Genomic DNA, 57,671 nt, shown 5'->3' with positions numbered 1-57,671 from the left:
GATTTGGTTGCTAGTGATTATGGTGAGGTAAGCGTTACGCTACCCGCAGATAGCGTCTACGATGTGGCGGGTAATTACAATGCCGAGGTGCAGTTCAGCGTAACCTACCAACAGCAAAGCCAGTCTCAAGTTCCAGCGCAAAAAGATTCAGGCGGCTCAGGCGGTAGCGTGTTCTTTTTATTGTGGTTCGGTTTGTTGATGCATTTTATCAAGCGCCTTGGTATGTCATAAACAGCAAGTGTTTTTCTCTGAAAACGGGAAATAGTTGTTGAATAATCGTTAATAAAGTCGTTAAATAACCGCTCTAAAAATAATAAAGAAAAAGGATTTTGTATGATCGGCAAACCACAATTTACCTTAGGTAAAGTATTCAAATGGCTACCATTGGTTATTGCGGCAATCTTGGTATTTAGCTCGTACTTTATTGTCTTGGAAGGCCATGTCGGTGTTGTTAAACGTTTTGGTGAAGCCAAGCATCAAGAAAATCCTGGTTTGCACTTTAAAATTCCTTTCATTGAAACCGTAGAACACATTGAAGTTCGCACGCGCAAAAATGCCGAAAAAATGGCGTCGAGCACCAAAGAGCAAATGCCGGTCACCGTTGAAGTGTCGGTTAACTGGACGGTTAACAAAGAAGCCGCGCTAGATTTGTTCAAACGTTATGGCGGCTTAACCCAGTTTGAACAACGTATTCTAGACCCGCGTTTTCGTAGCGCCACCAAAGACACCATTCCACAGTTTGAAGCTGAGCAATTGATTCAAGACAGGGCATCAGCGATTCAAGGCATTGAACACCGCTTAGCGGCTGAAATGGAAGGCTTTCCAGTAGTTGTTGATAACATTCAAATCGAGAACATTGTATTGCCACAAAAATACATTAACTCGATTGAAGTAAAGCAAACTGAAAAGAACTTAGCTGCTGCCGAAGAGCACAAACTTGAGCGTCAACGTCTAGAAGCGCTGCGTGAAGTAAATACCGCCGACGCAAAAGCTCAAGGTATTATTAAAGTTGCCGAAGCCGAAGCCCAAGCCATTATCTTAAAAGGTGAAGCAGAAGCCCAAGCGATTGAAGCCAAATCTAAAGCACTTAAAGACAACCCATTGATCATCGAGTTAACCCAAGCACAACAGTGGGACGGCAAACTGCCAGTAACCATGATGAGCGACGGTACTGTACCTATTATGGATATGCGTGCTAAGCAATAACGCGCATATCAACCAATCAAGTTAATAACAAATGGGTAAGGAGACTGGCTATTTGTTAGCATACGCGCTCAAACTGTTTCATAGATTGGGACGAAATGGAAAAGTGGAATAATTCCGTATGTCGTGCATTTATCCACTTCATTACACAATTAAGTAACTATGGACAGTACGGCTCTAGAATTCAGAAATTCGTGTTTAGATATTTTGAGCTTTTTATCGTCTCCTGAAAGACAGAGAAAATTTGCATCGAAAGTTGAATACATCGATTATAAAAATGAGTTTATTTGTTGGTGGTTTGATGATTTAGTTATGGACTCTTTACCACAAGGAACAGGTTTAATTTCTGAAAGCTTTAATACCACTGAAAAGTGTTTCCTTTGCGAGTTTACTAAAGTTTTTGACGAGAATTTAGGCAGTGAAGAGCAGCCTATTGAAGAGCTATTAAATAATACTCAATGGAAGCAAGTAATAGCAGCTGCTCAAAAAACACTAGATAAAATTGCTAAAATCACCTAACCAGCGCATTAAGAAACGGGGCTGCTAAAGTTTGGCTCGGATTCGCGTCGCTACACATTTTAGCCACACATTATCAGCTCGTTAGCTTGGCGTTATGTTTTTAGAGTTGTACAGCCGAGTAACGGAGAAATAATCAATGTGGTCTATATACTGGCGGTCACTACTAGGGGTAGTCCTTGTAATAGGTTTGACTTCGTTTTTGTACCGACATCTGAGTGTTTTGGAGCTGATAGTTAACCCCAATTATCACCCTGCAATTTTCTGGTGTTTAACATCATTGATATTTTCAGTGGCTTCATTATTTGAGAGGAATGGCCTAGCTTATGTTTTTTGGGGTAAGAAATTGCAATACACTAAACATTATTGGCGTTCCCTTAACTTAATAACTATCGTTTTTTTCCTTGCTTTCGCGGTTTTGAGTATCGTAATCCATTACAGTTTTAATGAGGTTTTTTGGTCGTACTATAAGCTTTTTGCACAACCCGTACTCTTATTGCTTTGCCCGCTACTGTTTGGTAGTTTGTTGAAATATATATCAAAACACAACAAGGCGTGTAATTCGGATTCGTAATAGTTAACTCGTATCCACATTGCTCCATAATTTTTGCCAACCATTAACTTGCCGCTTATGGCGACGTTATAATGACTAAAATAGAACTTCAGTAAGCTAGAGTTTTATAATCCGGTGAACTTCTCATTATCCGCTTTTGAGTCTCCAGATGTTATGTAATTGGAGCTCATCAATAACTAACCTCTCTGTATATTCAGCCAAAAAAAACACTGCCATGACCTTTTGTTTAGAGTTATGGCAGTGTTTTGGTTTGCGACAAAAGACGTTGTCTTATCTTGTTACTTACCGATATAAGCCAGCATGTTTCTGACAATAATATCGGCCACCGGGTCTTTACCTAGGTTGGGTACGGTTTGCAGTGTTGACAAGATAATTTTTCCTTGGCCTAAGGTGATTTCAGATACATCTGAACCTAGCCAAACATCGCCTGTGCCTTTGTAATGGCGATTCATCAAGGTCATGTCGGGGAAGTTATCATTGGCGACAACCGTCACTAAGGCTTTTTGTTCTAAGTCGACCATAGACATCTTCGCTCGGACATGCTCGTAGACGCCATGCATGGCTTGTTTAACTGGCAGGCCTTCGAACATTGGGTGATCTTCAACAATGTGTGACATACCACCCCACAGGCCCGTTGAGGCTTTCATTGCAATCTCAACCGGTAAGTTCAAGCTTTTGCCTTTGCTTAACACACCAGCGTTCCATTTCGGTTTATTGTATGGAAACTGCAAATACAACACCGTGCCGCCTTGATTAGCAAACGCATTAAGTTGTGGATTAACCTTTATTTGGCTGTCTTTGCCAGTAATGTGCATTGCGACGACAACCGGTGTATCAATCGAAGTGTCGGCATTAAATGGCGTCGCATTAATGTTATTGTCATTAAAAAACGCTTTAAGGTTGCCGGTATGATCAATGAAGGCATAGTCGCCGCTTACCGGGTAGTTTTGCGGCGTAAACACATCAAAATCAAACTGATTTTCGGTGATAAGCTTGCCGTCTTTGGTCAGCATTTTGGCGACTATGGTGTAGCGCCCAGTTAATTCTTTGCTGTTTAGCTGGTACTCAAATAAGTCACTGACGTCTTTGCGGTAGGTGACGTTTTCGCTGTGTTGATAGACAACTTGATTTTGTTGATCGCGAATTTCCACTGCAAGTTTGGCTTGTTGAGTTGCCAATTCATTGACGCCCTTGATGGTAAAGCGCATGTCGTTGCCTTGGTAGACGTTTCTAGGAAAGGTACGTATCGAGACAATCTGCTTTTGATTCGCGGCTTGCGTTAACTTATACACTTGCGGCTTTGGATCGCGCCATAAATCGAGCAAGCCTGCGCCCATAATCCAATCACCACCGGTTAGCGCATGCACACAATAACCAGTGACACGTGGGTTAATACGAGTTGCTTCGATCATGCGGGCATTGGCTTTACCATGAATCAGCTGCTGCTCCATGTAAAAGTCTTGCGGGCTGCTGTAAATATGCGACAGCTTGTTTTGCAATACCTCTGTCAACTGGCTGCCCAGTTGTTGATGATAGCGTGTCGGTGGCACGATAGGGTTGCCCACGTCCTCAAAGCGTTGATTCACTTTATCAAAATCAACGTAGCTGCCATAACCTAGCTCAGAGACAAAAGTGGTTGCCCCCGGTTTAACGTGATCGCCAATCGGATTCACATTGATACCCATTTGCTTACGTTCTTTTTTGTTGTAACTTAAGCCCGCAAATTTGTCGTACCAAGTATTGGTCATATTAGGACCTGGGTAGGTATGTACATCGTTAAAGCTAATAAAATTGCGCTCGTTTGGTAAAAACACTTTGGCGCCAAATGCCCAACCGCCAGATTCATCAAGAATCAATCGACTTGGGTCAAGATCGCGTGCCATCATTGATGTTTCTTGCATCATTTGTTTTAACACTGGGCGACGGATCTCGTTAAACAATTCCCACATAACGATACTGGCTCGGTTGCGATCACGTTTTATGGTTTTTGCTATTTCATTAATGACTCGGTTTGGTAAATCCGGTGTATTAACCGGTAAATCCATACACTCAAGTACTGGCGAACCAATTACCATCACCCCCATCTCATCGGCTAAGTCGAGCCATTGCGGCGGTGGCGGCCGACGCCATGGGCGGATCATGTTAAAGCCGGCTTCTTTAGCTAAACGGATTTCTTTGCGTGCCATATCCATATCTACCGGAGTGGCGACACCAACTGGGTATACGCCTTCAAGAAATACCGCTTTGACATACACTTCTTCATCATTGAGATAAAAGCGTTTGTCCTTGACGGTAAATTGACGTAAACCAAAGTTTTCAGTAACGCTGTCACTGATCTTGTCGTCGCGGATAATCTGTGTCGTCAGCTGGTATAGATTTGGCGCATCAGGTGACCACGCTTTGGCATTAGCAATGTCGATATTGGTTTGCCATTCGCTCTTACCTGGTTGTAGTTTGGCGCTGATTTGCTTACTAGCAACTAGGCTGTCGGTTTGCTTATCGCGGATCTCAAATCGAATACTGTCGTCGCTATCATAAACATCAAAGTTGGTGGTGCTAACGGTAATGTTTGCCGATTCTTTACCAAGATCAGGTTGTACAAATACATCGCTAATATACGAACCATCACTGGCCACTAAACGCACTGACTGCCAAATACCGCCGGTAATACCACCGCGCCATTGTGGCGTTTCCATTGCGCCCATGCCATCAATCACTTTATCGGTATCGAGTAATATTGGCCCAAGTACACGCACGGTAATGACGTTTTCTTGGTCAAAATGCAACAGTGAATCAATGCGGAAACTAAATGGCGTGAAGCCACCTTCATGCACACCAACGACGTGGTCGTTTAGGTACACTTCGGCGCGATAATTAACGGCATCAAATGCCAAGTGAATGATTTGTTCTTGCCACGCTTTTGGTGCATCAAATCGTTTATGATAAATCGCCGCGCCTTCGTAGTCTTTTTCGATACGCTCCCAAACACTGGGGACGTTGATATCACGCACATCATCGAGTGCGAGAAAGTTGGCACTTTGATAAAGCTTTTTCGCTTTACCTTGATTGTCTTTATCAAAGTAAATTTGCCACACACCGTCTAATGACATGGTGTTTTGGTGTTGTACTTGTGCTGCGGCTTGGCCACATAGGCATAGCATGATGATGCTAATGAACACTTTGCCAAGGTGCTGAATATGTTGTTTGATTGTGGTCACGGAGTGAGCTCCCAAATTAGTGTTGGTTGTTAAGGGTTCACCAGAACCGAAACACGTTTTAAGGTTAGGTATTCTTGCAAGCTGTATTGCGAGCAGTCTTTGCCGACACCACTTTGCTTTAAGCCACCATGGGGCAGTGACACATCATAATGCACCTCATTAATACACACGCTACCGGCTTGTATTTGGCTGGCAGCCTGTAAACCTTTCTGAATGTCTTGGGTATAGACATAAGCCGCTAAGCCATAATCACTGTCGTTGGCCATGGCAATAATATCGTCGTCATCGCTGTATTTGATGATTGGCAACACCGGACCAAAAATTTCCTCACCGGCGAGCGGCATATTTGTGCTCACATTGGCCAATATAGTGGGTTGCAAGTAATAGCCTTTGTTCGGCTGTTGTGGGATCTGACCGCCACTCACTAATTCTGCGCCCATATCGACGGCAGCATTTATTGATGTTATCACTCGCTCTCTTGCTTCGGCGGTTAACAATGGCCCCATTAACCGACCTTCGGTGCGGCCACTGCCAAACTCAATACCTTGAACATGGGCTTTGGCTTTGGTAATAAACTGCGGATACACACTTTCATGCACAAAACAGCGATTTGGCGAGACGCAAACCTGGCCAGTATTGGCAAACTTGAGATTAACCACATCTTCTGCGGCTTTGTCTAAATCTGCATCAGGGTAAATCACAACAGGGGAGTTTCCGCCGAGCTCAACAGAAAAGTGTTTGATGTTGGTGCAGGAGGTTCGCATGGTATCAACCCCCGCTTTGGTTGAGCCAATCATGGTAAACAAGCTGACTTTATCCGATTCAAGTAAGGTGTCCGTTAATGCGTAATCATCGCCGGTTATGACATTGATCACCCCTTTTGGAATACCTGCTAGCATGGCAATTTCAGCACATTTTAATGTTGCTAGTGGTGTTAAATGCGCGGGTTTGATGATCGCCGTACAACCCGATGCCAATACAGGGCCAAGTTTGTAACCAAGGTTTAGCAAAGGGAAATTCCACGCCAAATAGCCGACAACCACACCAAGTGGTTGGCGCATTACGTAGTTAAGAAATCGACCATTACCGTCAACGATAACCGGTTGATCGATGCGCTTTGCTTCTTCAATAAAAAAGCGTAAACAAGTGATTAGCGTCTCAAAATCGTACTCGGCATTATCAGCAGGTTTGCCGGTTTCTGCGATCAACAAATCAATGATTTCACTACGTTGGTTTTCTAATAGCTCAGCGTAACGCAAAATCAATGCACTGCGTTGGTTTAAGGTCATTGCTGACCACAGGGTAAATGCTTGTTCGGCTCCATCTAACGCCTGTTCAATGTGCAATGCTTGTAATTGCGGTGCATGGCCAATGATGTCTTCTGTCGCTGGATTAATGACAGCAATACTGTCTTCAGTGTTGATCAACTCGCCGTTTATCAACATTGGAAATTGGTGTTTATTCATAATGTTTCAGACCGTTTGATAGTAAATTGTTCTAATGTGTGAGGATCAATTTGCACGCCAAGACCGGCAGCGTCAGGCACAGTCGCCACACCGTGTTTAATGTCGATGCTGGTGCTGTAAAGCTCGTCTCTTAATGGGTTTTCGGTACGATCGTACTCAAGCAGCAAAGATTGTGACTCGGCTCGGCCCGGTTCAACATAAGCGGTGGCAAGAAAATGCACCGCCGCGGCTAGATTCAACTGCGTGCCCCAGACATGAGGAATACAATTAACGCCGTTCGCCGACGCGATGGCGCGTATTTTTAACGCTTCACTTGGGCCACCACAGTAGGCCAGATCCGGTTGAATAATATTGACTCCGCCGCTGGTCAATAATTTGTCAAAGCCAAATCGGGTTTGTTCACATTCGCCAGTGGCAATGGCCAAATCCAATTTGTTGTGCAAGCTATGAAACTGGCGTAAGTGCTCAGGTGAAAGCGGTTCTTCAAACCAATGATACTGACACTCATCTAGCACGCGGCCAATACTGATCGCTTCTGGCAAGTCATAGGCGTGATTAGAGTCGGCCATCAGCGTGGTATTCGGCAGCGCTTCTCGCATCGCTTTTATGAGTTGCTTATCGAAGTTTAGGTTTTTGCCGATTTTAATCTTCATCGCTTTGAAACCTTCACAGGCATATGCTTGAGCTTCTGCAACCAATGTTGACAATAACTGCTGCTCGTTCATATCTTGAAAATACATACCGGTGGCATAGCAGTCAATTTGCTGTCGCTGGCGACCTCCCATAAGCTCACTTACACTTAAATTCAGTGCTTTGCCTTTGAGATCCCAAAGTGCCATATCAAGACCAGACATAGCGCCCATCATGATGCCGCCGCGAGCAAAATCTAAACTGCTGCGCCACATATGCTGCCAAATTACCTCGCTTGACAGTGCATGCATGCCGATGATTCTGGGCGCATAAAAGTGTTCCACCGCGGCTTGGGTGACATCGGCTGGACCATAACATTCGCCCCAACCGGACAAACCGGTGTCAGTGATCACTTCAATGACCAAAACATTGCGTTGATCATAGGTCCATTGCGAAAAGCCAAACGGCTTTTGCAATGAACAGCGCAGATGATAGCTGCGTATTGCGGCAATCTTCATAACGGCTTACTCGTTGTATAGATCAGCGTTGATTTCAGGTTGATATATATCGACCGTGTTCACAGGTTGCTGCTCGATTGAGTTAGAATAACCCAGCAAACAAATCGCGCTGATTAACACCACGATACCGGTGACCATGGTTTTAAATGGGCCAGGAGCACCTTGCCATTCACCGGTATAAATACCAATCACGGTTGAAATGATTAACGCTAAACCGAGCAGCATAGGCCAGCCAATGACTGGGCCAATATCACCCATTAAAGCAGCACCTTGACCATAAACACCTAAGGCAGCAAACCAAAGTAATCCGGCAATAATCGCCCATTTGTAGGCTTTAGCGGCATTTTGTGTTGAAAATGATGACCAAGAATTGTTTTTAAACAATAAGAATAACGCGTAACCGGCGTTCATCGCGTACGCACCGAGTAGCACAACAACCCAGCGCGCTAATGCAGTATTACGGGTTAAGGCACCTGCTTCTTCGGCGCTGCTACCTATGGCTTCGGTTGCTGAGAAGCCAACGTTTAGTAATGACGATAAAATACCGCAGGCGATGGCGATAGATAGGCCTTTTTTGAATGCAGAGCCCGTCGCAATACCGGCAATTTCTTGCCCTGATTCGGCTAATACTTTATCGCGATTAATGCCTGCTTTTGCAACAATGGCAACGGCAACAAGCATGATCACCATACCGGCGATAATGAATGGGATCGCAGGGTTGGCAGAAAAGTTATCGATTTGCACTAATGGAATTAACGAGCCCATCAATGCAGCCAATCCCATAACAATACCCATGGTTAGGGCAACACCAATGTAGGTCACACAGACACCAAACATGATGCCACCTATGCCCCATAAAAAGCCATAAAGCGCGCCTTCTTGAATTGCTTGGGCTGGTGAATTTGTAATAACCGTAACTAAGTCTGGGACCACCATAACAGCCCAAATACCTGGGAATACAATCATCGCGATGGTGACATGAATTAACCACCATGCTTCCCAAGCTAATGGCTTGGTGTACTTCATACCAAGGCCAAAAGTACCTTGAAAGACACTGGCCAATAAGACCAGTAGCAGTGGCAACATTATTTCAATCATAAGGTTTATCCTGTTGTTATTATTATATTTTTAGTTTTTATACTTGGTGTTTTAATAAGCGTTTTAAAAGTCGACGATTTGCTCGTCAACGGTGACCGATTGAATGTAGGCAACTACGTCATCATGCTTTGGATTGACGCAATAACGCTTAAAATCATCTTCGTTAGCAAAGGTAGAGATCAGGCCAAGATCAAAAAACTGCGTACCATAATTACCAATGTTGATACCTACATCGTATTGCACAATTTCACTGATCTGTGCCGGTAAGCTGTCCAGTTTTTGCTTTACCACGCTGGCTAGATCTTGCTTATTCATGCCATCTGCGGCGTCCTTTAATTTCCATAAAACCAGATGTGTATACATATTCACTCCAAATTCTCGTTATTACTATTTTGTTTGTCTGTTACTGATTTGTAGTGCATTGAATTTGGCAACGTTCATCGCTTCAATGGTGGCTTGTTTCGCGGCTTCGCCATCCTTCACACGTAATGCATCATACAAACGCCAGTGAAACGCATTGGCTTGTTCTAATCGTGGTAAATCGTATTGATAACAGGTGGCGGTAAAGACCTTGACCAAAATATGGGTGTCATCGAGAACTTTTTGCAAGTAACTATTGTTTGTCGCTTTAACAATCAATTGATGAAACTCATAATCGGCGGTTAAAAATGCGTCGAGCTCATCACCTTCTATAAACGCATCACTTTGCTTAGCAAATTCATCGGTGATGTCTTGCATAATCAGTAATAAGTGACGTAATTGCTGCAACGCTCGCGGCGTGATCGACTGCGCTGCACTTTCTGCGGCAAAGCTTTCCAGTGCACTACGAACACCATACATATTGGCCAATTCATCAGCCGACGGCTTTTTTAAGGTGGCGCCAAAACGCGGCGTAAATTCAATGATGCCATCTTGTTGCATTTGGCGAATGGCTTCCCTAACTGGGGTTCTGCTCATGCCCAAAAGCTTTGCTAAATTATTTTCAGATAAGGCGGTGCCACCAGGTAAATCACCGGAGGTAAACATCGATAACATACGGTTATAGGCTTGCTGGCTTAATGTGGCATGGGTATTAGTCATTGTAATTTGTGTCTTTTTATAGCTAATCGATTACTTGTATACAATGTATACAAGCGCATTTAGATATGCAAGAATAAATAAGATAAATACGATATATGTGTGTTGATAGGAGTGGTAAGTGAAGTTTGTGTACGTGAAAATGCTGATGTTTATTGGCTTGTGTGGTTTGTTGTCACCTGTTTCGGCACTGGAAAATCGATCACCATTAGCCAATGATGTCGTCGGTTTATGGACAATTGACAGTGATACCAAGCCATCATGGCAAGCAAAGTGGATTTGGCACAAAGACGTAGAGAGCACATCACTAGCGCTATTTCGTAAATCATTTACATTGAGCACTGTGCCGAGCCAAGCAAGGTTAATGATTACCGCCAGTAACCGTTACAAACTGTATATTAATGGCGTTTACGTCAATCGCGGTCCGGCACGCAGTGCGCCGCATCATCAATCTTATGACGTGCTTGATGTCGCCAGTTTATTGAACCATGGCGATAATGTGATTGCGGTGCAAGTCCATGCCGATAATTTGTTATCTAGCCATCAATTAAGCGCTCGTGCTGGTTTATTGCTGCAACTGGATATGGCCGAACAAGGCTACCTGCTCAGTGACCATAGTGTCAAAACCACCGCTGATCCTGCTTGGTTAACACCGAGTCCCAAAATGAGCCGTTTTCATCAGCAGGTTAATGATCGTGTCGATATGCGCTTGGCATTGGCAAATTGGCAGGCAATTGATTTTGATGACCGTAATTGGAGCAATGCGGTTGAGCTTAAACGCAATACCGGCTGGCCTGCAGTACAAGGCAATGAACAAGCGCATGCCAAAACCGCGCCATGGATTGAGCTCGTGCCGCGTGATATTGAATACTTACATGAACAAACACGACCGGTGACAAAGCTTGTTGCGGCGCAATATATTGATGATTATTTTGCCACAGACAATCACAGCCTAATAACTAACCCCAAAAAAGCGCCGAAAGTGCGTTTACAAGGCAAGCAACTAGATATTGATGAGCAGATGCCGGTGCTATTGTCATCAAGCGATAAGCCTGTTTTGCTAGTATATGATTTTGGCGAAGTCATCAATAGCTTACCAGAATTTACTATGCGTGGTAGTGCTGGTGACGTTGTTGAAATCATTGGCATACCGTTTATGATTGATGATCAATTTAGTTATCATATGGTGGATGCCAATTTAATCGACCGAGTGACCTTGTCTGGCAAAGTTGACCGCTGGCAGGCGCAATATTTTAAACCGACGCGTTATTTAGGGGTTATTGTAAAACCACAAAAAGATCTGGAAATACAGCATCTAGCATTGCATCAATTGGCATTCCCATTCACTGAACAAGGCGATATTCAATCAAACTCGGCGGCGTGGTTAAATCAATATGTGCAAGCCAGCAAACAAACCCTTAAAGTAGCGACAACTGACGCCTATACCGACAATTACCGTGAGCGCAGGCAATACGCGCAAACCGGGTTTTACGCCGCACTGGGTAATTATTACACTTTCGCCAATCAAAGCTTACAGCGCCGATATTTACTACAAACCGCACAAGAACAATGGGCGAATGGCTTAATGCCCGCCTATGGGCCGTTACAAAGCGAAGACGCCATGGTCATTCTCGACTCTAATTGTTTGTGGATTCGCAGCCTATATAACTATTACCTGTACTCTGGTGATAAGGTGACAACTCTATCATTGATGGCAAATGCTGAACGGTTAATGGTGTTGCTAGGCTCTTTTACCAATCAACATGGCTTGCTTGACAGCCCGCCGTTTTCCTACTGGCTCGATCATGCCAAAAATGATCGACGCGGTGCCAACTTAAACCTTAATGGTCATTACTTGGGAGCGGTAGAAGATTACAGCAGATTACGTGAATTATTGCAGCTGCCGAATGCTCAAAAATATCGGGATCAAGCGAAAAGCATGCGCAGCTATATTGCAAAGGCTTTTTGGCAGCAAGAACGGGGCGTATTTGTTGATGCGGTTATCGATGGCAAGCAATCGACGGCGATAAGCGAGCATGGTAATGCTATGGCCTTGGCTATGCGGATTGCCTCACCAGCTCAAGCACAACGTGTTATTGCACAGGTGTTAGATGGTAGCGATCATGACTACATGAGCCACGCTAACGGTATGGTGGTAGTGACACCGGCGATGAGTTATTTTTTACATAAAGGTCTTGCTAGTTATGGTGAAATAGACAGTTCATTGGCCTTATTTAAACAGCGCTTTGATAAGATGCTAAACGCTGAGCACAATGGCACACTTTGGGAGGAGTGGTGGTTAAATGGTACCGGTCGCAGTGGCAAATTTGTCGATAATGGCCGTAGTCGTTCTGACGCGCAAACCGAAAGCGCATTCGCCCCAGCGCTATTTGCCGAGTATGTATTGGGCTTTGAGGTTATCGAGCCGGGAATGAAGACCGTTCGTATCCGCAAGCAGTCGCATTCAATAGGCGATGCCAACGCCACAATCATGACCCCACAAGGACCGCTAATAATACAATGGCAATTTAATAATGTAGGGTTGTTATCGGTGGATATTCCTGACGGGGTTACTGTGCTTGTCGATAATCAAAGCCTAGGGCTTGCAGGAGCCGAACAGGTTCTTACTTCAGGTGTACACAGCATTCGATTTTAAATAGGCACTTTAAACCTTTGGCGTTTAAAGGCACAAAAAGCCGGTATTTACCCGGCTTTTTGACTATTGGATTGCTTACGACTGGTGTTTTTCGATAAGTGCAATCATTTGTTGCTGCAATTGTTGTTTTTGCTGCTGATGGTTTTTGTCAGCGGCTAAGTTATGCCATTCGAACGGGTCGCTTTCATGATCATACAGCTCTTCTTGCCCATCTTTATAACGAATGTAACGCCAACGTTCAGTGCGGTAGGAATAGGTGTTTTTCCATACATAATGTTGCGGCAAGTCTTTAATCACCGCCACATGCCAAAGGGCTTTTGGGTTAGTGCCAACCGCTAAGCCTTCAATCGGTTGATCAATACCAACGCCCATAATGGTTAACGCACCTTGCGGCCCCTGCCATTGATCGGTGCTGCTCGGCTGCATCAATGGTACCAATGAATGACCACCCATTGGTCCTGCGTTTTTATTTCGTGCGTTGCTTCCGGTTAAGGTGGCAAGCTCTATAAACGTTGGGTATATGTCTATCAGCGATACGGGCTGTTGCACTTTATGACCGGCTATAGTTTTACCAGGCACTCGCCATAACATTGGGATTTTGGTGCTTTCCTCCCACGGTGAGTTTTTGTATAGATAGTCTTTTTCGCCAAACTGCCAACCATGGTCACTGGTAAATACGACAATGGTATTGTCATTAAACTTGGAACTGTTAAGGGCATCCATCACTAGGCCAAACTGTTCATCCATAAAGGCGATGCAGGCTAGATAGGCTTGTATGACTTTCTTTAAGCCCAAATCATCGTCAGGATACGAATCTTGCAAGGCTTTAAAGTAGGCTAAGCCCATTTGCGTCATGGGGTAGTTATCTTTAAAGAAGGTATCGTCAATGTCACCAGTTTTAATGTTTGGCAGTTCAATCGACTCAAGCGGAAACATATCGAAGAAACGTTGTGGTGCGTATAGCGGGGTATGCGGTCGGACAAACCCTACGCCCATAAAAAAGGGGGAATTGCTATCTTGTTGCTCAAGTTGTTTAAGCTTATTGACGGCCCATAGCGCGTGTTGCTCATCTGGCAATAAATCGCGGTCGTCCTCACTGACATAACGAAAGCCTTTGAACGGGTAACCCCAGCCCGGTTGGCGTTTGATCTTGGTGTTATTGTCAAACGTCGGTACATCGGTTAATGGTGCAAACGAGCCGTCAACAATATTGATGCTGCGAAATGGCTCTGGTACCGACGGATGGCCGACGATCTTGTTGCCATCATAAGCATGAGGCCCATAGTTAATGCGTTCTTCAACGCCCCATTCATGCCAGTATTTCAGGTCATTGTGATGCAACAGTTTGCCGGTGCCGTACATCTGATAACCGTTCTCACGGAATTGTTGTAAAAAGGTTTTATTGTTTTTCAGTACATGTTGTTTTTTTAAGCGAGTCCAGCCAAAATCGCGCGAATCATGTGGATAGACACCGGTAAATAAGCTGCTTCTTGATGGTGAGCATACCGGCACATTGGTATGTGCGTTGCTAAATTGGGTTGCTTGCTCGGCGAACCTATCGATATTGGGGGTTTTACTTTGTGGATGACCACCAAAGGTGCCTAGGTAATCATTTAAATCATCAACGATGACAAATAATACATTCGGTCGCTGCTCATCTATAGGTGCATCGTTTGAAGCGTATGCAGGGAGTGCAACAACAGTGAATGCTGCGGCTGCAAACCATGTTAAACAGTTGATCAAAAGAGTCATTGAAAATCCTTACAGTGTGGTTTGCAGTAAATTATTAACTTGTTGTCTTAGGTCATTAATAACTTGCTGATATTGCTCGTTTTTCGCTTGGTTATGCCACTCGTAAGGATCTTGCTCGTGGTCATAAAGCTCCGCTTCGCCGTTACTATAACGAATATAACGAAAACGTTCGGTACGATAAGAGTAGTTTTGTTGCTCGACTTGCCATTTTTTACCGCTATTTCCGTAGTTACCGACCACGGATAATGCGCCTTTGGGTCCTTGCCATTGGCTCATTGTATCGGCATCAATAAGAGGTCTTAAACTGTGGCCACCCAAGTCACCTGCCTTGTCATTTTTCTTGTGATTACCGCTTAAATTGGCGTAATCGACTAAAGTTGGGAAAATATCAATAAGCGATACCGGTTGGCTAATCTTTTGCCCTTGCTTGGTATTGTCTGGGGTGCGCACGATCATTGGGATACGCGCACTTTCTTCCCAAGGTGAGTTTTTAAACAAATAACCTTTTTCACCCATTTGCCAGCCATGATCGCTGGTAAAGACAATAACGGTATTGTCATTTAGTTGCGGATGCCGCTCAAGGGCGGTTAGTACTTTGCCTAGCTGCGCGTCCATAAAGGTAATGCACGCTAAATAGGCTTGTAAAAAGTGCTTTAACGCCAGTTCTCGGTCACCGTCAAACGATTGCAGTAAGGTACGATAGTACCTAAGGCCTTTGCCATCTGTTGGAAAGTTGTTTTGAAAAAAGGTGTCATTCTGATCATCTGGCAACCAATGTGATAAGTCGATGTCTTCGAGCGGATACATATCAAAGTATTTGTCTGGTGCGTAAAGCGGGGTATGTGGACGAACAAAACCTATGCCCATAAAAAACGGCGCTTGGTTTTCGGCTTGCGCTAGTGTCTTGAGTTGTTCGCTAGCCCATTGCGCATGCTTTTCATCTTGCATCAAGTCGCGATCGTCGTCACTGATATACCGAAATGGTTTTTTATCCCAACCGTAAACCCAACCTGGTTGATTACGTTTGCCTGATGATTTAGCGACAGATAAACGACCAAAGGCGCCATCAATGGCACCAATATCGGCAAATGGTGAGGCTACGTTGGGTGAGGCGCCATTACTGTCACCATTAAAATATAACGGTCCATAGTCGTGCTTATGCGGCATGCCCCATTCCTGCCAAAGCTCTGTTTTACCACCATGCATAAGCTTGCCGGTGCCCATCGTTTGGTAGCCATTTTCAGCAAACAACTCTTGCAAGGTTTTGTTGTGTTTTAATACCGGTTGTTTGTGTTGTTTAGTCCAGCCGAAATCTTGAGAGACATGCGGATATACCCCAGTAAACAGACTATTGCGTGAAGGCTGACAAACGGGGATATTACTTTGCGCATTAATAAAGCTGCTACCGCTGGCGGCAAGCTTGTCGATATTTGGTGTTTGAACTTGTGAGTGGCCGGCAAAAATACCCTGATAATCGTTAAGATCATCAACAACAATCAAAATGACGTTAGGTCGTTTGTCTTTTTTATTCAGGTTAGTGGTTTTATCACTGGCGGCACTGGTGCTACTAATACCAAGCAAAAACAGGCAAAATAAAGTACATAAATAACGGAACATAGCTAAGCTTACTTTTATTATTAATATATATAATATAAATTAAAAGCAAAGAAATAAAAATAGTGCTGACAGATACTTATGAAAAAAATAACGCTTAGAAAAATCATTGCGCGGCAATGGATATTGCTGCTGTTCACTTTGTTTAGTGGCTCAACCAGCGCCGCGGTCACGCTCGATGCCTACTTTTCTGATGGTATGGTATTGCAACGAGATACCGCCTTGAACATTTATGGTGCGGCAGATGTTGGCGAAAAGGTCACGGTACGATTAAATAAGCAAGACTATCATGCCGTTGCCGATAGCGATGGCCAATGGACAGTTAATTTGCCGCCGCAAAGCGTAGCCCGCAATCAGCAAATTCGCATTAACGACATTATTATCAATAATGTCGCGTTTGGTGATGTCTGGTTAGTCTCTGGTCAATCGAACATGGCCTTTCCTGTGGCTAAAGTATTATCGACATTTCCAGAGCAAACTCAGCGTCAGCACTATCCTGATATTCGTCAATTTAAAGTGCCATTAAGCTATGATTTTTCTGGACCTAAGCAACAATTGCAAGCCGGTCAATGGCGGCTAGCAGACCAACAAACGGTTAAAGAGTTTTCGGCGGTCGCTTGGTTTTTTGCCGATGCACTGGCCAGAAACTACGATGTGCCTATAGCCATCGTCAATTCTTCGGTAGGTGGTACGCCTATCGAAGCGTGGATGAGCGAACAATCGTTGGCAGCGTACCCTGAACAATTGGCTCGTGCACACAAATATCAAGACAGTGCACAGCGTCAGGCATACGCAAGCAACACCAAGAATATGGTGAAGCAGTGGCAGTTGAGCGCTAAGCAAAACGACATGTTACTGCAAGCAGGCGCTGATTTACTTAACGATGCCAATACCTATGCCGATTGGCCTACATTAGCTTTGCCTGGTCAAATGAAGCTGGCCAGTAGCGACTTTAAACAGGGCAGCATTTGGTTACACAAACGTGTCACCTTAAGCGCACAGCAGGCTAATTCAATACAAGCCCGTTTGCTATTGGGCAATATCCGCGACAACGACATAACCTATGTCAATGGTGTAAAAGTTGGCCAGACAGCAAGCCAATATCAACCACGTCGATACGCACTTCCAAACAATCTTTTGCAAGCCGGAGATAATTTTATTACCACCCGAGTCGAAGTGATGCGAGGTCAAGGGGCGCTGATTCAAGGTAAAAAATACTGTTTGCAACTGCAAAATCAATGTTTGGATTTAAGCGGTGAGTGGCAATATCAGGTTGCTGCTAAGATGCCAGCGTTACCTCGCGTACGGCCGTTGCATTGGCATCCAACCGGCTTATACAATGCGATGATTGCGCCATTAGCAAAGCTGCGTTTTAAAGGCGTTATTTGGTATCAAGGCGAAGGTAATACCCCGAATGCCGATCAGTATCAAGACTTAATGAGCAGCATGATTGACGATTGGCGTAGCTTGTTTGCTAACAAAGAGCTGCCATTTCTTTATGTACAGTTAGCTAATTTTGGCAAAGTGGACCGCCAGCCAGCGGCAAACAGTAGTTGGGCCAATTTACGTCAGGCGCAAACTGACGTATTGCAATCTATGCCACACACGGCCATGGCGTTGGCGATTGATGTAGGGGAAAGTAACGACATTCATCCACAAGATAAAAAGACCGTTGGTGAGCGCTTAGCATTAGCGGCACGTTACCTGGCTTATCACGAGGATGTGCAATATCGTAACATGCAATTGTCGCAGGTCGATTGGCAACACAATAAAGCGTTATTGTCATTTGCGAATATGGTGTCAGGCATTGAAATCAAAGGTGAAGAAATTCGTGGTTTTGCTATTGCAGGTAGCGACGGCAAGTTTGTCTGGGCTAAAGCAAAAACCCATCAAGATAAAATCGTTGTCTGGCATCCGAACATTGCAGCGCCGGCGTTTATTCGCTATGGCTGGGGCAATAACCCTGTCAGGGTTAATGTCTACAACAGTGAACAGCTGCCGTTGATTCCATTTTCTGTTAGCAAAGACCGGAAATAAAGGTTTAACTTTTTGATGAAAAAATGCCCGATTAAAGGGCGTTTTTTGTCAGCGCTAATAACTTAACTTTTAATGATTCTTTAATGTTTTGATGCTTGGTTGAATCGGCAAGGTTATGGTGTTCATTTGGGTCATCGTTATGGTTATACAGCTCTTCTTTATTGTTGCCATACAAAATATAACGCCATTGCTCAGTGCGCAGAGCAAAGCTTTTTAAGCCGTGTTCACCCCACTGCTTGACCACGCTTAGCGCATGTCTGGCAGTATTATCGGTGCCATTAAGTAAAGGTAGAAGGCTTAAACCGTCGAGTTTACCGCCTTGTTTGTTTTTACGGTTATCGATGCGAGCATCAGCATAGTCCATAAAGGTTGGGTATAAGTCGATTAAACTAACCGGCTCAGCAATTTTCTGCGCCTTGGCTTGACGTGGATCGTAAATAATCAACGGCACCTTAGTTGAGCGTTCCCACAAGTTGTTTTTAAATAGGTTGTCTTTCTCACCTAAGTTATAACCATGGTCACTGGTTAAAACGATGATGGTATTTTCTTTAAATGAGCTGTTATTTAGGGCATCAAGTACTTTGCCTACTTGTGCATCCATAAAGCTAACACTGGCCATGTAGGCTTGATAATACTGACGCAGCGCTTGATCTTTTGAGTCAAAAGAAGCCAATAAGCTATGGTAATGTTTGCGACCACGAGATGGTTTTGGCGCCGACAAGCTTTCAAAATGGGTATCAGCAGCATCATCTTCTTTAAATGCTGGCAGGGCTATTTCATCGAGTGGATACATCGCAAAATATTCATCAGGCACCACCAACGGTGTGTGCGGACGAATAAAGCCAACGCTTAAAAAGAATGGCTTATTTATGCCTTGTGATTGCATTTCGGTGATTTTATCAACCGCCCAGTTAGCGTACATTTCATCGGGAAGTAAATCACGATCTTGTGGTGATTTGTATCGAAATGGCTTCTTAAACCCGCCATAAAACCAGCCACTATAGCCCGGTGCTTTGTTGCTGGCTTTTACTGTAGGGACTTTTGATAAAGCAATAAATGTTGAGTCTAATGGTCCTACTTCGCGGTTATACGGAGCCGGTACGTCAGGGTGACCGGTAACCTTTTTGCCATTAAATGCCAATGGCGTATAGTCAGGTCGAATCGCAAATTCATCCCAGGCATTTGGCCATTGATGATGGGTTAGCTTACCGGCACCAGTGCTGAAATAACCTGATTCTGACAGCGATTCCATGATGGTTTTCGAGTTGCTAAGCATGGTGTTTTGGCGCCAATTCCCAAAACCGTATTGCCCAGATTGGTGTGGGTAAATGCCTGAGAACAGACTCGCTCTTGAAGGGCTGCATATCGGCGCATTGGAATGCGCATTGGTAAATAGTGCACCTTGATTGGCAAGCGCATCAATATTTGGAGTTTTTATGCCTATATTAGCATTCATCACGCCGACAAAATCATTGAGATCATCGGCCATAATAAAGACTATATTAGGTGGTTGCGTATCGTCATCTGCGCTGCAGGCAAAGCTTGAGAGTAACAGCAGTAAAAATAAATTTTTCATTGTTTAAATCGCTTACTGATTGGCTTTAGCACTGATTTCAATCGCGCCGATATCAGGTTTATCGACGATTGGGTTACCTAAGATATCGTGCTTAACGGTAAGTGCCTTAAATAAACCTTTATCGTCACCAGGTATAAAAGGAATTTCAATGCCTTTGTTGGCAATCACATCCGTATTTTGTGGTGTATAGTCGCCAATTAATTGAGAACCTGGATTGGTAAATGCTACATCCGCGATAACAGGTGCTTGGTCTTGAATGAGTACTTGTTTTGGCCAGTTGCTCTGTTTCAGGAATATATTATTGGTAAAGATAACGTCTGATATATGATTGGTACCGTTTGACTCTGGACGGTATTGATCGCCTTTGACCAGTTTACTGTCACCTACGATATGGAAAATGTTATTGGCGACTAACGCACCTTTTGCCATGCGGGTCACCGCAATTTTGCTGACAATTTCATCACTTACATAAATTGTATTATTGTATATGTAGCTATTGAAAGGGCCATTGTGTGGTTTGTTTTTGCCATTAAAGCCGCTTAACCAAAACGTTTTCCCTTCTTGAAATGCAACCCCTTTCTTTTTGACGCGATGGCCATCATTGACACTGACGTTATAGCGATAAGCGTTATTGTAATTGTTGCCGAGAATTTCAATAAAACCGCCGGCATTATTGGCGCTTAAGTTGTACTGTACGATGACATTGTCACAATTAAAGTCGATATGAAAACCAGCCGAATCTGCAGGGCCATTGGCATTTAGGAATTGATTGTGCTCCACCAAAATATGGGAACTTCCCCAAGTCCACATGCCGCTGCCACGTCCCCATTTCCGGGTATCATTTGTGCTGCCAGATTCATCAACTTTATTGTTAAATACATGCGCATTGGTGACGCCACTCATTTGCATTCCCGGCCCACCGGTCTTCAATACTTGATTGTTACTTAAAGTGACATTATCAAGATTGCCTTTTACGCCGTTAAATTTAATACCGGTGTGTGCGACATTGTAAACAATGGAGTTATCGACGGTGACGTTGTTAAGTTTGGCTTTTCCTTTCGTAAAAAAACGAAATCCCCAGCCGTAGGCTTCGGTTCCCATAGCGCTCGCTGTTTCAGCACGGCTTCGCGACTTACCTGGGTCATGAAAAAATATGTCGCGTACTAACATGTTTTTAAAGGTTATACCTGAATAGGTGTTGTTGCCTTTGTTCGCTTCAACATAAACACCAACACGCATCATGGTTTTCTTTTTACCGTTTTGCTTATCCCACAGTTTTTGCTGCCATTTATACACGCCGCCACCATTTGCTGTGACTATAAAGTTACTGATCTGCAGATGACTTGAATTAACGACTTCGATGCCTTTTAGTAAGCCTCTGGCGATAATCTTAGCGTGAGCATCGTCACTGTTGTTATCGTCCATATAGGTAGAGACAATAATCGGCTTGTCGGCACTGCCTTTTAGATTATTTAGAACAAGCGAGCCCCAATAGGTTTTGCCTGCCGCAAACAATAACTTATCACCAGCCTGCAGTTTTATTCGCTTGGCTTTATCAAGCGATTTAATTGGTGCATCCTTTGATGTGCCTGAGTTGTTGTCATTGCCAATGGCGGGGTTGACGTAATATTCCGTCGCGGTAGCGGGCAGTTGTGCAAAGCACATTACGCTAATAAATATCGACAATGTCAGGCGTATTAGGTGTTTTAAGTTAGGCATTTTATTATCCAACGGTATCCGGCATCCAGCATTTTTAAATATTTTTTAATATACTATTTATATTACATAATTGGTAGGTTAAATTATTAGCCTAGCTTTATCTAACAATATAGCGATTTATTGAGATATATTGGCCAGCTAATTTATAGCTGGCTTTTTTTTGCGTGGGCAAGCGGCTCTCGAACTGAGCTATGGTTGGAATTTTAATTATTTATCGGTATAGGGCATTTTTTAGATAGGAGTTAAATATACAATATTTAATTATTAGCCTAGCTTGCAATACAGCGAATAGTTGATTGGCTGAAAATTAAGCTGTTTTTTATAAAAATAGGCTCACCTTGTTGTCTTTAAGGTAAAACCCAATAATGCTGTCTCTACATTATTTTTGCGTGTCTATCTTATCTGTGTTGAATTGAGCCGTATTGATTGGGTTTAATAGAAAAACAATTCCCGCCTTCATTTTCTATTGCATTTAATTCTTGTTTTACTTTGTTGCAAAAATACTCTTTTTTTACATTAAAACCTAAGCCTTTCAAAGCTTTAATTTATATTTTTCATGTAATCATACTTTTAGCTTAAATGACTTCGCAGTCATTTCGCGTTTATTTTATTGTGAATTCATAAAATCGCTACAGGCATTTACTTTAAAGGTTTGTAAACTGTGTGTTAGTTTTTGGTTTGTTTGCGTAACATTTTTTTTACGTAATTTGTTGACATTCATTATGATTTCGAAGTACATTTTTTGTTCGAGGTCTAAAACAATTAAAAATAAAAACAATAATTCAAAAACATAAGTGGCATTCACAACAGCAATGTTGGTGGAGAGGAAAATGAATAAGAATATTTATAAAAAGTTTATTTCAAAGCGCTCAATTTTAGCTCTAGCGGTGGCAAATGCATTTACCGCGCAGGTTGCAATTGCAGAAGAAGTGGATAGTGATGAAGCAATTGAAACCATTACCGTAACCTCTGCAAAACGAGTTCAAAATATCCAGGAAGTCCCTATCGCGGTAACCTCCGTATCCGGTGATGATCTTGTTGATATGCAAATCAACGACATATTGTCGCTAGAAAAAGCCGTTCCGGGTTTGACTGTTGCAAGCTTTGGTAATAACCCTCAAGCTATTTTGCGTGGCGCAGGTGCTGCTGGTACTACCGATATTGCCGTACCAATTTATCATAACGGCATGTACCTACCTTCTAGCGGTCAAGCATTGGCTGGTTACATTGATATTGAACGTGTCGAAGTATTGAGAGGTCCACAGGGTACCTTGTTTGGTCGTAATACATTTGGTGGTTTGATCAACGTTATTACTAAAAAACCAGATTTAGAAGACTTTGACTTTGGTGTTGCTGTCACTGGCGGTGATTACGATCTGCAAAAATTGGAAGGTTTCGTCAATGTTCCTCTAGGTGAGAACGTCGCTTTTCGATTGACCGCTGCTGATGAGCAACGCGACCCTTATGTTGAAAATGTTAACAACAAAAAAGCAGGCCTAAAAGATTCTGATTACTCTTATGTTCGTGCTCAAGTATTATTTCAAATTAGTGACGACTTATCGGTAAATGTTGGTACGTCATACTGGGAAGATACTGCAAATGGTAACTTGAACTGGGCGTATAAATCGATTGGTGTTCCTCTTGATAAAGATGACCCTACACGTATTAACCCGATAGATGGTTTTATTGATCCTCGTATGGGTACCTACACAGGTTGTGCTGATGGCGATCGTCCTGGTGGTCGCAGCCAAGCTGGTAACATCTGTAACGGTGATGAATATGCCGACATCGTTGGTGGTGATTACACTATTGATTACGACTACACACCTGATCGTAAGCTAGAAGAAACCGCATACTATCTTAATGTTTCATGGGATTTCGCAGGTCATAACTTAAATGTTAATGCTGCTAAATTCGAATATGAATCAAAAAACATCATGGATGCAGAATTTTCTGGCAACCCAGCTTGGATAGACGGTACATACGGTACTCGTAATTCTCATCAAGTAGATCTAACCATCACCTCAACGCATGATAGCGCATTCCAATATGTATTAGGTGCTTACTTATTTGATGATACCGATTCAGATAATAAATCAGCGTACATCTTTGGTAGCTTGGAAGAGTCTTGGTATGGTTATGCTGGTGCAACACCAGAAACTCCGTCATGGGCATATTGGAATAGTGAGGGGTACGGCGGTACTAAGTCAACTGCACTGTATGGTCAAGCAACCTACTCTCTAACCGATAAATTAAACCTGACTGCAGGTATTCGTTATACCGAAGATGAGCGCGAATGGACAAGCTCAAATACTCTGCCTTGGGATGCAAGCCAACGCTTAGGTCCTGATCTTCCGACATTTGATTACACTGACCGTGAAAAAACCTTTGGTGATGATGAACATACCGATTATCGCATTGGTGCAGACTATCAGTTGAATGATGATGTCATGGTTTATACGTCATTCTCGACCGCTTATATAGCTGGCGCCGTAGACAATGTTACTCATAAACTACTTGACCCTCAAGAAAACGAAGCGTTTGAATTGGGTGTTAAAAGTACCTTGCTTGATGGCTCTTTACGCTTAAACTCAGCTTACTTCTTTGGTAAGCAAGAAGGCTTAACCACAACGGCTTTTATTGACAAAGGTGACGGGGTTGCTGTGGCAACACAAATCCCAGGTGGTTCAATTGATTCTGAAGGTATTGAGCTTGAAGGTTTCTGGGATGTAACCGATTCCTTAGTTATCGACTTTGGCATTTCATTGGATATGTCTGAATACGACGAGTTTAATGTATCAACAGGTAACCTAGTCGTTGGTGGTGTACAACCGATTGGCGTTGATGAAGTTGATGCTGACGGTAACGGTGTATTTGTTATGGATGGCAAGAATACGCCTTATACGCCTGATACAACAATTGGTGTTGGTATTGCGTATACCTTCGACCTTGGTGATATGGGTACGCTTGTTCCTTATGTTCACACTTATTACAACAGTGGTTACGAAACTAACCGTGCACCGGTATTCTTTGGTGAGCAGGACTCTTACACCAAGATTGATTGGTCTTTGACTTGGCGCTCAGCTGAAGGCGATTGGAGTGCGAAATTCTGGATGAACAACGCATCTGATGAGTTAATCACAACCTATACTGAAATATTGTCTAGAGCACGTGTTGCTAAAGACTATGCCGCACCGAGAACTTGGGGCCTTCGTGTAGCTTATAATTTCTAATCCTCCCTGGTTAATAAACTAGCCTGCCTTGTGCAGGCTTTTTTATTGACGCTTAGGTAAAACAGAGCTCATGCTGTGATAGGCTAAGCAGAGCTGCCGACAGGGGGCGGCATATCGCATCTAGGTACAACGAAGTTAAGGGTTGGATATTTTGAAGCAAGCAATTAGATCGTTATTAGAAAAGGGTTTTGCATTACAACAGCAAGGCGATCTGGCAAAAGCGAAATCAATATATAATGAAATACTATCAACAGAGCATGACAACCAGTTTGCCTTAAATTTACTGGCGGTGATTGCCATCGCTGAGCATCAACATGAGCAAGCCGTTAAACTATTAGAAAAAGCGTTAACGGTTAATAATCGTGATCCGGAAAGTTACGCCAATTTAGGCCTCGCCTATAAAGCCTTAAAGCAACTCGAACAAGCGAAACAAGCCTTTGAGGCATCATTACAACTTAACCCTAATCAAACCATAGTATTAAATAATCTGGGTAATGTGCAGGCGTCATTAAATCAGCATAAAAAAGCCATTTATTGTTTTGAATCGGCTTTAAGGCTCGATAATAGTTATACCGACTGTATGGTTAACTTATGTAACTCATTAAAAGCATGTGGTGATATTGATAAGGCGTTGCAAGTAGTCAATTATGCGAAAAAGCTCAATCCATCGCGTGCTGATTTACATACCCTTGAAGGTGAGCTATTAAACAGCTTAGGGCACTATGAGTCCGCGGTTGAACGTTTTCAACAAGCAATACATTTCGGCGATAGAATCGTTGCCAAATTACATATATCTACGGCGTTAAAGCAACTTAATAAGACAGATTTAGCGAAACAGATGCTCGAACAAGTCATAGCTGTGGAACCGCATAATGAAGAGGCACACAATCATTTGGGCGTGTTGCTCGAGCAAATGGGTGAGTTTGACTTAGCCGCGCAGCATTTTCGTATAGCAATTAAACATAATCCCACGCATGCCAGTTCCTATTATCAATTATCGAAATTAAAAAATAGTCGTTTAGAAAGCACTGAAATAGAGCAAATTAAACAGTTGCTTGCAGATCAGGCGCAGCCAGACATTTTTCGCTGTTCTCTACATTTAGCCCTCGCTTGTGAGTATGAAAAGCATAAGCAGTATGACGCAGCGATTGAACATGTCATCAAAGGCAAAGGCTATAAAGCACGCCAATATCCTTATCAAGCAGATAAAACGAAGCAGCATTTGCAGCTGGCGCAGTCGCACTTTCCTGTCAATAAAACGGCACAGCAAGGTGGGGCAATGACACCTATTTTTATCGTTGGTATGCCAAGGTCCGGTACCACACTTACCGAGCAAATTTTGTCGAGTCATTCAAAAATCGTTGGAGCAGGTGAGCTTGGTTTTATTAATGATGTGGCCAAAGAAGCGGTTCGCTTAACCAATAAACCTTATCCGCAATGTACCGCTTTACTAAGCGAGAAACACTGGACCCAGTTGCGCGATATGTATTTGAATTTAGTGCAACAACGTATTGGGAATGTTGAGTATTTTGTTGATAAAAACCCACTTAACTTTAATATGGTGGGCTTTATTCAAGCCTTATTTCCAGCGAGCAAAATTATTTATTGCCAGCGTGATCCAATGGACAATTGTATGTCTATTTTTAAGCTGCCATTTGATGACAACCAAACATACGCTCATGAACTATCGGCGTTAGGTGACTACTATAATTCGCAGCAAAATTTAATGACGTTTTGGCAAGGATTATATCCTGATGCAATTTTACCTTTAGCCTATGAAAATGTTGTTGACGACCTAGCCAAAGAAGCGCGACAGTTGTTCTCATTTTTGCACATAGAATTTGAATCTGAGGTGTTAGATTTTCATAAAAACACACGTACGGTATTAACGCCAAGTGCAGAACAAGTTCGCCAACCAATCTACAAAAGCAGTGTTAATTCATGGCAGCGATATGGCGATGCAGTAACGCCATTATTATCGGCGCTTCGCCAATAACATAAGGAATTAGAGCATGACTAAGCCTATTTTAACGACCCATGTGGGGTCTTTACCTCGCAGCCAAGACGTTGTAGATATGATTTTTGCCAAAGAAAATCAGCAGTCTTATGAGCAAGGTGCTTTCGATAGCGTTGTTAGCGAACATGTCGCTGATGTGGTGAGTAAACAAGTCGATGCCGGTATCGATATCGTCTCGGATGGTGAAACATCAAAAATATCGTATGCAACCTATGTTAAAGATCGTTACAGCGGTTTTAGTGGTGACAGTGATCGTAACGCCCCTGCCGATTTAAAGCTGTTTCCTGACTTTTTAGATAGGTTGGCTAAGTCTGGCGGTACGCCGTCTTATCGTCGCCCGATGTGTACCGCACCGATCACGGCGCTAAATAACGACGACTTAACTAAGGATATTGACAACCTAACCGCGGCGATGGCGGCTAACCAGTGCCAACAAGGCTTTATGAATGCCGCGTCACCTGGTGTGATAGCATTGTTTTTACCAAACCAATACTACGGCACTCAAGAAGAGTATTTGCAGGTCTTATCGGACGCTATGAAACAAGAGTATCAAGCGATTGTTAGTGCCGGTCTAACTCTGCAATTAGATTGTCCAGATTTGGCGCTGTCTCGTCATATGCTGTTCAATCACCTTAGCGATGACGAGTTTGTTAACGTTGCAAATAGCCATGTTGAAGCGCTGAATCATGCCATTAGCGGTATCGATTCAAGTAAACTGAGGGTCCATATTTGCTGGGGTAATTATGAAGGCCCACATGTCTGCGATATCGAAATGGCAAAAATGTTTGATACCTTGATGAAGGTAAATGCTGACAATCTTTTATTTGAATCTTCAAACCCAAGGCACGCCCATGAGTGGACGGTGTTTGCTGAGCGCAAACATGACATTCCTGATAGCAAAGTACTTATTCCTGGGGTAATTGACAGCACCAGTAACTTTGTTGAACACCCACAATTAATCGCACAGCGAATACAGCAATTTACCAATATTGTTGGTCGTGAAAGAGTCGTCGCTAGTTCGGATTGTGGGTTTGGCACCTTTGCAGGCTTTGGTGCTGTTGCACCTGATATCGCTTATGCAAAGCTTAAGTCATTGTCTGAAGGGGCTGCATTAGTTTAATGCAAAGTGACTGAGGCAAAAGCCTGCCTCAGTGGCTTGCAATTATAGCTGATAAAACGATTGTGCGGTGTTATAGGCGAGATGCTGTTGCTGCTCTTGGTCGTATATAGACAGTAAGTTTTGCCACACCATTAATAGCTGTTGGTAACTCATGTATAGTTTATCAACCGGAAAATTAGAGCCTAACATACAACGCTGTGCACCAAATAACTCGATTGCTTGGCTGGCATATTTGATAAACATTGGTTCTATAAAGCCATGATTAAACATGGCAAAACCAGATATTTTCATATACACATTCGGCAAAGCTGCAAACTTCGCCATATACTGTTGCCAGTGAGCAAAGCCTGATTCGGTTTGCTCCCATGGGGAGGCGAGATGGCAGATAGCGACTTTAAGCTCTGGAACTTGCCTTATCACCGTGTATATCTGTTGATATTGTTCACTGGTGCACTGTAAATCAAAGCTAAGCTGGTGTTTAACCAGCAACTGCAAGCTAGCTAACCATTTATCTCGATCAAAATCAGGCAGTTGTTTGTTTTCTTCAGTGCTTTTTCCAATAATATGTCGCACCCCTTGAGTGATGCTGTATTGTTTTTGGGCAATGATTTGCTGCTCAACATCTGTCGCCAACATATCAATATCGACCACGGCTTTTGCCGGGTATCTGCCATTTGATTGATTGTGGCATTGTTGTAACCATTTGGTCTCATGCACTCTGGCAGAAGGTTCGATGCCTACTTGAATATGCACTGAACGTTCGACTTGTTTTAGGTGATCTTCAATAAAGTCTGCTGGCAAATAATTCACGCGAATAGGGTCAGGCTGCCCGAAAAAACGCATTTCCCCCTTGGCGGCTAACCAAGGGTAATGATTTTTCTCAATGTCCCATAAATGATGATGGGCATCAATTAATGGTATCGGCATGCGCTTCATCAGTTAAATAATCGCTTGCTTAAGGCCGAACTGTTTCGCTGTTGCGTGCCAATCAACTAACATAGATTCATGACTGATTTGGCCTTGCGCAAAGGTTAATATCGTCAATACCGGAACACTGACACGTGTATTGGTGCCATTACTTGTTATATCTCCGTCGACAAACCATTTTATCGCCACTTTGTCAGATGACTTTGCGTCTACAATAATATCTTCGAGTTGAAAGTAGCTACGCTTGAGGGTTTTAGTCAACTTGATGATATAGCTTTTAATATCGTCACTGTCGTTATCTAAATAGCTGTGGGACAGCTCAACACGCGCTTCGTCGGCGTAGATATCACTTGCTAGGCTAAGCTGTTTGTCGACCCACATAGACCACCAATTGTTAAGCGCATCGATATGCGGGCAATTACCATCAACCAAGTTCGCTGGCGTCATATGCGAAGTTTTTGGATGTAATTGCTGATCAATTTGGCTGGCAATAATTGGGTCTGGTGTTGGCAGTTTATCGATAAATTGGCTGCAATCTGCTTCTATCGCGTGTTGGTAGCTATGGCTATCAACAATACATTCAACAGTTTTGATGTATTCATCGTTATGATGAAAATAAAGCGCCATATTGACAGGGTTGGAATTGGCTTTATTTGCTGCATTGATATGCACAACGGTGTGATGACCATTGCTCACGCAGTTTGCCACATCGACATTGCCTAGACCAAAATCACTGATGTGTTCTAACCACATCGCTTGTTGCAACTCGTTACCATAGCAACACAAATTATGTTGCTGCCAAGACGATGAGTGCAATAGCTTGGCTCTTAGTACGTTAAGGTTTCCTTCGCCGTATAACTGCGTGGTTAACTGTGCTAACGCATTATCCTTGTTAAGCATCAATTTTGCCTCCCAACATAGCTAATGATTGTGAACCATCTCGAAGTAGGTTGGCATACATTGCCACTTCGTCAAATACGGTTATTTCAGATTCGATTTTGCCATTACTAATTCGCAAATGTGATGCACCTAACACAAACAATTCTTGCCCTTTACTGTGAGCAAGTCGTTTATCTTGAGGGTTAAAGTGACCGGCAAGACCCCAACGGATAGCAACATCTACGGTGTTGTCGTCGAAGTAGGTGACGCCAACATGATCGCAGCTGACTCTCGCATCCGGGCATTGTGCTAGCCATTGAATCAATGTGCCGGCTATTTTTGCGCAACCAACCGCTTTTCGGCCACCGGGCCACTGCAGTTTGGCGTTACCTTTGTAGTATTTGTCGATTTGTGAAAACTGCTTACGATTAAACAGCGTTTGCAACCAAGACTGAGCAAATGCCTGACCGTCAAAGTCGTCGATATTAGTCCATTGTTCCAGCTCGCATTGCTGTCTATGATCGTGCGCCATAACGCGAGCATATTCACTGGTGTACCAGCTTGTAAAAACAGAGTTTGCGTCAGATTTGGCCATATGTCGGGCGGCATCGATAGGGTCTATACCCAATTGCTTCACTAAAAATGAATTATCTCTTACCAGCCATTCTTCAATGATACGATTTGCTTTGCATACGCAATCGGCAATGGTGGTTACTCTACCTGTCTTATTGGTCGCCGGACCAAACTCAGAATCGCCGCAATTAGTCATGATGGAGGTGATCAAATGCGAAGAATAATAAACTCCGTCGCCCTCGTCTTTGTGAATGACATTTTCGCCAATTAATGAACGGTCTGGAAACGCGGCAATGGTTTTTAAGGTGTTGGCAACGACATCATCAACGGATTCACAATAACCACCGAGCATGTATACAGGGCAAATGTCAGCGTAATAATCGTAACAAAGGCCAATGTTTTTCTGTTCCCAAATTCGATGGGTGATGCGAATTATATAATCGACCAGATCGACGAATTCGCTATCAAACCCTTCTAGCGCCTGTACCTTTGGCCCTGTTGGGTTTAGCAATGATTGCAAGGGTTGCCAATATACTTGCGTGATGTCTTTTTGAAGATTTGGCATTGTTTAATATCCTAACCTGTAAGCAAACAAATTAACGAATAACTTGCTTGTCGCATAAAACTAAATTTTCTTTCATTACAGCAAACACATCGATGTCCATTTGCCACAACATGTCTATTATATCGATTGCTACCCAATTCTCTCGAAGCAGGCCGCCTTCATTGCGCCAAAAATCCATGACTCTGGGCAATACTTTTATGTTTGTTGCTTTGAGACCTAACCAGTCATCTCCTGATAAGGTGCCGTACATATGCGGCCAACCACCGGTTGCCACATAGTTGTTATGACCGATGAAGCACAAGGTGCCATCGATTCCGCGATCAGGAAAACCGCGTAAAAAAGGTCCTTGATGGTGTTCTCTAAAGCCGCTAATACCTCTAGTCGTTCCGATGCCACCAGGCCCATACCAAAGAAAGTCTGGGTGCCAATGCTTGGCCAAATCCATACTGCTTAACGATGTGCCGTCGAACCGACCGAGCTCGGCGTGCATGGCTTTAACCAAGTTAATTGACGACTGTGTTAGGTCATTATTTTTCTCATCCTGACATAAGCCATCAAAAGTTGCCGGCGGTAATACTAAACCCGAGCGGCCGAGACATTTACGAATCGGGTTAACGCCAGCTTGTTCCATCGCGTCAATAAAATCGATGATGGTGTAGCAACTTACTACTTGCTCATTGCAAACCTGACTTAGTTCCATATAGCGTAAATAAAGCGTTTTTCCCGTTGCTGGTATATCTAATAAATCATGACTAAAAGTACCCACCAAGTAACCGGTTGACCCTTGCCAAGTTTCACCTCGGTCATTATCACTAAATGAGATAAATGGCCGTCGTTCGATATCGGGCATCGCTGTACGCAACACATTGAAATAGCCATTTAGAATGTTTTCTTTGCCAACTAAGCTGTTGATAGGGTGAGCCACGTGCCATGTGCAATCATCACTGATTGCACATGGCACTGCGCTGTTGTTAGCAAACACCTGTTGATAAGCGTTTTCGAGTACCGTTGTCATTAACCTATCCAGTATTCAAATAAGACTAAGGACATAATGCTGACGATGAAAAATGCGAATAATAAGTAATTAATAGAATCTATTTTTCCTGGCACCAAGTACCAGCCATTTTCCTTCATCGGCTTATCGTTTTTCACGAACGATTCAATCTGACCTTTAATGGTGTATTCACTGTATGTTTGCTGGCGACCATCAAGCACAAGGCTGGCAATAATACTGACAACCAAGCTAACACTTACCCCAACTACCGCATACCAAGGCCAAGCTAGTTCTGTCGCAAGGGCGACATAGGTAACCACAGAGAACGCTGCTGCGGTTCCAATTAACAAGCCACGTTCGGTGGTATGTTGTGAGAAGAAACCAAGGGCAAACATACCCAGTTGTGCACCAACAAAGAACGAACCGACTTTAGTTAATATCTCAAGAATAGAGCCTGCGGCATGAAGGTGATACATGATCGCTGGAATGATAATGATCAGGGCCCACACCAAGGTGAAAATACGTGTTGCTTTAAGGTAGTGTTGGTCAGATTTATCTTTGACAAAGTATTTTTTATAAAAATCGAGGGTACTGATAGTCGATAACGAGTTCAATGCTGAGTCTAGGCTCGACATCGATGCAGCCATAACGGCAGCGGCGATGATTCCCATCAATCCTGGCATGCCATAATCCGCGGCAAAGGTCAGGATAATGGTGTTTGGATTTTCAAATTCTCGGCCATCATAGTAGCCATAGAACAGCACACCCATGACAATAAAGAACAAGTAAATAAAGAAGGCTAAAAAGCCCATCAATAAGTATGACTTTTTCGCATCGCCAATATTCTTCGCTGCTAATGTGCGCTGCACCATCATTTGATTGGTGCCATATACCGTAATATGGTAAATCGTCATTGCGATAACCCCTGACCAAACGGTAGTGGTCTGGAAGAAATCTACGGAATAATTGAGCGGATCAAGTTTGCCTTGATCTTTTAATGACATCAGTGTTTGCTGAAAATCACCAGGCATGTTGGTGATCAAAGCGTACATAATAATACCGGCACCAACAAACAATATGGCTGATTGAATTACATCAGTCCAAATAACCGCAGTAATACCACCAAGCATGGTATAAATTAAGGCGATTATGGTGACGATAAATATGGCGCTAGTGACATCGATATTTATGATGAATGCCAGTACTAACGAGGTCGCATACAGTACAGCAGCAGAGCTCATGGTCTGCGATAACATCCAAATTGTTGAGACTAGTGCACGAGCTTTCTTACCAAAGCGCTTTTCTTGATACTCGTATATCGAGGCAACACCGGCGTTATAGAAAAAAGGAAAGAATAAACATACCACCGCAATTATTACCAATGGATAATTTAAGTGTATGGCAATAGCTCCCATGCCTTCTTGATAAGCCCATGCCGGGGCTCCTAAAAAGGTCAGCGCACTCACGTAGGTTGCGATGACACTGATGCCGATTGCCCACCAAGGGGTTGTTTTATTGCCTAAGAAAAAATCACTGGAAGAGGATATTTTTTTACTCAATACATAGCCAAGCAGCAAATTAGCCACTATGTATACGATGAGAATACTCCAGTTAAGAATACCAAATTCGTTCATGCGATGAATGTCTCTTTTATATTAATAATTATGTTTTGCATGTTTACCGTCATTTTGTCGTTAAATTTTATTGTTTTTTGAATTTAACAGAACAAATTGACTTCGAAGTCACAACAACATAGCATTAATTAGCTTCATTGAAAAGCGTTGCTATAAGCAATATCAAATAGAAAGCTTGATGGTTTGCATAAAAGTTATTTAAAACAGTGTTTTGAGAGGCTTTTTCGTCGTTTCAAGGCTTGGCTGGAGTATGTTTTTTCATCGGTGCTCGAACTTTGTGCAGCGCAACAAGGTGGCACAAAACCCTGTAACAAAACCATGGAACAAAACGTTAGCCCGAAAAAGTGACATACTGTTTTTAAGGCGAACAATAACCGCATGTAAACTGACATAGTTTAAACACGTATGATTTGATGGCTCTAGCGGCCAAAAAAATTGAGAAGAGATATGACGATAACGCAAAAAAATAAACAATTGATACTCGACTTTTATCAGCAATTAGAGGCCGCCGATGAGCATACCGTCGTTGATGTTCTAAAACACAATACCGCAGATGATTATCAATTTTTCGGTGTGCATCCGTTTAATGAGCAATTAGGTTGTGAGGCTGTGGCTGAGGTATTTTGGCAACCATTTATGCGTGCATTCAAAAACATTCAGCGTCGTCAAGACGTTTTTATGGCTGGTGAAAGTGGCGATGGCTCGCAATGGGTAACGAGTATGGGCCACTTTATGGCTCTGTTTGATAACGATTGGTTGGGTATTCCTAAATCTAAAAAAGTCATAATGATTCGCTATGCTGACTTTAATCGCATAGAAAACGGCAAGATCACTCAAACCGGTTTATTCATCGATATTATTCAAGTAATGAATCAAGTTGGCATCAACCCTTTAACCATTGAAACAGGTCACTCGTTTATTTATCCAGGGCCGAGAACCCATGATGGTGTGATGTTAGAGGATAAGGACCCTGCCGAGGCAGCTAAAACCATAGCAGTGCTTAATAAGATGATTGAGGATTTGTCGAATCTAAATGAAACGGCCGATGATAATTATCCGCCAGAGATTTTAGCCAAATCTTGGTCTGAAAATATGGTGTGGTATGGTCCCGCTGGTATTGGCGCAAGTTACACCATTAGACGTTATCAGCATCAACACTCTTATCCGTTTAGGCAAGGGTTATCGGATAAAGTCTTTAATGGTCACATATGCCGTTATGCTGAGGGAAATTATGCCTGTTTCTTTGGCTGGCCGAATCTAAGCAATACTCCAAGTGGCGGCTTTTTGGGCTTGCCAGGTGGTAAACGTGCCGACATGCGTGTCGTTGATGTGTATCGCCGTGATGGAGATAAGCTAGAAGAAAACTGGGTTATTATTGATATTCCTTACTGGTTAAAACAGCAAGGCCTGGACATTTTGGAACGTACCAAAAGCATTGTTAATCCAGACTAAGGCAAACTAACAACGCGACGTTTCAATTCAATTCGACATCATGCAGCGCCAATATATTGTTGATATTGGCGCTGTCATTTGAGTTTATCTTTTACGCGCTTTATTGATCTCTTGCATACGCGCCAATACATCAACATTAAGTTGTTTATAGACATGCAATAGATCAATTAACACCCAATTTTCTCGAATTAAGCCGTTTTCGCAACGCCAAAAATCTAAGCTACGCATAGTTATGTTTTGATTGGCTGGTGCAATGCCTAACCAACCATCGCCGCTGACAGTCATATGCATACCAGGCCAAGCCGTAAAACCAACATAATGGTCATCAGCAAATAAATAGCCTTTACTGGCATCGCCAACGCGATTGGGTAAGCCATTTAAAAATGGGATTTGATGCCAATTGCGAAACCCTTCTATGCCTCTACCCGTGCCTATACCTGATGGTCCATACCAGCTTGACCTTGGGTGCCAATATTTTTCTAATTGCATGCCTGCGACGCCTTGACTGGCATAATTACCTAAACTGTTACACATATCGTTGACCAGATTGCGGCTGCTATCGGCGAGTGCGTTATCATAGGGCACATTAACGATACCGTCTTGGGTCGCAGGGCCTGGAACATGCCATTCTTTGCCTAGGCTGGGTACCATAGGCCAAACATTTGCTTGCATCATTAATTCAGGAATATCCCAAATTGCCTGCATTTCGATAATCTGGTTGTCTTCGATACGGTAAAATTCGTGGAATCTTAAATGAACTTGATGACCGGTTGCAGGGATGCCGAGCCAAGTGTGTTCAAAGCTGCCGGTATAATAGCCGCAGCAACCCACCCACTGGCTGTCATTAAGTGATGGCCCGCCAATAACGATGGTATCGCGCCGTTCTAAATCAGGAATCGCACTCGCGAGTTGTAAAAAAACCTCCGCTAGTTCAGCCCTTGATGGTAATGTTTCAAATGGATGGCACAATTGAATGACGGCGTCTGGTGCAAATAATTGCTCAATTGTCTGTGGCAACTGCTGTGCGTCGAAATCATATAGTGCGGCTCTAAGGCGTTGCACTAATTTTTTGTTTTGCGCTATTTGCGCCGCTAAAGCTTGGCTCATTAGGTTTACCTTTTATGTGCGCGATTAAACAGTTTTGTGTTGTGCTCAATCATCTCGGTCACGCCTTCGTTACTTGAAGCTGGAGAAAACCATGCGTGCTCACTAAGTTTTAGGCTATGGGTGGTGCCTTTGTATTCAAATGACTTAGCGTAACCGTTGGCATTACTTATGGCGTTAACCAGTTTTTCATTCCATAGGCTTGGTGAGTAATAGTCACGATCACTGTGGTGTAAAAATAGCGGTTCTTTGATAGCCTCAGGAAAATAAAATGGGCTTAATGTGCGATAGGTGTCGATTATCAACGGGTCGTGATTCACAATTGTTTTGCCATCAGCATTGGTCGATATAGTGAACTTGATATCGCTAATATCTTCGACCTGTGCGGTTAATATGTCGTACATTGAGCTGACGCGTTTTTGCAGACTTTGCTTAACGGTTTTTGTCGACCACTTATCATGTTGCCATGTCCAGTCATTGTTGCTGTTATCTGGGTAGGTGATCCAATCTGGTGGATAGGCAAATAAGAAATCCGGGTTTGTTGACTGGTCTTGACCAACCGCAGATGCTGTCCATGTGCCATCACCGGACAAAAAGGCTTGTGCACTCTCTGCCATCGGCGTGTATAGCAGTGTTTGCTCCAACTTAGGTAAAATACACCCGGCCCAAATTGCTGCGCTGTTAAAGGTCGGTTGTAAATGCGGGTTTTCACCACTAACAGCTAGGGCGGTTAATACCACGTCGCCACCTTGAGAGTGACCTGTGATATTAATCGCGTCTTGATTAATGCGAATGGCTCGTTGTTGCTGATTAAATGCCTGCCAGTCAATGTTCTGTAAACTCGGTGTCGCCACCAATAGATTGAGCACATCGATAGCGTAAAACGCAGGGCTAATATAGCTGGCGTTATCCCACGCGTGCATAAATTCTATGCCGTCAGCTTGCTTGCCATTGACCGCACCATGCCCTCTAAGACCTGGTGTTAGCACGATAAAACCCTGCTTCACGTATTGATCTATAATCTCGGCGTAATTATTGTCGGGCGCATAATTAAAGTTATAGCTTGGCGCATTTTTAACACCAATCCAGCCATGCACAAAGATAATCACCTTATAGCCATTGGCTGGCGGCGCAGATTCCGGGATATCAATACGCGTGTACAGTTGTAATCCATCCGAATCATAGCTGGCCATGTAGGTGCTGTATGGCGCTTGAGCAATATTGTAATGTTCGGTGTATTGGTTTTTAGTTTGCCCGGTCGACACTAATTGTTCGATGTGTAGAGCACTGGTAAAGCGCCTTTTTTGTAATGCTGGTATGGTTAATTCAGATAGCGACGATAGGCTTGTATCCTGACCCTCGCTTGTTGCAGTGTTAGTTTCGATATTTGGCTTACAGCCGGAAGCGGCAAGCATAGCAACAACCAGAATGATGAAAAGCCGTGGAGTGGTTAACTTTTGCCGATATAGGGTCATAGAGAAGCGGTTATTAATGCGCAAACTAGTCGACCTCATTAAATTTAGTTAGCAAGGTTTCAGCACCAGAAAATAGAAAGCTGTGGTCACTTTCCAGCAAAAACAACTGCACGCCTTTGGCTTTCCAATGTGCCAACTCATTTAAATTTCCGACAAACATGCCACACGGTTTTTGATGTTTAATGCAGCTGTCGACAATACGCTCGACGGCTTCCATTACGCTTGGCTGCGTTGGCGAGTCTTGACCTAAAGAAATGGTTAAATCGATACGGCCGATAAACACACAGTCGATACCATCAACTTGGCAAATCTGATCGACATTGGGCAGCGCATCAGCATCTTCAATTTGAGCGATAACAGTGGTTTGATGTTGGTCTTTTTGTAGTGTATTGGTTATGCCTGCTCGAGTATAATTGGCAAATCTTGTCGAGCCAGCGAAGCCTCTTCCTTCATTGCCAAAATGACACTTTTTACTGAGCATTCTCGCTTGTTCAGCTGTTTTTACGTGTGGAATAACAATGCCATCGGCATCCATATCGAGCGCATTTAATATGTTTGCAGGGTTGTCATCTTGCAATCTAACAATGACTGGCATGTTGTTAGCTTTGCACGCTAATACGCATGCGTCGATATCTTTGCGATCAAATGGTGCATGTTCTGCGTCCAAACATAAAACATCTAAGTTTGTTTTCGCCAACACTTCACTTACATGGTAATGAGGCGTTTTGATAAAGGTACCTAATAATTTTTCTTGGTTTGCTAAACGTTGCTTAAAGGTCATTATTTTGCCTCGTGTCAAAATGTGTGGTTAGCCAATCTGTGATGCTCGCGCATGTTTGTTGTGGTTGTTCATAAATTGGAAAGTGGCCGCATTGATCGATTAAACAGAGCGTAGAATCTTGTAACGCATTGTGCATTTTATATTGTTCTTGCTCTGGGCAAAGACGGTCATTTTTACCTGCTATCAATAATAATGGGCGGCTGAGTTTACTGATAACGTCGAGAGAGTCGGCTCGTGTTGCCAGCGCCATTAGCTGACTCTCAAAACACGCTAAGCCCAAATCCGTAGCCATAGCAATAATTTGTTGCTCTATTTGCGTGGTAGGTTGGTATAAATAGTTGGGCAAATAAAAATGTTTGATCACATCCTCTAAGCCTTGCTGTTTTGCTTGCACTATATGTTGGTTTCGTATTTCGGCTCGACCTGGTGCATCAGCATGACTATTTGAACTGAGTAAAATCAGCCCTTGTATGAGTGTCGGGCATTGCTTGGCGAGCTCTAAAGCAACCATGCCACCCATGGAAAAACCTAAAATAATGGCTGGTTGGGTAATTATTTTGCGACAGTGTTGCACCATATCATCGATAGATTTTTCGGTGCTAAACGCTATTGTTTGCGTGTTATAACCTACGTTGGTTAATGTCGCTGTTAATGGATGGAACATCCGGGCACTACACATAGTGCCCGCTAGTAAATATACAGTGTGAGTCACGTTATTCGCTTCTAGCTTTAACTGACTTCCCTTCGATAAAAGTGCCCGACAATACACGTGTTTCTGGCAAAGCATCGGAGTTTTCAATACGCTCTATTAAAATATCCACCGCGGCTTTGGTTAGTTGCTCTAATGGTTGCTTAATGGTGGTTAACTGATAGTTATACCATTTGCTGGCAGTTAGACCGTCAAAACCAACAACAGAGACGTCATCTGGCACGCTCTTGCCTAATACGTCTCTGCATTCGTCAATCACACCGATTGCCATACTGTCATTAGCGCATACTATTGCGTCGGGTAAAGGGTTGTCTTTGGCCCAGTCACGCAGTATTTCTCGCGCTGAGTCATAACTAAAGTCTCCGTAAATAATAGGTACATTGTCGTACCCATGCTTGGCAAGTTTTTGCTCAGCGATTTCACGGCGTTCATTGGCTACATCCGATGATGTAGGACCTGACATTATCAAAAACGATTTATGGTTGTAGTCAATCAAATTATCAATCAGCTGTTTGATGCCTTGTTCATGATTACAACATACGGAATTAGCGTTCGCTTCTGGCGCATTTCGATTGTACAAAACCACAGGAACATTATGCTTAGCAAATTGCTTGAGGTTTTTGCTTTCGAAATGAGCGGCAAGGGCAATAACACCGTCTACTTGGAACGTCCATATTTGTTCCATAATGTCAGATAGGTCATCTGATTTATCAAGAGTAAACAGCAGAATTCGTTTGCCTTTTTCAGCGAGATTCTGATTGATTTGCGACAGCACTTCCGGGTAGTTCTCATTTGCCATAGAAGACAATATTACGGCTACCATACCGGACTGTTGAGTGATCAACATGCGCGCAATGGCATTAGGTTTGTATCCCATGCGATTGGCGGTTTCTAATACTTTGTCGCGCGTCTTTTGAGATACACTAAATCCCGGGCGAAAAACCCGGGATACAGCCGATTGCGAAACACCTGCTTCGCGCGCTACGTCGTAAGATGTAACTCGTTTTTGTTTTGCCAAAATTACTTATTTCCGTATCGTCTTACACGGATATCTGCTTGCTCTTTATGGCCTGCAAAGCCCTCTACTGCACATAAGCGAGAACAGTATTCGCCGACCATTAATGAAGCTTCTTCCGTAACTTTTTGATAAGTACAGGTTTTAATAAACTTACCCACCCATAATCCGCCAGTATAGCGCGCAGCTTTACGAGTTGGAAGTGTGTGGTTGGTGCCAATGCACTTGTCGCCATAAGAAACGTTGGTTTCTGGACCTAAAAATAGCGCACCGAAGTTTTGCATATTGTCTTTAAAGTATTGAACATCGTTAACCATAACCTGCACATGCTCAAACGCTAATTCATTGGCCACTTGCAGCATTTCTTCTTTGCTATCACAAACAATCACTTCACCAAAGTCGCGCCAAGCCATGCCAGCGACTTCGCCTGTTGGCAGGATTTTTAACTGGCGTTCAACTTCAGCCATAGTGTCATGCGCAAGTTGTTCGCTGTCGGTCAATAAAACCGCTGGTGATGTTGGACCGTGTTCTGCTTGGCCTAATAGATCGGCAGCACATAATTCACCGTCGACGCTGTCATCGGCGATAACCAGAGTTTCAGTCGGTCCGGCAAATAAATCGATACCTACTCGACCAAACAGTTGGCGCTTTGCTTCAGCAACAAAGGCATTACCTGGGCCTACGATCATATCGACTGGAGCTATGCTGTCGGTACCAATTGCCATAGAGGCGATTGCTTGTACACCACCAAAACAATAAATTTCGTCGGCACCCGCCAAGTCCATAGCGACAACAATGGCCGGTGAAGGTCGACCGTCAAAGGGAGGCGCCGCCGCAATTACACGCTTTACACCGGCAACTTTAGCGGTTAATACGCTCATATGAGCCGATGCAACCAGTGGGTATTTACCACCTGGAACATAACAACCAACGCTTTCCATTGGAATATGCTTGTGACCTAGAATAACCCCAGGCAACGTTTCTACTTCAACGTTTTTCATTGACTCTAATTGAATTTGAGCGAAGTTTCGCACTTGTTTTTGAGCCCAGCGTATGTCTTCAATAACGCTGTCGTCTAATTCGTCATAGCAGGCCTTAATTTGCTCTTTAGAAAGAAGGAATGACTCCGGATTCCAGTTGTCGAATTTCTCAGAGTATTGTCTGACAGCATTATCGCCATTCTCTTCAATGTCTTTTATGATCCCTTCGACTATATTTCTAACCTCTTGGTTTTGTGTTTCTTTTTCTTGGTTTGAAGGCCCTTTTTTGAGATACCTGATCATTTTTGAAAACTCCTGAGCTATAACTTGTTAAGCGACCTATGATTGGTCGATTTGTTTATTTTTTACTTGAAAGTGAAATCATACTAATCAATAATGACTTCGAATGCAAAAGATAATTTTAGCGAAACAATCGGCCTAAAAATGGCCTGTTTAAAGACCATTGGATTCAATGATTATGGGATACAGTAAAGATTTACTAGTTAACAAAACCATCTTAATTACCGGTGCCGGTAAGGGAATTGGTAGGGCTTGCGCATTGTTGGCGTCGAGCCTTGGCGCAAAGGTCATTGCCGTTGCTCGCACACAGTCGGATTTAGACTCTTTAGTCGAGGCGGATGCGCACATTGTTGGATGGCCAGTTGATGTCAATTCGGCTGAGTTTTTTCTTAAGGTCACTGAGCTTGAGACGATTGACGGCCTGATCAATAACGTTGGTATCAACCGTGTCGCACCAATGAGCGAGCAATCGGATGATAATATTGATAGCGTAATCGACATGAATATTCGCAGTATGTACAAAGTTACTAAAGCGTTATTACCTGCTCTGTCAAAATCAAACTCTGCTAGCATCGTTAATATGTCGTCACAGATGGGTTTTGTTGGCTCGCCAGGGCGAACTTTATATTGTATGAGCAAACATGCTGTTGAAGGATTAACCAAATCACTAGCGGTCGAAATCGCAGAGCAGGGCATTAGAGTAAATAGCGTTGCGCCGACCTTTGTCGAAACACCGATGACCAAGCCAATGCTGGAAGATGAAGCTTTTAGAGACTTTGTTTTTGGCATGATTCCAATGAAGAAACTTGCATCGACCGGTGATGTCGCCAATGCATGTATGTTTTTACTTAGTAACCTTTCACAAATGATAACTGGCAGCTCAATTAAGATTGATGGCGGCTGGACAGCACAATAAACGAGTATTACGATGAAACTAGAACAAAGACTTGTTAAGTATAAAGATCTCAAGCCATGTACCAATGCCTTTATAGACACACGCTCACCAGGTAGTGATAAAAAAGAAAATTTTACCGTGATTGGTCCAGGGGTTGCCGAAAATCCGCATCAGCATGTCCATATATCAATCCCGCATGGGTTTAATATCGGTGGGGCCAGACAACCACCAGGGTGTTTAAACTCGCAACACAGTCATCTAACGGAAGAAGTGTTTGTGGTGCATTTTGGTGACTGGGATTTTATCACCGGCATCAATGCTGATGATGGCCGGATCACCCTAAACCCAGGGGACGTTATTTCGATTCCGATGGATGTGTTTCGAGGATTTGAAAACTCGGGCTCCGTGCTAGGCTATTTACATGCGGTACTTGGTGGCGATGATCCTGGCCGAGTATTATGGGCACCAAGCGTTTTTGAAATGGCAAAAGATTTTGGTTTGGTGTTGTTGGAAAACGGTGCCTTGGTTGATACCACACTCGGTGAAACCATTCCTGACGGTGAACTGCCGATGCCGGTAACGTCGGCACAGCAAATTGCTGAACATCGAGTGATCAACAGCGAAATGCTCGATGATATCGTTGTTCGAGTGGCTGATTTTAACTGGCAAACAGATACTGTTATGGCAAGCTTTGATGGCGTGGCGGAAGCGGGGTTGATAGGCCCTGAAAATAAACAAGAAGGTATTTTAGCGAGCAAGTTAAATTGGCAGCATGACTTTGTTATGAGTGCGATTCGATTGGCACCAGGAGCCAGCATCGCGGATCACATTCGCTATGAAGAAGAAGTGGTTTTCATCCATCAAGGCGCATTAATAATGACGGTTGATAGTCAACAAGTAGAGCTAACCAAAGGTGATAATTTTTCTACCCCGATTAACGCCGCTCGCAGCTTTAGTAATCATGGTGAACAAGATGCAATTGCCTATATCACTAGACGCACAAATAGCCCGAAAAAGCCTAGCTTTATCTAACAATATAGCGATTTATTGGCCAGCTAATTTGTAGCTGGCTTTTTTTTTGCGTGGGCAAACGGCGTCTTTAAGTCGCTCTCGACAGATGGCGATTTTCGTGTGTCGATATAATGGTCCACCCGGCAGGAGTAGAACCTGCGACTTACTGTGTAGAGGGACGTTATGCTCACCGCGCTAGGGTATGATTGTTCCTTTTAGGCAATTTACATCATGTGCAATAAGGAATCGTTAACGTAAATACGCTGCCTTTTTCCAGCTTACTTTCGGCAGTTAAAAAACCGCCGTGTGCAACCGCAATTCGGTTACATAGATATAGCCCAAGCCCCAAGCCTTTGGTGCCGAGGTTATTAACCGGTTTGTTTGATGTAAATGGCTCAAAGATGTTTGGCAAATACTCTTTCGCTATGCCACAGCCTTGATCTTTCACTGCCATGGAAACATGCGTGTCATTGATAGCAAATGATATAGAGATTGTTTGTTGGTCGCCCGAATGGGTTAATGCATTATTAATTAAGTTACGAAGGACAAACTTAATACGACCATTATCGATAGCAACCGCTATTTCTGGTACCTCACCATCAAGCACAAGTCGACTGCGGCTTTCATGCTCCTCGATGACTTCATTGATGAAATTCGGTAGAAAGTAGGTGTCGATATGCAAGGCTTTATTTGATTGCTGTAAACGTGCACTTTCTAATAATTGGCCAAGAATTACATCCATTTGATTTAGATCTTTATCTAACCGTTGCACAATTTCATTTTGTTCTAGCAGTGCAAAAGATACTTTCATGCGCGCCATTGGAGAGCGTAATTCATGACTTACCGCTAGCAGTAGGTCATCCTTGGCAGAAAAAAGCTTATTAAGCTCGTCAGCCATAGTATCCAATCCATGCGTTAGTTTTGCTAAGTCATTTTTTGGGTGATGGCTAATTTTATACTCAAAGTTACCTGCACTAATTTGCTTGGCACTGTCTATGGCGGCTTTAATTGGCTTTAGTTGACCGATTAATAACCGGTAACTAACAAAAAGGATCAAAGCAACAATCAGCCAAGGCCAGTAAACTAGCCAGCTAGGATAGATAATTAAATTGGCAATTTGAGAGGTGATAATTATCCAAGAGTTATTCTTTTCGGCGAGCAAGTAATACTTGCTTCCGTGTCTGGTAAAATACAGGCTGCCTAGTTTTTCAGCGGTGACAAGTAATTCATCCTGCAATGGTAACTCTTGCGATGTATGCCAACGTTTAGTACCACTATTTATTTGGATTTGAACACGATTTTTTTTGGCATCGACTTTGAGTTTTTCGATATCAACCGGCGGGGTTGCAACATCTGTCATCATTGCAAATAGTTGTTGGTGTCGTTCTAACACAATTTGCTTGGCTTCGTCTTCAGACATGGCAAAAACGCCTAAAATAATAAAGACAACTAGCAACAGAGTGGTAGAGGTGAATAGCACAAAAAATCGGCTATACAAGCCTAAGTGTTGAATGCTCATAGTTTCTTTGCCACAAAGGTATAGCCCACATTTCTTAATGTTTTGATGAACCGAGGCTGTTGTGGATCGTCATTTAGTTTTTGTCGTAATCGGCTTAACAAAATATCAACGGAACGACTATATAGTTCAACATCTATACCTTTTAGTTCGCTTATGACTTGGTCTCTACTAAAAACTTTACCCGTGTTACTGGCAAGCATATTTAACAAGCTAAACTCCATTCCGGTTAATTTAATCTCGTTTCCATCCACCTCAATGCGACATTGCTCAGGATGCAAGGTGATGCCATCAAACATCAGTACTTTGGGTGCATCAGCGTGTTCGTTTGATTGTTTTGATTCATCAAGGCGACGCAATAGTACTTGTATTCTTGCGACCAGTTCTCTCGGTTCAAAAGGTTTCGCCACGTAGTCGTCAGCGCCTAGTTCTAAACCTGTTATTTTGTCATTTAACTGTCCTCGAGCCGTGAGCATGATAATTGGCAGCGAGTGATTGAGCCTGATTTTTTTACACAAGGTAAAGCCATCCATCTCAGGCATCATGACATCTAAAAGCAATAATTGCGGTGACTCGCTCTGTAACTTTAACAACCCATCAGACGGCGTATTGGCATAAATCAGTTCAAGATCAAACTGACTGCAATAGGCAGCAAGGCTATGACACAAGGCAAGGTCATCATCAATCATTAATATCTTTGGCATAGACTTATTCGTTTTCGGTTAAAGGTTTGCTTTCATTTTCAGTTAGTTTGCGTTACTCGTTCGAGAAAGCAAAGCCTAATTTACAATTGTTACACTTCGTTACCCAGCGGTAATTTATTGTCGATATAATTTTCTCATTGAAAACGAATGTTCACTTAAGGCGAATTTTATGCGCAATACAGCAGTAAATAAGCAAACTAATAATCATGCTTTGATTATCAAAGGCTTCACGCGTAAGCCGCTTGCGTTAAGTCCATTTAACTATCAAATCGCCAAATAACGTCCACGGGGTTTTAAATACATGTTATCTACTTTAATTATTTTGCATATTACTGCTGGCGCAATCGCGTTAATTTTTGGCTTCATGACGATTGCCACTACAAAGGGTAATGCACGCCATAAACGCTATGGCAAAGTCTATGTCGTCGCGATGCTGTTACTAGGCTCCACAGGCACTATTGTTGCTGCAATAAGAGAGATACCACTATCAATGCTGAACGGCGCGGTACTGTGCTATTTTGTTTTGTCTTCAATTTCTGCGATCAGAAACGCAGAATATAAAATCAGTGTTTTTGACAAATGGTTGACGGTATTTTCTTGGGTGTTAGTGGCAGCCTTTGCTTGGTACGCGTTGCAGGTAACTCAGACTGAAAGTGGTCAATTGGGTGGTTTTGGTATCGCTGAATATATTGTTTTTGGCACAGTAATGTTATTCGCAGGTATTGCGGATATTCGCTATTTATTGAAATCTGGTTTATCAACCATTCAGAAATTAGTAAGACATTTATGGCGTATGTTTTTCCCTTTATTTATGGCAACGGCAGCCTTCTTTTTGGGACAAGCTAAATTGTTCCCAGAAGTTTTAAAGTCTATCGAGATATTGGCTATACCCGTTGTTTTTGTCATTTTGTCGATGATTTATTGGCTGCTCATGGTGGCAATGAGAAAATCAGCCTTTAGATAGCGCGAAACTAAATCATTTACACAAAGTGTGCTGTTATAGGCTAGGACTTAATGGCCCACCCGGCAGGAGTCGAACCTGCGACCTCACCCTCCGGAGGGGTGCGCTCTATCCAGCTGAGCTACGGGTGGAAATACGATGTGTATGTCGCCATTCTATAATGCTGGTGTTGACTGTCAACAAATCTCTCACCCATATCTACCGATAGTTTAAATAATCAACAGGTGCCGTACTTAGTGCCAATAAAAAACTGGCAATGTTGCTGTTTTTACGGGCATTTAGCGCTATTTCGACTAAGCTTTTAAGTGGATGCTTAATTAATAAACAGTCGGATAATAACAACACATACCTGTATGGAAACAATAGGCTTAATTGGCTATGGCTTAGCGGCTATAGCGTACTTATTTTTGCTTGTTTTGCTGATATCCCATCGGCAACCCTCTGTTGCGACCAAAATTTTGTTGGTCAGCGTCGCCATCAGCCTCGTTGTTTACCTGCTCAATGCCTGGCAAGTCTATCAATCGTTTTCATTACGATTTGGTTTAGTATTTGAATCTCTGCGGTTAATGGCATGGGGTGCATTATTTTTACTGGTGATAAGTGGCAGCGATAAAGTCGTCAGCTTAGTTAAATTACCAGCCAGTAAAAACTTTATTCTGCTCTACCTCGGTCTCACTGCGGTTATCGTGGTTAATCTGTTTTTCAATCCCGGTTATCAGTGGCTATTCATTGGCTTGCTGAGCATGAACTTGCTAACTCTGGTGGTACTTGAGCAACTGTATCGCAATTCGCAACAACTCAAATGGGCACTTTGGCCTCTCACTATTGGCTTAGGCGGTATGTTGGTGTTCGACTTTGTGATGTACGCACAAGCGGCATTATTAAATCGAGTTGATTTCTATTTCTGGTACAGCCGTGGCTATATCGCCTTATTAGTGATGCCATTTATTTTGTTAAGCGCCAAGCGTATGCGTAACTGGAGCCCTGATTTATATATCTCTCGTGATGTTGTGTTTTATTCCTCTATGGTGGGATTAAGTGCGGTTTATTTACTGATATTGGCATTCTCTGGCTATGTGATTCGTTTCATTGAAGGGCAATGGAGTGAAATGCTCAGCATCATGTTTATGGCGGCGGGTTTGCTGGTGTTATTGGCACTGCTTATTACCAACCGATTGCGCGATAAAATTCGCGTGTTTATTGGCAAGCATTTCTTCGCCAATAAATATGACTATCGCCAAGAGTGGTTAAAGCTTATTGAGGCGATAGAGCAGCAAGACTCTCAAGATGCCTATGCTAATGCGTGTGCGGCGATGGGTGGTTGTTTTGGTGTCAGTCGTTGTGGCTTTATTGATGCACAACAGGCACGTTTGCAAGCCAAATATGTTGGCGATTACACCCTCGACGATAACATGATGCAGCAAATTGAAACCTTGCATCAGTTTTCGCAAAAACAAAATTGGTTAGTTGATGTTCGCGAGTTTCAAAGCTATCCCTATCGCTATCCTGAGTTGCAAGTCGATGCAAAATTGTTGGCAGAGCAACGTCTGGATTTATTTATTCCAACCTTGTCACAGCAGCGCTTACTTGGCTATTTCATCCTCGCCGGTCCGGCGCATAAACCGGTCCTTAATTGGGAAGACAGGGATTATTTGTTTGCGGTTTCGAAACAACTGGGTAATTACCTAACCTTGCAAACCGCACAAAAGCAATTGGCACAAGGCCAGCAATTTGCGGTTTTTCATCGTATGTCAGCCTTTGTTTTGCACGATTTAAAAAACGTGCAGGCGCAATTGTCGTTAATAAATCGCAACGCCGAGCGTCACCGTGACAATCCAGAATTTATTCGAGATGTATTTGCCACCGTTGAGTCCGCCTCTGAACGCATGGGCAAGATGGTTTCACAGTTACAAAGTAAAAGTCAGGATGTGCATAAAAAGCATGGCGATGAAACCGTCGATATTGCTGAAATCATCAATAACTGTCTGGCAATGAACAAAAGTTCTGAGGTGGCAATTGAGTCTGACTTAGACGGTGACTTGTATGTTACCGCCAATAAAGAAGGTCTAGAAAACGTATTTTTGCACTTACTGCAAAATGCAAAAGATGCCTGTAATGGCGATGGCTTGGTGCAAATCAATGGTCATCAGCAACAGGATCAAATCGTCGTAGATATAAAAGACAATGGTTGTGGCATGAGTGCAGACTTTATTAAACACTCTTTATTTGAGCCATTCACCACCACCAAAGGCAATGCCGGGATGGGCATTGGCGTGTATGAAGCGAAACAATTTATTGAAGAATATCAAGGCAGTATTGATGTCAGCAGTGAACCAGGGAAAGGCAGCTGCTTTACATTATTTTTGCCAAAATCAACAGCGAGTTAGGAATTGAATATGGAAAAATTGCTGATAGTCGATGATGACAAAGGGATACAGAAACAACTCAAATGGAGCTTGGCGGATTACGATGTGGTATTAGCATCCGATAAAGACAGCGCCATTAGTGCTCTGCGTTTGCATGAACCGAAAGTGGTGTTGCTTGATTTGGGTTTACCGCCTGATGAGGCCAATGCCAGTGAGGGCCTCGCTGCGTTACAGCAAATATTGTCGCTCGCGCCTTTTACCAAAGTGATTGTGATCACCGGCAATGACGAGCATCAAGTGGCATTGGATGCAATCTCCCATGGTGCTTATGACTTTTACCAAAAACCACTCGATGGCGATGTCATCAATGTGATTGTTCGTCGTGCGTTTATGATGGCGGAACTCGAGCAAGAGAATCGCCATATTCGCGAATTGGGTGGTGTTGATAGCGGTATTATCGGCAATAGCGTGGTCATGGACAAAGTGCGTAATATCATTGAACGTATTGCCCCAACCGAAATTACCGCGCTGTTACTTGGTGAAAGCGGTACCGGTAAAGAGGTTCTCGCTAATGCGGTGCATAAACAAAGTAATCGGGTGAAGAAACCGTTTATCGCCATCAACTGTGCATCGATTCCAGAAACGTTATTAGAAAGCGAATTGTTTGGTTTTGAAAAAGGTGCATTTACCGGTGCCCATAAAACCACCAAAGGTAAAATCGAAATGGCTGAGGGCGGAACCTTATTTCTCGATGAAATAGGTGATATGCCGTTTAATTTGCAGGCCAAGTTATTACGCTTTTTACAAGAGCGGGTGATTGAACGCATTGGCGGGCGTCAGGAGATTCCAGTGGATGTACGCGTCGTCTGTGCAACCAATCAAGACTTATTGAAAATGGCCGAACAAAAGACCTTTCGTGAAGACTTGTATTACCGTATCAGTGAAATGGTGATCAACATTCCACCATTAAAAGATCGTGATTTTGATGTGGTGGTTCTTGGTCGCTACTTTTTGCTGAAATTTGCTCAAGACTACAATGTGAAAATTAAAGGTTTTACCGATACCGCCGTCGCGGCGCTTAAAGCCCATGATTGGCCTGGTAATATTCGCGAGTTGCAAAATAAAATCAAATCGGCGGTGATTATGGCCGCGGGCCAGTTGATCAGTAGCCAAGACTTAGGTTTTTATGAAGAGGTCGAGTTGGATATTGATCAGCAATTTAATTTGCGTTCGGTGCGAGGTCAAGCGGAATCCAAAGCCATTAAAGAAGCCTATACCTTAGCGGAAGGCAATATGAGTAAAACCGCGCAAATGCTTGGTGTTACTCGACCAACCTTATATGGCTTGTTGGAGAAATATGATCTTAACCTCAAAGAGTCCGTTTAGAGGCGGTTTAACACAAACGGCATGCTGTGTCTCAGCATGCCGCATTGATAAACGTTGTTTAAGATAAGCTAATTTAAGAGCCTAATTGAAGAACTTAAGTTAAGGTTTACTAAGCTAATTTAAATCATCCGGTTACAGGATGGGTTTAATTGCCATTGGATATTTTCTGATTCACTTCAGATTGTTTCTGACGTAACAGTTTATCTAAATAGCGATTCATTTTTAGCTTTTCATCGATGTTCTTTTGCAGGTATCTGTCGACTCGCATTAAGGTATTACGCAAATCATCATCTACGCCTAATTGTTGGTATTGTTCACCTAATTGTTGCAGCGTCATGGTTTCGGTACTGTGCTTAATTGCTTGCACAGGCGCTTTGACAGGCGCTTGTTTGTTATCGTCTGCTCTACCAATTGACGCACTTAACTCTTGCTTCATTTCTGTTAGCACCGCCTCTATATGTTCGGCTTCAAAATATAACGTGTTTTCTAGATAGCCAAATAGCATGACCCTATCGGCTAATAGATTGATTTTTCTCGGGATACCACCTGTCGCATCCATCATTAATGGATAACATGAATTGGCAAATAAGGTTTGTTCTTTAAAGCCAACGGTTGCCAAGCGATGTTCGATGTAGCTTTTCATTTCGTTTATGTTGAGCGGCTTTAAATGACATGAGGCAATGATCCGTTGACGAAATTGCTCCATCTGCGGCATTTGCAGTAAGTCTTTGAGCTCTTCTTGGCCAAGCAAAAAGCTTTGCAGCAAAGGTTTACCTTTCTTTTGTATATTGGACAACATACGCAATTCTTCCAGTGTTTCCAATGGTAGGTTTTGCGCTTCGTCAACCAGTAATAGCGCACGTCTATCCTGGCTGGTCAGTCGAATCAAGTGTTGCTCAATCAGCACCAGTAAATTTGATTTGCTGCTATCGACCACCCCCAAGTTAAACTCGTTGACGATTTGTTGTAGCAAGTCCAATGGGCTTAGGTTCGGTGTGACAATATTGACCGCTTCAATATCAGAATCATCAATTGATGCCAGTAAGCTTTGTGCTAGCGTCGTTTTACCGGTGCCAATGGGGCCGGTAACGACAATAAAGCCTTCAGCTTGTTGTAAGCCATATTCTAAGTAAGACAATGCTTGCTGATGTCGGCTCGAAGCGAAAAAGAATCTAGGATCAGGACTTAATTGAAAGGGTTTTTGACTGATGCCGTAATGAGATTCGTACATAATTAAAACCTCTTCACTAATTGTGCGCCAATGCGGTTTTCTTCATAACTGTAGCCAAGTCGATTTGAGCTACGATTCAAATGTTGAATGTAGCTACTAAACTCCAAGGTACGATTTAATTGCTTGTCTAAACCGAGGCGATAAACGCGATAGTAATCAACCTGCTGTATCAAGGCGTCATCATTACTATTTAATGCATTGCGGCGATAGCTAAGATCAACGATAAAGTTGGTTAATCGAGTAATTTGACGATCGTAGTTAAATCGCAAGGTCTCATATTCGTCTTCATCACCAAAATCCAAATTTGTTCGGTCGGTATGCGTTGCTGTTAAGGTAATGGTTGAACGAGGCAGTCTAAGACTGGTTGAGACAGTTAACGACTCGGCAAGAGAAAAGGTATTACTATCAACGAGTTCAAACTCTGCGGTAAAGCCTGCAAAGGTATAATCACTTAAATCAAAATCATCATCTGGTGCAAACACACAGTTTTCTGGGCTGATTTCGCTGCCCGCCAAACACCAGATATCAATAATGTTGGTAGGCGCCAATTCTTGGCGGTCAAACACATCTATTTTTTCGGTGTATCTGATCGAGCTGGTCAGGCGTTTGGTTCGATGTCTAAAGGAAAACTCATAGGCATCACCAAAGAAACGTTGATAATATTTACCGCTCAATCGTGTACGCTGTGATGGTCGCCACTCAAGTTCAGCAGCTAAATAATCTTCTTGATCTTCAGAGACTGAGCCCACCGCAGGTTCATCTTCATCGACCCAGTTATAACTTAAATCAATAAACAAATGTTCTGTTGGTAACCAACGTAACCCGGCACCGATTGACGACGTGCCTTGAATACCTGAGTTGTTCACATTGCCACTGGTATCTTCGTCATAAAAACGTATAAACGGATTTAAACGAAAATTGGTGATGTAACCCACTTTGGCATCTATACGGTGAAAATTACCTTCACGGGTATTGTTTTCATAATCTGAATAATTGGCACTGCCTTGCCAAAAGACATAACGAGCAGATGAGCCGTTGCTGGTCTCAATGTTGGTATCGAACCCTTCTCGTTCACCGATATTATCATCGGCTTCGCTTATCGACATATTGGTACTGGCAATGATGTTGTAGCGAGAGTTCTCGACGAAATATTCAAGACCGAGTTGATAGGTTTGGTATTGAGCGGTATCACCAGATACCTGATCGGCTAATGAGTTACGGGCATCATTGGCGGCAACATTACGTATGGACGCAGAGCCAACGGCGAACAACCCATCAATGTCGAGAGACACTCGACCTTCGGCGAGTAAGTCATGATAATCATCATTGAGGTCGCCATCATGGGTATAGATGGCTTGGGTCAGACCATAATCGACAACAAAGCTTGAGCGCTGAGTTTGAAAAGATGCATTTACGCCAGGCGTGAATAATGAGACAAGAGACGATTCGTCACCAAATTCGGTCAACTCTACGTTGTCACTAAAGACTTCTTCAATACCAACGCGAGGCTGGATCTGCCAATCAGCGCCGTAAAGCGAGTTAGCAAAAGAGAGAAATGCTATAGGAATTATGTACTTATTCGTTATTGTTCTCGCCGTAACCATATCCGTAGCCGTAGTAACCGTAGCTCTCCTTTTGCGAATAAAATGCTTTATTTAGTACCAAACCTTTCGCCAATTCATCTCTTAATAAATGATTGGCATGCTTAACATCGTTAAGGTTGGTTTTATTTTCTTCGACGGTTATCAATGCTTGTCCCATGAGGTTACTCAATATGGAGGTTTCATTGATGCCCAATAAAGGCGGTGAATCAAAAATAACCAGGCGGTCGCTATAGCGTTCCGATAATTCTGTGGTCATTTTCGCCATGCGCTCACTCGCCAATAATTCATTGGCAAGGTGGTGGGTTTTGCCTGCCGGCATGACTTTTAATTTACTGATATTGGTGTCGTAAATGATATCGCCAATGCTGGTGACATCACCCATAAGATAATCAATTAATCCAGCTTTAGGTTTAACACCAAGTTCTTTTAAAATACTCGGTTTTAATACATCGGCGTCGACCAACAACACGGTTTTATCTTGTTCGAGTGCCACGCTCAACGCTAGGTTTATAGAAATAAAAGTCTTACCTTCATTTGGCTTGGCACTGGTGACCATAATCAAATTGGGGTTATCAAGTGTCTCTTTCGCAGGGCCGAAGGCATTATTAAGAATTTTACGTTTAATCTGTCTAAACTCTTCTTTAATGGTGCGTTGACCACTAAGCTCAGAGGCGACAATAAAGCCTTTTTGCGATAATAAAGCCTCATTAATAAAAATGCTTTTGTTGTTTGTTTCAGCGGCCACTCGCGGCTTTTGCTGCACTTCTTCTTGTGCAAGGTCTTTTTCTATGTCTTGCGTAACCTGCTCGGTATTCGTTTGTGCAGTGTCGGTTGTTTCAGCGGTTGCATCTTTGTTAAGTAATGCATCGTTATCTGGTTCAACCGGTTGTACTTTATTCTCTTCTTTGCCCTGCTGTTGACGCTTTTGTTGCTGCTTTCTTAGGGCTTGCTCGATTAACGACATCTTAAAACACCCCTCTTAATTGACCGGACGCGATGGCAGGTACCAAGTGGTAGGTTATTAATGCACCTAGCACGAGAAATAGCAGTAGATTGGAGACAATGAACTTTCTCACGCTGCTACGGTACGTTGCTTGTATATTCAAATTATCGGTGGCGGCAACAATGCCGAATATTGGCAGCCCGCTTTCGCGGCTTAGTTGCACCGCGGAAAGGACTTTTGGACTTAAGGTAATAACGATGACGGCAACACCCGCACCCAAACCGGCACTAATGATTAATACCGCGATAAAAAACAATATACGCATTGGTCCAGACGGCTCTAATGGTATCCGCGGTGGATCGATGACGCGAAATTGAATTTTGTCTGAAGTCGCGTCTGCTTGTTTTGCCAGCGCTGCGGTTTCACGACGCGACAATAATTCTTCATACTTTTCTTTATTGATTTCATAATCTCGGTTTAAGCCGACAAGTTCTGCCTCAACTTCTGGCAAGGTATGAATTTTACTATTGAGTTCGTTTGCTTGCCCTTCATAATCGGCAACCCGTACTTTTAGTGAAGCAACGGTATTTTCCAGCTGATTCACCTGAATGCGCATCTCTTGATAGACCAAGTTCTCATTGGTTGCACTGGTGTTTAACGCCCCTTGTGCGTCAGGATTTTCTTTTATCGCGGCAAAGTAGCTTTCTAATTCTTGTTTACGTAAGCGTTTTAGTTCCGTTAGCGTTCTTCGTAACTCTTTTACATCAGGGTGCTGTTCGGTATAGCTTATCAACAGAGAATCAAGCTGGGTTTGCAGCTGCACAATACGCTCATCATAGGTTGTGGTCACCGTTGCATTATCAATAACGTTTTCCGAAATCGATTCGCTCATCGCATTTTCGCGAGTAAGTTGTTGTTTTGCCGATGATAATTGAGTTTGAGCTTCAAGTAGCTCAAGTCGAGTCGCTTTTAAGTCGGCATTAACTCTCGATAATGCCGAATAAAAACCACCGGAATCTGACGGCATAATGCCAGAATATTTTTGCTTGAATAGGGTTAATTTACGTTCTGCTTCTAGCAATTTACTTTCATATTCATTGATTTGCTTTTGCAAAAAGCGTTGTGCGGTATCGGTGTCACTGCGCGTTTCACCTAAGGTATTTTCAATGAATACAGTTAATGACGCTTGCACAATATCTTTTGCTAACTGCGGGTTAGCGGAAGTCATCGACAGCGAGTAAATGTTTTCTTTACCAAGGCTGCGGATAGAAATTTCGTCTTTTAGATCATCAATGATCGACTCATACTCGTCATTATTCTTGGCTGATACATCCAAGTCGGTCATGCGCGCAATGCGCTCTAAGTTAGGGCGGGAAAGCAGTGTTTTCACCATCAAGCGAACTTGCTGGTTTGGATCGGTTTCAACCATGATGCCTTTCATTAACGGCCGTAACAAAGACTGTGTATCTACATATACACGAGCCGATGACTCATATTGGTCAGGTAATGAAGACACAGCGAGCCAACCGATTGGACAAAGTAACCATGTGGAAATTATCACATAGTGTTTTTTCGCCCAAACGCCTAGCAGCAGTTCCTTGATTTTATCAATTTGTTCATGCATAACGACAATCTTTGTTATTGTTGATTTAGGTTAATAATCAGCGGATTAGCTATTAGAACCAAGCTTCCGGTATAACGATAATGTCTCCTGGAAGCACATCAACATTGGCTTTAATATCACCAGACTTTATTAAGTCCTCAATAGACAACTGATACTGGCGTTGCTTGCCATTTTCGATACGCACGAGTACGGCTTGGTTGCCGTCAGCAAATTCAGTTAAACCACCAACCGCAATCATGACATCAAGTAGTGTCATATTTTTGCCGTAACTGACAGCACGTGGTTGCGCTGCCTCACCTATTACCCGTATTTGTTCATTGTAAGGACCAACAAAGTTACTCACCGTGACGGTAACAATAGGTTCTCGCAAATAGGTAGATAGGCGATCCTCAATGGCGCGAGCCAATTGAGTCGGTGTTTTACCCGAGGCGGGAATATCTTCAACCAAAGAGGTTGTTATCATACCGTCTGGACGGACAACAAAACTCCCCGATACTTCCGGATTACGCCACACGAATATATTGAGCTGGTCACCCGGCCCAATTAAATAATTATATGACGCCGCCGAATCGGTTTTGGCGGGATAAATGGTTGCAGGGGGTAAACCCTGACTACTTGTGCATCCAAATAAAGCTAAAAGAGCTGTAGCAGTTAACCAATTTCTGGCAGGAATAAATCCTTTACTCATTGCAAATGCCCCAACATATCAGTTTCTTCTTCGTATAGTTAGAGGTTAGTTCATCGCTGATTATTTGCACAAAATTTTTTTTAAAAAGACCTTGCTATCTGATTGATTGGTCTATCATTAGACATTGTCAGGCTAAATTTTCCGGGTAAAGATGTACCTGACTAAGGACAAGTTGGTGAACAATAATAATACGAACTACTCAACGTTTATGCAGAAGTTGTTATATGTCATGGATGTTGTGTTGCTAGGCGGAGCTCTGCTTATCGCAGACGGTCTCCCTGAAACACAGTTGCTGGCGATCAGTAACTGGTGGGTGATCGTTGTATTTATCATCTGTATGCAAACCTGCTTTTTAGGCTTGGGTTTGTATAAATCAAAATTACGTGAAAAGCTGCCAGGTATATTCCGTCGACTGGGCTTAGCTTTTGCCATTGGTTTTGTTCTTATGACCATGGCACGTAGTCTCTTTTCTATTACCGCCTTAAGTGGTGAAAATCTATTTAGCGCCTGCTTGTTGGCCGCTTTATTGACCTTTATTCTGCGTTATTTACTCGTCAAATTTAATGTTCTTGGCTTTACCAAGCGTAATGTGTTGATCCTTGGTTCTGGGCAACGTGCTTTGATCGTGCAAAAACGGATGCGCAGGGAGGTTGACCGAGAAAGTTTTAAACTGATTGGTTTTGTCTATATGGAAGGCGATATTAACTCCGACATAGATACGCAAAATATTATCCACCTCAATGGCTCTCTATATGACTATGTGATCAATAACAATGTTGACGAAATTGTTGTGGCAACCGATGAGCGTCGCGCCTTGTTGCCGGTCCGCGAACTGTTTGCGTGCAAACTTCACGGTGTGGTGGTATCGGAAATTCTTGATTTTATTGAGCGAGAAACCGGACAAATAGCGGTCAATTTAATTTATCCAAGCTGGGTAATTTATTCCGCCGGCTTTCAATCGAGTAATGACCTGCGTAATGGTTTTGATCGCTTATTCAATGTCGCCTTATCGGTCATTTTATTTCTCGCAACGTGGCCATTCATGTTGCTTACTTACTTTGCTATTAAAATTGAAGATGGTTGGTCAGCGCCTTGTTTTTATTGGCAAAAAAGGGTTGGTTTGCATGGCAATGTGTTCGCCATTGTGAAATTTCGCTCAATGCGCATAGATGCAGAAGAAAATGGCGCACAGTGGGCAGATAGCGAAGATGAACGAGTGACCAAAGTCGGCCGTTTTATTCGTAAATATCGCATCGATGAGCTGCCGCAAGTCTACAACGTAATAGCCGGTGACATGGGCTTTGTTGGGCCTAGACCTGAGCGCCCTGAA

General features: G+C 43.0%; 44 protein-coding genes and 1 tRNA gene (2 of these 45 running past the window's edge). 16 read left to right on the top strand and 29 right to left on the bottom strand.

Features of this window, described 5'->3' with window-relative positions; all coding sequences use genetic code 11:
• From E2K93_RS07415 to E2K93_RS17880, 4 genes are all read left to right on the top strand, one after another.
• Positions 1 to 231, top strand: partial view of an Ig-like domain-containing protein gene (locus E2K93_RS07415; RefSeq protein WP_135438486.1) — the 3' portion only. 2,154 nt of this gene lie to the left of the window's left edge; the window shows 231 of its 2,385 coding nt (coding positions 2,155-2,385); its start codon lies beyond the left edge, outside the window; it ends in the stop codon at positions 229 to 231.
• 102 nt (positions 232 to 333) lie between these two features.
• Positions 334 to 1,206: a prohibitin family protein gene (locus E2K93_RS07410; RefSeq protein ID WP_135438485.1), complete on the top strand. Its 873-nt coding sequence runs from the start codon at positions 334 to 336 to the stop codon at positions 1,204 to 1,206.
• A gap of 159 nt (positions 1,207 to 1,365) precedes the next feature.
• Positions 1,366 to 1,722 (top strand): hypothetical protein, encoded by a 357-nt coding sequence (locus E2K93_RS07405; RefSeq protein WP_135438484.1) that lies wholly within the window; start codon positions 1,366 to 1,368, stop codon positions 1,720 to 1,722.
• Positions 1,723 to 1,858: 136 nt separating this feature from the next.
• Complete coding sequence (locus E2K93_RS17880; protein WP_135438483.1) at positions 1,859 to 2,293, top strand: septation protein IspZ; 435 nt, start codon at positions 1,859 to 1,861, stop codon at positions 2,291 to 2,293.
• A gap of 278 nt (positions 2,294 to 2,571) precedes the next feature.
• Here the strand turns inward: E2K93_RS17880 and E2K93_RS07395 are convergent, their stop codons facing one another.
• The 6 genes from E2K93_RS07395 to E2K93_RS07370 form a co-directional block, all read right to left on the bottom strand.
• Positions 2,572 to 5,511, bottom strand: coding sequence for a glycoside hydrolase family 2 protein (locus tag E2K93_RS07395; protein ID WP_135438482.1), 2,940 nt, complete (start codon positions 5,509 to 5,511; stop codon positions 2,572 to 2,574).
• A gap of 29 nt (positions 5,512 to 5,540) precedes the next feature.
• Positions 5,541 to 6,977 (bottom strand): aldehyde dehydrogenase family protein, encoded by a 1,437-nt coding sequence (locus E2K93_RS07390; protein ID WP_135438481.1) that lies wholly within the window; start codon positions 6,975 to 6,977, stop codon positions 5,541 to 5,543.
• Complete coding sequence (locus E2K93_RS07385) at positions 6,974 to 8,125, bottom strand: mandelate racemase/muconate lactonizing enzyme family protein (protein ID WP_135438480.1); 1,152 nt, start codon at positions 8,123 to 8,125, stop codon at positions 6,974 to 6,976. Before E2K93_RS07385 ends, E2K93_RS07390 begins: the two co-directional genes overlap by 4 nt.
• 6 nt (positions 8,126 to 8,131) lie before the next feature.
• On the bottom strand, positions 8,132 to 9,223 hold the full coding sequence (locus E2K93_RS07380) for an L-rhamnose/proton symporter RhaT (protein ID WP_228445543.1): 1,092 nt from the start codon (positions 9,221 to 9,223) through the stop codon (positions 8,132 to 8,134).
• A gap of 63 nt (positions 9,224 to 9,286) precedes the next feature.
• Positions 9,287 to 9,586, bottom strand: a complete 300-nt coding sequence (locus E2K93_RS07375; protein WP_135438479.1) for a Dabb family protein — start codon at positions 9,584 to 9,586, stop codon at positions 9,287 to 9,289.
• A gap of 24 nt (positions 9,587 to 9,610) precedes the next feature.
• The gene (locus tag E2K93_RS07370; RefSeq protein WP_135438478.1) at positions 9,611 to 10,303 is read right to left on the bottom strand and encodes a GntR family transcriptional regulator; all 693 of its coding nucleotides are present in this window, start codon (positions 10,301 to 10,303) and stop codon (positions 9,611 to 9,613) included.
• Between the two features lie 118 nt (positions 10,304 to 10,421).
• On the opposite strand from E2K93_RS07370, the gene E2K93_RS07365 reads away from it, so the two are divergent.
• Positions 10,422 to 12,956, top strand: coding sequence for an alpha-L-rhamnosidase N-terminal domain-containing protein (locus E2K93_RS07365; RefSeq protein ID WP_135438477.1), 2,535 nt, complete (start codon positions 10,422 to 10,424; stop codon positions 12,954 to 12,956).
• Positions 12,957 to 13,031: 75 nt separating this feature from the next.
• On the opposite strand, the gene E2K93_RS17775 is transcribed toward E2K93_RS07365, so the two are convergent.
• On the bottom strand, positions 13,032 to 14,708 hold the full coding sequence (locus E2K93_RS17775) for a sulfatase (RefSeq protein ID WP_135438476.1): 1,677 nt from the start codon (positions 14,706 to 14,708) through the stop codon (positions 13,032 to 13,034).
• Between the two features lie 9 nt (positions 14,709 to 14,717).
• Positions 14,718 to 16,325 (bottom strand): sulfatase, encoded by a 1,608-nt coding sequence (locus E2K93_RS07355; RefSeq protein ID WP_135438475.1) that lies wholly within the window; start codon positions 16,323 to 16,325, stop codon positions 14,718 to 14,720.
• Between the two features lie 78 nt (positions 16,326 to 16,403).
• Between E2K93_RS07355 and E2K93_RS07350 the strand changes: the two genes are divergently transcribed.
• The gene (locus E2K93_RS07350; protein ID WP_135438474.1) at positions 16,404 to 18,359 is read left to right on the top strand and encodes a sialate O-acetylesterase; all 1,956 of its coding nucleotides are present in this window, start codon (positions 16,404 to 16,406) and stop codon (positions 18,357 to 18,359) included.
• 31 nt (positions 18,360 to 18,390) lie between these two features.
• On the opposite strand, the gene E2K93_RS07345 is transcribed toward E2K93_RS07350, so the two are convergent.
• Together E2K93_RS07345 and E2K93_RS07340 are read right to left on the bottom strand one after the other, a co-directional pair.
• Complete coding sequence (locus E2K93_RS07345) at positions 18,391 to 19,935, bottom strand: sulfatase (RefSeq protein ID WP_135438473.1); 1,545 nt, start codon at positions 19,933 to 19,935, stop codon at positions 18,391 to 18,393.
• 12 nt (positions 19,936 to 19,947) lie between these two features.
• On the bottom strand, positions 19,948 to 21,654 hold the full coding sequence (locus E2K93_RS07340; RefSeq protein ID WP_135438472.1) for a right-handed parallel beta-helix repeat-containing protein: 1,707 nt from the start codon (positions 21,652 to 21,654) through the stop codon (positions 19,948 to 19,950).
• Between the two features lie 830 nt (positions 21,655 to 22,484).
• On the opposite strand from E2K93_RS07340, the gene E2K93_RS07335 reads away from it, so the two are divergent.
• The 3 genes from E2K93_RS07335 (at position 22,485) to E2K93_RS07325 (ending at position 28,024) form a co-directional block, all read left to right on the top strand.
• Positions 22,485 to 24,887, top strand: coding sequence for a TonB-dependent receptor (locus E2K93_RS07335; RefSeq protein WP_135438471.1), 2,403 nt, complete (start codon positions 22,485 to 22,487; stop codon positions 24,885 to 24,887).
• Positions 24,888 to 25,038: 151 nt separating this feature from the next.
• On the top strand, positions 25,039 to 26,883 hold the full coding sequence (locus E2K93_RS07330; RefSeq protein WP_189637882.1) for a tetratricopeptide repeat-containing sulfotransferase family protein: 1,845 nt from the start codon (positions 25,039 to 25,041) through the stop codon (positions 26,881 to 26,883).
• A gap of 16 nt (positions 26,884 to 26,899) precedes the next feature.
• Entirely contained in the window at positions 26,900 to 28,024 is a 1,125-nt protein-coding gene (locus tag E2K93_RS07325) for a cobalamin-independent methionine synthase II family protein (protein WP_135438469.1), read from the top strand.
• A gap of 42 nt (positions 28,025 to 28,066) precedes the next feature.
• Here E2K93_RS07325 and E2K93_RS07320 read toward each other — a convergent pair whose 3' ends face one another.
• From E2K93_RS07320 to E2K93_RS07300, 5 genes are read right to left on the bottom strand one after another with little or no spacing between them, the layout of a single operon-like run.
• Entirely contained in the window at positions 28,067 to 28,951 is an 885-nt protein-coding gene (locus tag E2K93_RS07320) for an amidohydrolase family protein (protein ID WP_189637881.1), read from the bottom strand.
• Positions 28,952 to 28,963: 12 nt separating this feature from the next.
• Positions 28,964 to 29,851, bottom strand: a complete 888-nt coding sequence (locus E2K93_RS07315; protein WP_135438467.1) for a nuclear transport factor 2 family protein — start codon at positions 29,849 to 29,851, stop codon at positions 28,964 to 28,966.
• Complete coding sequence (locus E2K93_RS07310; protein WP_135438466.1) at positions 29,844 to 30,968, bottom strand: ester cyclase; 1,125 nt, start codon at positions 30,966 to 30,968, stop codon at positions 29,844 to 29,846. The genes E2K93_RS07315 and E2K93_RS07310 overlap by 8 nt, the downstream gene beginning before the upstream one ends.
• Before the next feature lie 31 nt (positions 30,969 to 30,999).
• Entirely contained in the window at positions 31,000 to 31,983 is a 984-nt protein-coding gene (locus E2K93_RS07305) for an ester cyclase (RefSeq protein WP_135438465.1), read from the bottom strand.
• The gene (locus E2K93_RS07300) at positions 31,983 to 33,596 is read right to left on the bottom strand and encodes a sodium:solute symporter family transporter (RefSeq protein WP_135438464.1); all 1,614 of its coding nucleotides are present in this window, start codon (positions 33,594 to 33,596) and stop codon (positions 31,983 to 31,985) included. Before E2K93_RS07300 ends, E2K93_RS07305 begins: the two co-directional genes overlap by 1 nt.
• A 447-nt stretch (positions 33,597 to 34,043) precedes the next feature.
• Between E2K93_RS07300 and E2K93_RS07295 the strand changes: the two genes are divergently transcribed.
• Positions 34,044 to 35,048, top strand: a complete 1,005-nt coding sequence (locus tag E2K93_RS07295) for a nuclear transport factor 2 family protein (RefSeq protein ID WP_135438463.1) — start codon at positions 34,044 to 34,046, stop codon at positions 35,046 to 35,048.
• An 84-nt stretch (positions 35,049 to 35,132) separates the two neighbouring features.
• Here the strand turns inward: E2K93_RS07295 and E2K93_RS07290 are convergent, their stop codons facing one another.
• The 6 genes from E2K93_RS07290 to hisD form a co-directional block, all read right to left on the bottom strand.
• Positions 35,133 to 36,155 carry an ester cyclase gene (locus tag E2K93_RS07290; RefSeq protein ID WP_135438462.1) on the bottom strand — a complete coding sequence of 341 codons (1,023 nt, stop codon included), beginning with the start codon at positions 36,153 to 36,155 and terminating at the stop codon, positions 35,133 to 35,135.
• 5 nt (positions 36,156 to 36,160) lie between these two features.
• Positions 36,161 to 37,567, bottom strand: a complete 1,407-nt coding sequence (locus E2K93_RS07285; protein WP_135438461.1) for an alpha/beta hydrolase family protein — start codon at positions 37,565 to 37,567, stop codon at positions 36,161 to 36,163.
• An 85-nt stretch (positions 37,568 to 37,652) separates the two neighbouring features.
• Positions 37,653 to 38,408 (bottom strand): HpcH/HpaI aldolase family protein, encoded by a 756-nt coding sequence (locus E2K93_RS07280; protein ID WP_135438460.1) that lies wholly within the window; start codon positions 38,406 to 38,408, stop codon positions 37,653 to 37,655.
• A complete protein-coding gene (locus E2K93_RS07275; RefSeq protein ID WP_189637880.1) occupies positions 38,398 to 39,120 on the bottom strand; it encodes an alpha/beta fold hydrolase in 723 nt (240 codons plus the stop codon). Before E2K93_RS07275 ends, E2K93_RS07280 begins: the two co-directional genes overlap by 11 nt.
• A 1-nt stretch (position 39,121) precedes the next feature.
• Positions 39,122 to 40,135: a LacI family DNA-binding transcriptional regulator gene (locus tag E2K93_RS07270; RefSeq protein ID WP_135438458.1), complete on the bottom strand. Its 1,014-nt coding sequence runs from the start codon at positions 40,133 to 40,135 to the stop codon at positions 39,122 to 39,124.
• Positions 40,136 to 40,137: 2 nt separating this feature from the next.
• Entirely contained in the window at positions 40,138 to 41,415 is a 1,278-nt protein-coding gene (hisD, locus tag E2K93_RS07265) for a histidinol dehydrogenase (protein ID WP_135438457.1), read from the bottom strand.
• 175 nt (positions 41,416 to 41,590) lie between these two features.
• Here hisD and E2K93_RS07260 point away from each other — a divergent pair, with 175 nt between their 5' ends.
• Positions 41,591 to 42,328: an SDR family NAD(P)-dependent oxidoreductase gene (locus E2K93_RS07260; RefSeq protein ID WP_189637879.1), complete on the top strand. Its 738-nt coding sequence runs from the start codon at positions 41,591 to 41,593 to the stop codon at positions 42,326 to 42,328.
• A 12-nt stretch (positions 42,329 to 42,340) separates the two neighbouring features.
• Positions 42,341 to 43,339, top strand: a complete 999-nt coding sequence (locus E2K93_RS07255; RefSeq protein WP_135438456.1) for a cupin domain-containing protein — start codon at positions 42,341 to 42,343, stop codon at positions 43,337 to 43,339.
• Between the two features lie 208 nt (positions 43,340 to 43,547).
• Here E2K93_RS07255 and E2K93_RS07250 read toward each other — a convergent pair whose 3' ends face one another.
• Together E2K93_RS07250 and E2K93_RS07245 are read right to left on the bottom strand one after the other, a co-directional pair.
• Positions 43,548 to 44,738, bottom strand: coding sequence for a HAMP domain-containing sensor histidine kinase (locus E2K93_RS07250; RefSeq protein WP_189637878.1), 1,191 nt, complete (start codon positions 44,736 to 44,738; stop codon positions 43,548 to 43,550).
• A gap of 95 nt (positions 44,739 to 44,833) precedes the next feature.
• The gene (locus tag E2K93_RS07245) at positions 44,834 to 45,538 is read right to left on the bottom strand and encodes a response regulator transcription factor (protein ID WP_135438454.1); all 705 of its coding nucleotides are present in this window, start codon (positions 45,536 to 45,538) and stop codon (positions 44,834 to 44,836) included.
• Between the two features lie 301 nt (positions 45,539 to 45,839).
• Between E2K93_RS07245 and E2K93_RS07240 the strand changes: the two genes are divergently transcribed.
• Entirely contained in the window at positions 45,840 to 46,502 is a 663-nt protein-coding gene (locus E2K93_RS07240; RefSeq protein WP_135438453.1) for a hypothetical protein, read from the top strand.
• Between the two features lie 51 nt (positions 46,503 to 46,553).
• Here E2K93_RS07240 and E2K93_RS07235 read toward each other — a convergent pair.
• Positions 46,554 to 46,630 (bottom strand) — tRNA-Arg (locus E2K93_RS07235).
• A 222-nt stretch (positions 46,631 to 46,852) separates the two neighbouring features.
• Here E2K93_RS07235 and prsK point away from each other — a divergent pair.
• Together prsK and prsR are read left to right on the top strand one after the other, a co-directional pair.
• A complete protein-coding gene (gene prsK, locus E2K93_RS07230) occupies positions 46,853 to 48,886 on the top strand; it encodes an XrtA/PEP-CTERM system histidine kinase PrsK (RefSeq protein ID WP_135438452.1) in 2,034 nt (677 codons plus the stop codon).
• Between the two features lie 9 nt (positions 48,887 to 48,895).
• Positions 48,896 to 50,251 carry a PEP-CTERM-box response regulator transcription factor gene (gene prsR, locus E2K93_RS07225; RefSeq protein WP_135438451.1) on the top strand — a complete coding sequence of 452 codons (1,356 nt, stop codon included), beginning with the start codon at positions 48,896 to 48,898 and terminating at the stop codon, positions 50,249 to 50,251.
• Between the two features lie 145 nt (positions 50,252 to 50,396).
• On the opposite strand, the gene E2K93_RS07220 is transcribed toward prsR, so the two are convergent.
• From E2K93_RS07220 to E2K93_RS07200, 5 genes are read right to left on the bottom strand one after another with little or no spacing between them, the layout of a single operon-like run.
• Positions 50,397 to 51,482, bottom strand: a complete 1,086-nt coding sequence (locus E2K93_RS07220; RefSeq protein WP_135438450.1) for an ExeA family protein — start codon at positions 51,480 to 51,482, stop codon at positions 50,397 to 50,399.
• 2 nt (positions 51,483 to 51,484) lie between these two features.
• A complete protein-coding gene (locus tag E2K93_RS07215; protein ID WP_135438449.1) occupies positions 51,485 to 53,086 on the bottom strand; it encodes a TIGR03016 family PEP-CTERM system-associated outer membrane protein in 1,602 nt (533 codons plus the stop codon).
• Complete coding sequence (locus tag E2K93_RS07210) at positions 53,058 to 54,050, bottom strand: XrtA-associated tyrosine autokinase (RefSeq protein ID WP_135438448.1); 993 nt, start codon at positions 54,048 to 54,050, stop codon at positions 53,058 to 53,060. The genes E2K93_RS07215 and E2K93_RS07210 overlap by 29 nt, the downstream gene beginning before the upstream one ends.
• 1 nt (position 54,051) lies before the next feature.
• Positions 54,052 to 55,653 (bottom strand): XrtA system polysaccharide chain length determinant, encoded by a 1,602-nt coding sequence (locus E2K93_RS07205; RefSeq protein WP_135438447.1) that lies wholly within the window; start codon positions 55,651 to 55,653, stop codon positions 54,052 to 54,054.
• 52 nt (positions 55,654 to 55,705) lie between these two features.
• Positions 55,706 to 56,341 (bottom strand): XrtA/PEP-CTERM system exopolysaccharide export protein, encoded by a 636-nt coding sequence (locus E2K93_RS07200; protein WP_135438446.1) that lies wholly within the window; start codon positions 56,339 to 56,341, stop codon positions 55,706 to 55,708.
• A 175-nt stretch (positions 56,342 to 56,516) separates the two neighbouring features.
• Between E2K93_RS07200 and E2K93_RS07195 the strand changes: the two genes are divergently transcribed.
• Positions 56,517 to 57,671: the 5' portion of a TIGR03013 family XrtA/PEP-CTERM system glycosyltransferase gene (locus E2K93_RS07195; RefSeq protein WP_228445541.1), read on the top strand. The gene runs 228 nt beyond the window's last position; 1,155 of the gene's 1,383 nt are visible here — the first part of the coding sequence; it begins with the start codon at positions 56,517 to 56,519; its stop codon lies beyond the right edge, outside the window.

The sequence above is a fragment of the Thalassotalea sp. HSM 43 genome, assembly GCF_004752005.1.
Taxonomy (GTDB): domain Bacteria; phylum Pseudomonadota; class Gammaproteobacteria; order Enterobacterales; family Alteromonadaceae; genus Thalassotalea_A.
This window is presented reverse-complemented; position numbering and strand designations above follow the sequence as displayed.

Bases quoted from the DNA above. Each gene is read 5' to 3' on its own strand.
- E2K93_RS07220 (WP_135438450.1), bottom strand. From the start codon at position 51,482: ATGTACGAATCTCATTACGGCATCAGTCAAAAACCCTTTCAATTAAGT.
- E2K93_RS07310 (WP_135438466.1), bottom strand. From the start codon at position 30,968: ATGCCAAATCTTCAAAAAGACATCACGCAAGTATATTGGCAACCCTTG.
- E2K93_RS07210 (WP_135438448.1), bottom strand. From the start codon at position 54,050: ATGTCGTTAATCGAGCAAGCCCTAAGAAAGCAGCAACAAAAGCGTCAA.
- E2K93_RS07325 (WP_135438469.1), top strand. From the start codon at position 26,900: ATGACTAAGCCTATTTTAACGACCCATGTGGGGTCTTTACCTCGCAGC.
- E2K93_RS07305 (WP_135438465.1), bottom strand. From the start codon at position 31,983: ATGACAACGGTACTCGAAAACGCTTATCAACAGGTGTTTGCTAACAAC.
- E2K93_RS07295 (WP_135438463.1), top strand. From the start codon at position 34,044: ATGACGATAACGCAAAAAAATAAACAATTGATACTCGACTTTTATCAG.
- E2K93_RS07250 (WP_189637878.1), bottom strand. From the start codon at position 44,738: ATGTCTGAAGACGAAGCCAAGCAAATTGTGTTAGAACGACACCAACAA.
- E2K93_RS17775 (WP_135438476.1), bottom strand. From the start codon at position 14,708: ATGACTCTTTTGATCAACTGTTTAACATGGTTTGCAGCCGCAGCATTC.
- E2K93_RS07405 (WP_135438484.1), top strand. From the start codon at position 1,366: ATGGACAGTACGGCTCTAGAATTCAGAAATTCGTGTTTAGATATTTTG.
- E2K93_RS07200 (WP_135438446.1), bottom strand. From the start codon at position 56,341: ATGAGTAAAGGATTTATTCCTGCCAGAAATTGGTTAACTGCTACAGCT.
- prsR (WP_135438451.1), top strand. From the start codon at position 48,896: ATGGAAAAATTGCTGATAGTCGATGATGACAAAGGGATACAGAAACAA.
- E2K93_RS07370 (WP_135438478.1), bottom strand. From the start codon at position 10,303: ATGACTAATACCCATGCCACATTAAGCCAGCAAGCCTATAACCGTATG.
- E2K93_RS07280 (WP_135438460.1), bottom strand. From the start codon at position 38,408: ATGACCTTTAAGCAACGTTTAGCAAACCAAGAAAAATTATTAGGTACC.
- E2K93_RS07285 (WP_135438461.1), bottom strand. From the start codon at position 37,567: ATGCTTGCCGCTTCCGGCTGTAAGCCAAATATCGAAACTAACACTGCA.
- E2K93_RS07245 (WP_135438454.1), bottom strand. From the start codon at position 45,538: ATGCCAAAGATATTAATGATTGATGATGACCTTGCCTTGTGTCATAGC.
- hisD (WP_135438457.1), bottom strand. From the start codon at position 41,415: ATGATCAGGTATCTCAAAAAAGGGCCTTCAAACCAAGAAAAAGAAACA.
- E2K93_RS07385 (WP_135438480.1), bottom strand. From the start codon at position 8,125: ATGAAGATTGCCGCAATACGCAGCTATCATCTGCGCTGTTCATTGCAA.
- E2K93_RS07390 (WP_135438481.1), bottom strand. From the start codon at position 6,977: ATGAATAAACACCAATTTCCAATGTTGATAAACGGCGAGTTGATCAAC.
- E2K93_RS07355 (WP_135438475.1), bottom strand. From the start codon at position 16,325: ATGTTCCGTTATTTATGTACTTTATTTTGCCTGTTTTTGCTTGGTATT.
- E2K93_RS07340 (WP_135438472.1), bottom strand. From the start codon at position 21,654: ATGCCTAACTTAAAACACCTAATACGCCTGACATTGTCGATATTTATT.
- E2K93_RS07335 (WP_135438471.1), top strand. From the start codon at position 22,485: ATGAATAAGAATATTTATAAAAAGTTTATTTCAAAGCGCTCAATTTTA.
- prsK (WP_135438452.1), top strand. From the start codon at position 46,853: ATGGAAACAATAGGCTTAATTGGCTATGGCTTAGCGGCTATAGCGTAC.
- E2K93_RS07255 (WP_135438456.1), top strand. From the start codon at position 42,341: ATGAAACTAGAACAAAGACTTGTTAAGTATAAAGATCTCAAGCCATGT.
- E2K93_RS17880 (WP_135438483.1), top strand. From the start codon at position 1,859: ATGTGGTCTATATACTGGCGGTCACTACTAGGGGTAGTCCTTGTAATA.
- E2K93_RS07240 (WP_135438453.1), top strand. From the start codon at position 45,840: ATGTTATCTACTTTAATTATTTTGCATATTACTGCTGGCGCAATCGCG.
- E2K93_RS07260 (WP_189637879.1), top strand. From the start codon at position 41,591: ATGGGATACAGTAAAGATTTACTAGTTAACAAAACCATCTTAATTACC.
- E2K93_RS07300 (WP_135438464.1), bottom strand. From the start codon at position 33,596: ATGAACGAATTTGGTATTCTTAACTGGAGTATTCTCATCGTATACATA.
- E2K93_RS07290 (WP_135438462.1), bottom strand. From the start codon at position 36,155: ATGAGCCAAGCTTTAGCGGCGCAAATAGCGCAAAACAAAAAATTAGTG.
- E2K93_RS07375 (WP_135438479.1), bottom strand. From the start codon at position 9,586: ATGTATACACATCTGGTTTTATGGAAATTAAAGGACGCCGCAGATGGC.
- E2K93_RS07315 (WP_135438467.1), bottom strand. From the start codon at position 29,851: ATGCTTAACAAGGATAATGCGTTAGCACAGTTAACCACGCAGTTATAC.
- E2K93_RS07345 (WP_135438473.1), bottom strand. From the start codon at position 19,935: ATGAAAAATTTATTTTTACTGCTGTTACTCTCAAGCTTTGCCTGCAGC.
- E2K93_RS07205 (WP_135438447.1), bottom strand. From the start codon at position 55,653: ATGCATGAACAAATTGATAAAATCAAGGAACTGCTGCTAGGCGTTTGG.
- E2K93_RS07410 (WP_135438485.1), top strand. From the start codon at position 334: ATGATCGGCAAACCACAATTTACCTTAGGTAAAGTATTCAAATGGCTA.
- E2K93_RS07350 (WP_135438474.1), top strand. From the start codon at position 16,404: ATGAAAAAAATAACGCTTAGAAAAATCATTGCGCGGCAATGGATATTG.
- E2K93_RS07215 (WP_135438449.1), bottom strand. From the start codon at position 53,086: ATGGTTACGGCGAGAACAATAACGAATAAGTACATAATTCCTATAGCA.
- E2K93_RS07380 (WP_228445543.1), bottom strand. From the start codon at position 9,223: ATGATTGAAATAATGTTGCCACTGCTACTGGTCTTATTGGCCAGTGTC.
- E2K93_RS07320 (WP_189637881.1), bottom strand. From the start codon at position 28,951: ATGCCGATACCATTAATTGATGCCCATCATCATTTATGGGACATTGAG.